The sequence below is a fragment of the Marinobacter sp. NFXS9 genome, assembly GCF_040148665.1.
In the GTDB taxonomy this organism is placed as follows: Bacteria; Pseudomonadota; Gammaproteobacteria; order Pseudomonadales; family Oleiphilaceae; genus Marinobacter_A; species Marinobacter_A mangrovi.
Genome location: NZ_JAGDDW010000001.1, coordinates 519,044 through 574,521, shown reverse-complemented (window position 1 = coordinate 574,521; position 55,478 = coordinate 519,044). Strand labels below are relative to the sequence as shown.

Below are 55,478 nucleotides of genomic sequence, written 5' to 3'. Positions count from 1 at the left end.
AGTGTGCCCAGGTTGGCGGTGGCGAAGCCCATCGGGCGGATCGCCTGCCACAGTTCGAACAGCTGGTCCTGGCGCACATCGGCCAGTACGACGTTCTGCTGGTGCGTCACGCGGACTTCGCCAAAGCTGTACTGTTCGGCCAGGTCGGCAATCTGCTCGAGTTGGCGATCGCTGACGTCACCCGGCGGTACACCGGTTTTCTTCAGGGTCAGGGTCACGATGCTGTAGCCCGGTTTCTTGTGGGCGTCGACGTTGCGTTTGACCCAGGCATCGAATGCCTTGCTTTCGGCACGCTGGGCAACCAGGGCGTCCGGGTTGTCGTCCAGAGCGGCGTAGTCCGGCTCGGTAAAGAAGGTCTTGACCCGTTCAATGGCTTCGGGAGTCAGGCGAGTCGGGGTGTCCTTGATATGAGCCCACTCTTCCTCGACCTTCTCGGCAAACACGTCCGGCGTCATGGCCTTGACCAGGATCTTGATCCGGGCCTTGAACTTGTTGTCGCGACGGCCGTAACGGTTGTAGACCCGCAGGATCGCTTCCAGGTAGGTCAGCAGATCCAGTTCCGGCAGAAACTCACGGATCACCGGGCCGACCACCGGGGTACGGCCCAAGCCACCGCCAACATACACGCGGAAGCCGACGTCGCCAGCGTCATTACGGACGATTTCCAGACCTATGTCATGCACCTGCACGGCAGCGCGGTCATGGTTCTCGGAAGCGTTAACGGCCACCTTGAACTTACGCGGCAGGAAGGCGAATTCCGGGTGGTAGGTTGACCATTGGCGGATCAGTTCACAATAAGGGCGCGGATCCAGCTCTTCGTCCGACTGGACGCCGGCAAACTGGTCCGTTGTCGTGTTCCGGATGCAGTTACCGCTGGTCTGGTTGGCATGCATTTCCACTTCGGCCAGTTCGGCGAGGATGTCGGGGACGTCCTCAACAGCCGGCCAGTTCAACTGCACATTCTGACGGGTGGTGAAGTGCGCGTAGCCCTTGTCGTAGTCGCGCGTAATGCGGGCCAGACGGCGCAGCTGCTTGGCGCGCAGCATGCCGTAGGGAACGGCGATACGCAGCATGGGCGCTACCCGCTGGATATACAGGCCATTCTGCAGTCGCAACGGCAGGAATTCATCCTCGGCGAGTTCACCAGCCATGGCGCGATCAGTCTGATGCCGGAACTGCGCAACGCGCTCATTCAGGATCTGCCGATCATATTCGTCATAAACGTACATAAAACGGTTCCCGGATACACTAATTCAATGTGGCGGCTAAGATACCAGCTTTGCCTTATGCACTAAATGATTATTTGAAAATATGCTAATAGCCGATCGCACTTAAAAGCCATTGGAAATAACGCCTTTCCAAACATAGGTTTATGATGTGTTTTTGGGCATATTTGTATTCGGTTTGTTCGATTCAATAAATCGATTTTATGAATAAAGCGGTAAATTCGTCTGAAATGAAAGGGCAGCCCGGCCAAACAGCAACTAGGATAAGAAAAAAGCCTTACGGAGAGGAGTGTCAGGATGAGCAAAAAGTCGTCGATGACCGACAGTCAGGTGGATGCGGTTGCAGCGGTCTGCCTGATCCTGCTGGTGGTGGCTTTTGCGGTGGTCTGGGTCAGCGGCCAATAAGACTTTTCACGTCTGGGTGGCCAGCACCCAGCGCACCACCAGGGCTACAGAAACCACGAAAAAGATCAGAAACAGGATTCCGCCAATGATGTAGGGCAGTGGAGAGCTGCTGCTGAAGTCATGGTGCCGATGGCGCTCGCTCTGGACACCGAAGGCGCCGGCCAGAATGCCCTGCATGACCTTGAGGACACCGGGTTTGCGAGGCGTTTTTTCAGGATCGTGGGTCTTGTCGTCTGCCATGGTGTGACTCCAGCGGGGCCGGCCGACAGCCCCGCCGTTGTCGCCCGACATTACTCTGCCGGATCGTACGCCAGACTCGGGGCCAGCCAGCGTTCAGCCTCCGCTTTGCTGATGCCTTTCCGTTTAGCGTAGTCCTCGACCTGATCCTGTCCAATCTTGCCGACCGAGAAATACTTCGCCTCGGGATGCGCAAAGTACCAGCCGGACACAGCCGCTGCCGGCAGCATGGCGAAATGCTCGGTCAATTCCATGCCGGCGTTGTCGGGGGCTTGCAACAGGTCGAACAGGGCGGCCTTTTCGGTGTGGTCCGGGCAGGCAGGATATCCGGGGGCGGGCCGAATACCGCGGTAACGCTCGCGAATCAGCGCGTCGTTGTCCAGGGTTTCCTCCGGGTCATAGCCCCAGAATTCCTTACGCACGCGCTCGTGCATGCGCTCGGCAAAGGCTTCCGCCAGACGATCCGCCAAGGCTTTCACCATGATGGCGTTGTAGTCGTCGTTCTTCGCCTTGTATTCCTCGGCCAGGTCATCGGCGCCAATACCCGCAGTCACCGCAAATCCGCCCACGTAATCGCACTGATCGCTGTCTTCCGGAAGCAGATAGTCGGACAGCGCCAGCATGGGTTTGCCTGGTGATTTTTCATCCTGCTGACGCAGATGGTGCAGGGTGGTCAGGACCTCCTGGCGGCTTTCGTCGGTATAGACCACCAGATCGTCACCGCGACGGTTGGCTGGCCAGAAACCGATCACGGCTCGCGCCTTGAGGCGCTTTTCCTCGAGAATCCGCTTGAGGATCGCCTGGGCGTCGTCGAACAGCGTCCGGGCGGCATCGCCGCGTTTGGGATCGTCAAAGATCGCCGGGTACTTGCCGGACATGTCCCAGGAAATGAAGAACGGCGTCCAGTCGATGTAGTCGACCAGTTCGTTCAGGTCGTAGTCGTCGAACACCTTCAGTCCGGTGAACGCGGGTTTGACCGGCTGGTAGCCGTCGAAGGAAATCTCCGTGTCCCGCTCGCGGGCGGCGGACAGATCAATGAGCTTCGTGCGCTCGCCCCGGTTCTTGCGGCGCTCACGGATCTTGTCGTACTCGGTGCGGGTGGACTCGACCAGCGGCTCCTTGGCGGTCCGGCTCAGCAGCTGTGAGGCGATATTGACGCAGCGGGACGCGTCCGACACGTATAGTGCCAGGTCGTTCTTGTACTGCGGCTCGATCTTGACCGCGGTATGCGCCTTGGAGGTGGTTGCGCCGCCGATCATCAGCGGCACGTCGAATTCCAGACGCTGCATTTCCCGGGCAACGTGGACCATCTCGTCCAGTGACGGCGTGATCAGGCCGCTGAGACCGATGATGTCCACGTTCTCTTCCTTGGCGGTAGCCAGGATCTTTTCACAGGGCACCATGACGCCGAGATCGATCACCTCGTAGTTGTTGCACTGCAGCACCACACCGACGATGTTCTTGCCGATATCGTGAACATCGCCTTTCACCGTCGCCATCAGGATTTTGCCCTTGGCCTGCTGCCCCTCGGTTTTCTCGGCTTCGATGTAGGGGATCAGGTGGGCCACCGCCTGCTTCATGACCCGGGCGCTCTTCACCACCTGCGGCAGGAACATTTTGCCGTCGCCGAACAGGTCGCCGACCACGTTCATGCCGTCCATCAACGGGCCTTCAATGACGTGTATCGGTCGATCGGCTTCCTGGCGGCAGGCTTCGGTATCCTCGATAATATAGGTAGTGATGCCCTTGACCAGCGCATGCTCCAGTCGTTTCTGAACGGGCCATTCGCGCCAGGCCAGATCTTCCTCCCGGGCTTTGCCGACTTCGCCACGATAGCGCTCGGCCGCTTCAAGCAGGCGATCGGTGCCATCTTCCCTGCGGTTGAGCACCACGTCGGTGACCAGCTCGCGCAACTCCGGATCGATCTCGTCATAGACCACCAGTTGTCCCGGGTTGACGATTCCCATGTTCATGCCGGCCTTGATGGCGTGATACAGGAACACCGAATGGATCGCCTCACGGACCACGTCGTTGCCCCGGAACGAGAAGGAGACATTGCTGACGCCGCCGGAAATGGACGCGTGGGGCAGGTTCTTGCGAATCCAGCCGGTCGCCTCGATAAAGTCGACCGCGTAGTTGTTGTGCTCTTCGATCCCGGTGGCGATGGCGAAAATGTTCGGATCGAAGATGATATCGCTGGGGTTGAAGCCCATGCCGACCAACGTGTCGTAGGATCGCTTACAGATTTCGGTTTTGCGCTTGAAGCTGTCCGCCTGGCCCTGTTCGTCAAAGGCCATGACCACGACAGCGGCGCCGTAGCGCATGCAGGATTTGGCGCGGGCGATGAACTCGGCTTCGCCTTCTTTCAGGCTGATGGAGTTCACCACCGCCTTGCCCTGGATGCAGCGCAAACCGGCTTCTATGACGTCCCACTTGGACGAGTCGATCATGATCGGGACGCGGGCAATATCCGGCTCGGACGCCACCAGGTTCAGGAAGCGGACCATCACGTCCTTCGAGTCGAGCATGCCCTCATCCATATTGATATCGATGATCTGGGCGCCGTTCTCGACCTGATCCCGGGCGACGCTGAGGGCTTCCTCGTACTGTTCTTCCTTGATCAGGCGCAGGAATCGCTTGGAACCGGTGACGTTAGTGCGCTCGCCAACGTTAATGAAGAGTGTATTCTCGTCCCCGGTGAAGGGCTCCAGGCCGGACAGGCGCAGCGCCGGTTTGATCTCGGGAATCTGGCGGGGTGGATACTTGGCCACGGCGTTGGCAATGGCTTCGATGTGGTCGGGGCGTGAACCACAGCAGCCGCCGATGATATTCAGGAAGCCGTCCCGCGCGAAGGCTTCGATAATGTCGGCCATTTCTTCCGGCGTCTGGTCATATTCGCCGAATTCGTTGGGCAAACCGGCATTGGGGTGCGCGCTGACGTAGGTGGTAGCCCGGTTGGACAGTTCCTCGATATACGGGCGCAGCGCATCGGCACCCAGCGCGCAGTTCAGGCCCACGGAAATCGGCCGGGCGTGAGCAATGGAATTCCAGAAAGCCTCGGTGGTCTGGCCGGACAGGGTACGGCCGGAGGCATCGGTGATCGTGCCGGAGATCATGATCGGCAGCTCAATGCCGCTATCCTCGAAATACTGCTGGGTGGCGTAAATGGCGGCCTTGGCGTTCAGCGTGTCGAAGATGGTCTCGATCAGGATCAGGTCGGAGCCGCCTTCCACCAGACCCTTGACCGCTTCGTAGTAGTTCTCGTACAGCGTCTGGAAATCGACGTTGCGATAACCGGGGTTGTTCACATCCGGAGAGATGGAGGCCGTACGCGATGTTGGCCCGACGGCACCGGCAACAAAGCGGGGCTTATGGGGCTCACGCTCGGTAAATTCATCGGCAATCTGGCGCGCCAGTTGCGCACCGGCCACGTTGAGCTCGTAGGCCAGCGACTCCAGGCCGTAGTCGCTCTGGGAGAGCTGCGTGGAGTTGAACGTGTTGGTCTCGATGATATCTGCGCCGGCCGCCAGGTAATCCGCGTGGATATTGCGGAGCAGGGCAGGCTGGGTCAGGTTCAGCAGGTCGTTATTACCCTGGACATCACGATCGTAGTCCTTGAAGCGCTCGGCCCGGAAAGCGTCCTCGTCCAGCTTCAGGTTCTGGATCATGGTCCCCATGCCGCCGTCGAGGATAACAATGCGTTCCTTCAGGGCGTTGTGCAACTGCTTCAGTCGGGTCTCACGATCACTCATAGGGACTTTTCCGGGTTGTGTTGATCTGAATCGGGGCGCGAAATAATAGCAAAGATGCGGCGTATAGTCGTTAGGGGGCTTGCAATCGACGTGACCGCCTTCAAATCCATCGTCAAGATCAATGATGATTATAAAGACTGAGTAAAATACTAGGTCTTTTATGTTGGCCCATGGTGCCTTAAAATGAACTCAAATTCTCAAGCAGGTTAGAGAAATGGCATTGGTTACCGTTACTGATTCTGCCCGGGATTACCTGGCGCAACTGATCGAGAAGCAGGATGTCGAGGGTATGGGTGTCCGTATTTTCGTGACCCAACCGGGCACGAAGCATGCGGAAACCTGCCTGGCTTATTGTCCGCCCAACGAGGTGGTGCCGACGGACGAAACGGTTGATCTGGACAAGTTCACCCTGTTTCTGGATCACAACTCCGTTCCGTTCCTGGAAGATGCGTTCGTGGACTATTCCAAGGACAAGATGGGCGGCCAGCTGACCATCAAGGCGCCCAATGCGAAAGTGCCGAACATCGACGAGAACGCGCCACTGCCGGATCGGATCAACTACATCCTGGCTTCCGAGATCAATCCCGGGCTGGCGTCTCACGGCGGTGAGGTGTCGCTGGTCGAAGTGGCGGATGGCTCCATCGCGGTGCTTCGTTTCGGCGGCGGCTGCCAGGGTTGCAGCGCGGTCAGCCTCACCCTGAAGCAGGGCGTCGAGACCACGCTGACCGAGCGGATTCCGGAACTGACCGGCGTGCGTGACGTGACGGATCACTCCTACACCGAGAACGCCTACTACCAGTAAGCGTCATGATTCGACAAGAAAGGTGCCGCTGGCACCTTTTTTTGTGCCCGCCCGTTTCGTGGACTTTCCAGTCTGGTTTTTTTCGGCAGGACGGCCAATGTTACCGTCTTTCCGCTGGCCCATCATGGCTATCATAATAAGGCTCGCGATAGCCAACACAGGTTCCGGACTCTCTATCGAGTAGGTCCGACGATGACGCTTATGTTCCGGCTCGGCAGGCCCGGACAGATTGACTGGGGTATCCATGTTCAGCGATTCAACGCTGTGGTCCATTCCTTTGATGGCCGCTTTTGTTGGCTGGTTTACCAACTGGTTGGCGATCCAGATGTCCTTCTATCCGGTGAATTTCATCGGTTTGGGGCGCTGGTTCGGCTGGCAGGGGGTGATCCCACGCAAGTCGGAGAAGATGGCCCACATCTGTGTGGACCGCACGCTGCAGCAATTCGGCGACCTCAGCCTGGTCTACGAAAAGCTGGATCCCGAACGCATCGTCCAGCAGGTCGTCTCCCAGGTCACGCCGCGGCTGGATGAGTACATCGATGAGATCATGTACGACGTGCAACCGGTTCTCTGGGACAACATGCCCATGTTTTTGCGCAACCGGATCTACCAGTGGGCCCGGGAGCAACTGCCCGCGCGAATTGAATCCCTGGTCGAGGATTTTGGCGACGACCTCAGTGACATCGTTGACCTGAAAGCGTTGCTGAGTCGCGAGCTCAAACGTCACCCGGACCTGATGAACCGTATCTTCCAGCAGGCCGGCGCCGTGGAACTGCGTTCGGTCGTCAACAAGGGCGCCCTGATCGGTGGCCTGCTCGGCGCGGCCATTCTGCCGGCCTGGATATCCTTTCCGTTTCCGTGGTTGCTGCCGCTGACCGGTTTCGTGGTCGGCTTCCTCACGAATTGGCTGGCGATCAACCTGATTTTCCGCCCCCTCAATCCGTTCCGGATCCTGGGCTGGCAGGTGCAGGGCCTATTCCTGCGCCGTCAGGACGAAATCAGCGACGTCTGGAGCCGCCTGGTTGCCGAAGAGCTGCTGACAGTGGAAAAGGTCGCCGACGCCATGATCAACGGACGGGAAGGCGGCCGAACCCGAGCCATTGTCCAGAAACATCTGCGGCCACTGCTGGATCAGTCGGTGTTGATGAAGCTGGGCGCCCAACTGAGTGTCGGGATGAGCGGCTATACCGAGCTGAAGAAGGCTATGAACGACAAAGCCATCCTGGCGACGGGGCATGTGTTCTGCGATCCGGAGTTCAATCGGGAGCGGGCACCGGTGGTCGCCGGTGTTCTGGCCCAGCAAATGAAGGCGCTCGGCCCCGCCGAGTTCCAGGATATCCTGCGACCGGCCTTCAAGGAGGAGGAGCTGTACCTGATGCTGGTGGGCGGCCTGTTGGGCGCTATTGCCGGCGTGGTACAACTGGGTTTTCTTTATTACTGGCCGGTTTCGATCGGCTTTTAGGGCAACACACGGAGATCCCCGCCATGGCGATCTGGCAAGATATTCTCGTACACATCGTGGTGACCGCGATAACCGTGCTGGTGGTACTGGCGGCCTTCTACCGCTTTGTTTTGCGCCCGTACATCGATCGTAAGGTGGATGAGCTGAAAGCGGCCGGTGACAGCGTCGAACAGCGCGTACGCCAGGGAGTGAAAGAGGGCGTCAGGGAAGGGCTGATGGATCTGCCGGAAAGTACCTTCAAGGAATCGACTCGAACCTTCCTGAAGTTTGGCTCGGGCCTGGTTGAGAACGGGCTCAGCAGCTTTCTCGGTTCCTTTGACGATCCGGAGCGGCGGGACAATAGCCGTCCGGATTCAGCCCGTAACGGCCAGCGCTGAGTCGAATCGCTGGCGGTCGCGCTCATTCCACAAGGCTTCCGCCCGGGCCAGAGCCGTGTCATGGCTCTCGGCACGTCCGGCTTCATAAAGCGCGAGGGCGGCCGTGGAGATAACGGCGGCTTCGCCATACTCATCCGATAGATCGCCCTGCCAGACCCGCGCCATATCCGTCACATCGATCTTCTCCGGCTTGACGTGTCGTTGCGGGAACAGTGCCGACCAGCTGTCTTCTTCGGTCACGAATCCGTCACCGTCCCGGCGGGCCCGGAAGACCTTCATAACGTTGTCCGGGTTGCGTTCGATCTCACCGCCTTCGCCCCGAATGACCGCAACACGCTCGTAGCCCAGTAGCTCACCGGCGCCCTGATGCAGGCCGGCGTAGGGCGGATGGAAAATGCCTTGCAGCACCACGGGCGCCGACAGTGGGTTGATCAGTCGGGACAGTGAATGCACCGGCGAGCGCAGTCCAAGAATTGGGCGCAGCTCGATCATCTCGGCCAGGCGAGGCGCGACATCGCGCAGGTGCATGTAGGACAGGTTGGTTTCGTCCAACTGGCGGGCGGCCGCTTCCCAGTCGTGGGCGACAGGAAAGCCGAATGTTTCCATGACGCTCGTCAGATAAATCCGCTCCGGTGTATGTCCTTCGGCGCCGTGGACGAAAACCCGCAAGCCGGCGTCGGCCAGGAGCAGCAGAGAAAAGAAAAACCAGGGCGCGTGCCGGCGTTTACCGGCGTAGGACGACCAGTCAATATCGACGGTCAGTCCTTCGGGCGCATTGGCCTGGGCCCGAACGGCGTCCACAAAGCCGGCCAGTTCTTCCGGCGACTCTTCCTTGACCCGCATCAGCATCAGGAAGGCCCCCAGCTGCACGTCTTCCACCTCGCCGGCGAGAATCATCCCCATGGCATGGCGGGCCTCGATCCGGTTCAGTGAGCGAGAGCCGCGCTTACCCCGGCCAAGAATGCGCACATAGGGCGCAAACGGATGTTCGCCGGGTTTGGTTTCGGGCAATGAGGCGTGTTCGTCGGACATGGTGTACCTACAGGCAGTTGGTGGGCCGGGGAAGCCCGGCAATCCGGCAGGCCACCTTCACGGCGCTGGTTCCGGGAAACAGCTGCATCAGGTAGATGCTGTTGCCTTTTTCCTCGCCAAAGTGCTGCTTCACGGCCTTCACGAAAAAACGGGCGGCTGGCGGGGCCATTTCATGCTCGGCGTAGAATTCGCGCAGCATGTGAATGATCTCCCAGTGGGCGTCGTTCAACGCGATGTCCGACTCGGCGGCGATGCGCTCGGCCACCGGCGGCGTCCACGCCTCGGGATTTTCCAGAAAGCCTTCACTGTTGCGGGCGGGCATTACAACGGACATTACCAGCACACTACCTTATCTGCTTGAAGCGTCAGAGTAACAAATTCGGGGAAGTCTATGGACTGTACCTGAAATGGGTTGGTTTCCACAGAGAGGCCGCGCGCTTCGGCGTCCGGCTGCAGCGCGTACAGCGTAATGCCGTCCGGCCATGACAGCGTCGTGTCGACGGTCGCCAGAACGGCGTTTTCCGTCAGCAACAGGCTGTCACCGGCCCGGAGGTCTGCCAGGCAGGCGGAAAATCGCGGAACGTCGGGAGCCTTGTTCAGGATATGCAGGCAGTTCATCAAAGGCGTACCACGTCAGTGAATTGGTTTTCCAGATCCCGGACGGTGTCGATCGCCGATAGCGTCAGGCCTGGATCGACATAGGACCCAAGTCGGTCCAGTTCCGCCTTCGTCACATACAGCGATTCGATCCCGAAGATGGTGGCGGCGGACAAATTGCGGGAAACGGTTTTCTGTTCAATTCGCTTCGGCTGTTGGTCGCCGCGCAGCCAGTGGACGCCCTGTCCGGTAAACAGCAGGGCCAGGGATTGGTCGAAGGCGGCCGCTGACAGCGCCATATCCAGCGTTTCACGTCCGCTCCAGTCGCCGTAGGGCGCTCGATCGATGACGAACAGGTAGCGGCGGCTCATGATTGGCCTCCGTTAAAATACAGGGTGCGCGTGCTGTCCTGGGTTGCGGCCAGCCAATCGCCCAATCCGGCGACCTGGTAGGGTGCCGATACATTGCTGGCGGGCTTCTCGTAGCGCCTGGCTTCGGAGTCGTCCAGCAAGCCGCGCCTCAGGGCCGATGCGATGCAGCAGGTGGCCGGAATCTGGTGTTCGTTGAGGAATGCCCGCCATTCGGCCGGCCAGTCGGTTTCATCGCTGGGCGGGCTGGCCAGGTTGGAGGCCAGGTGTACGCCGTCGCCATACAGGAAAACCTGGGCGATGGTGTGACCGCCGGATATTGCGGCACGAGCGAAGTGCAGGGCGGTCTGGGGCGCCTGACTGGCGTAGGGGGCGCCGGTGATTACGAGGGTAAAGCGGGCAGCGTCCTCAGCAGCCATGAGCATTCCTTAAACGGCTTAGACGAAAAAACCCCGGCGAACCGGGGTTTCTGGTACGGGAAGCCTGAATGATATCAGTCGTCGTTCAGGGCGCCCAGAATGTGCAGCAGGCTGACGAACAGGTTGTAGATGTTCAGGTACAGCGCTGTGGTCGCCATGATGTAGTTGGTCTCACCACCATGAATGATACGGCTGGTATCAAACAGGATGAAACCGGACATCAGCAGCACGATGGCAGCACTGATCGCCAGGCTGAAGGCTGCGACGTCAACGCCGAACATGCCCGCAACGAGGGAGCCCAGAGCAGCAACCAGCACTACCACCAGACCGGCCATGAGCATGCCGCCCATGAAGCTGAAGTCCTTCTTGGTGGTCAGGACGTAGGCCGACAGGGTCATGAAGACAATGGCGGTACCGCCCAGCGCCTGCATGATGATGGCGCTGCCGTTGGACATGGCCAGGTAATGGTTAAGCAGCGGGCCGAGGCCCAGGCCGAGCAGACCGGTGAAAGCAAACACGACGGCGATGCCGGCTGAGCTGTTCGCGGTCCGCGGCAGCACCAGCCATACGAGGGCCAGAGCACCCAGACTGCAGATCAGGCTGGCCCCCTGGCCGAGGCCGATTGACATGGACACACCGGCCATAATGGCGCTGAACAACAGCGTCATCGAGAGCAGGGAATAGGTATTGCGCAACACCTTCATCGCATTGGCGTCGATACCGGTCGTTGCACTTCCGGTATGGCTCTGGGCATAGGCACCCTGGCCGTTGCGAACTTGGAAGCGTCTGTCGTCCATCATAATCTCCAGTCAGATGGTGGAACGTTAAGGTTGGAACTTTCGAAGCAGTCTAGTGGCGCCTCTGTATCTATACGGGAACGGATGGCGATCCGCTTTACCGTGCTTGCAACAGAACCGCCACTAGACTACTTCAACAGTTCAATCAACCTATCCTCATGATAAGGGCAAATACGCAAGATTCAACGTCTTATCAAAGAATTTGTAACGCTTGGACCGAATTGTCTGTTTTTGGTTCAACATCATGGGATAACGATAAAATTCCCGTGAATCGACGTTGACAGGCCAATCGATTCCGGTATCATGCTCCCCGCTGTCGCAAGGCAGCTCGCGACAAGCGAATACGGTGGGCTGGCAGAGTGGCTGAATGCAGCGGTCTTGAAAACCGCCGAGGGTTAATAGCCCTCCCGGGGTTCGAATCCCTGGCCCACCGCCACTTTTCTTCTCTTCCCGGTATCCCCGAACGTTTCCCAAGACGATCCGCACCAGATTCGGTGCAAACCACCTTCAGTGATTCCTGTGAGTTTCCCAGGGGCCGGATTTTGTTTAGATCGCCAGCCCGATCAGCAAGACCAGTTCTGACAGAACCACGCTGGCTCCCAGCGCATCCCCGGTATAGCCCCCCAATTGCGTTTTCAGATAACGGCCCCAGACCAATGCGACGCCAGCGGTGGCCAGCAGGCTGACCAGCAGCAATGCGTCATCCTTTAGCGTGCCGGTCAGAACGATGAGCAGGGTCACGACAAAGGCCAAGCCCAGCCGTTTGGCCGGAAAGCCGGAGGCAACCGGCTTCGTTTTACTGTGCTCGGACAAGGTGGCGTAAGGCAGGTAGTGCATCATCAGCAGGGGCGTAAAACGCGAGATGGCCGGTGCCAGCAACAGCGCCAGCCAGATCGGCCGGGTATCCAGCAGCAATGCGGCTTTCAGCGCCAGGGCCATGATCAGGGCAGCCGCACCGTAGGTGCCAATCCGGCTGTCCTTCATGATGCGCAGCCGATCCTCCACCGTGTATCCGCCGCCCAGGGCATCAACGCTGTCGGCCAGGCCGTCCTCATGGAAGGCGCCGGTCAGCCAGAGGTGCAGAATCATCACGAGCAACACGCTGACGAGCGGGCTGAAAACCGCGTCCAGGGAAACGTAAGCTACGGCGTAGATGACGCCCAACAGCAGCCCTACGAGGGGAAAATACATGCTGCTGTTGTTCATGCGCTGCCGGGAATAATCGATCCGGACCGGCAACGGAATCCGGGTGAGAAAACTCACGGCCAGCCAGAAGGTTTGCCATTCCTGATTCAGTCGGGACGTTGGTGCGCTCACGTTCAACTCGTTCTGCCGGTGGAAGGCGCATTTTAAAGGGAAATGGTTGAATTGACAGGGGCAGGGGCGTCGACGTGTTAACCTGTGCGGCCCCGCTGCCTTGGCGCAGGGTTTGATGATCGTGGAACGTTAGGAGATCCGGCGGATGGCCGAAAACATACTGGTTCTGGGCGGGATTCGCTCCGGCAAGACGGCGTTGGCGGAACAGATGGCGGCTGATTCCGGCGCCCCGGTCACCTACGTGGCCACGGCGACGGCCGGCGATGACGAGATGGCGCGCCGGATCAAGCGGCACCAGTCATTGCGTCCCGATGGGTGGGGGCTGGTCGAGGAGCCGGTCTCGTTGGGTCGTGTGCTTGACTCGCAGTCGTCCGACAACTGCCTGCTGGTGGATTGCATGAGTCTCTGGCTCAGCAACTTGCTGCATGCCGGTGACGAGGTGTTGGAGCTGGAGAAACAGCGATTCATTGATACGTTGAGCGCTCACGCGGGGCCCGTGGTGATCGTCAGCAATGAGGTCGGGCTGGGAACGATCGGCATGGACCCGCTGACCCGGCGTTTCTGCGACGAGCTGGGGTGGCTGAATCAGGCGCTGGCCCGGGTCTGCGATCGGGTCGTGATGAGTGTGGCCGGGCTGCCGCTGACGTTGAAAGCGCCCGCCTGATCCCACTCAGCGCAAGTGGGGTTCGGAAGCCAGCGGCGTGTGACTCAGCAGGGCACTGAACTCCCCGTGTGGCGTCCGGTCAACGCGGATCCGGCTGCGGCAGGCAAAGGGCACGGCAAATCCGGAAAACGACTGGCTGAGCGGGATGCCAAGCACATTGGCCAGGATCATCCGGATAACGCCGCCGTGGCAGACAAGCAGGATCCGTTTTCCGGGGTAAGTCGCTTTCAACTGCGTCCAGCCGCCCAAGACCCGCTCGGAAAAGGCCGTAAGCACTTCGCCCCCTGCCGGTGTATTGGCGACCGGATCCGCCCAGAAGCGTTTCAGGTGATCGCCGTACGCCGCCTCAATATCCGTTGCGGTTTTGCCTTCCCAATCCCCGAAACTGACTTCCCGCAGACGGTTGACCACCTCGACATCGAGCCCATGCTCCGCTCCCAGCCATTCGGCAAATCCGCGGCACCGTTGCAGCGGCGAGGTCACGATCACATCCCAACGGTCTTCGCTTGAGATCGCTGTGCGCATTTGCTGCCAGCCGGTCTCGCTGAGGGGATCGTCCTTGCTGCCCCGGAACATGGGGCCGCCACTGGGTTCACCGTGGCGGATCAGATCGATCAGCGTCGCACCGTCATCACTCATGCGTCACTCCCGTCACTGACACCGGCATCGGCAAAGCTGGCCATCTGGTTGTGCAGTGCGCACGCCGAGCGCAGCAACGTGACGGCGGTCGCGGCACCACTGCCTTCGCCCAGCCGCATGCCCAGGTCAAGCAACGGCTCCGCGTCCAGCGCCGCCAGCACGCGGCGATGACCCTGTTCCGCCGAGCAGTGGCCGAAGTGCAGCCAGGCGCTCAATGCGGGTTGTTGACGAACGGCCACCAGGGCCGCCGCCGAGGCAATAAAGCCGTCCACCACGACGGGAATGCCCCGGGCTGCGGCGCCCAGGTAGGCGCCGGCAATGGCCGCAATCTCGAAGCCGCCCAGTGATTGCAGAACCGCCAGCGGATCGCGGTTTTTTCCATGCCGCTCAAGGGCACGACCAACGACCATCGCCTTATGTTTGATCGCTTCCGGATCGAGCCCGGTCCCGGCGCCTACCAGCGTTTCGGGCGCTTCATCCATCAGGGCGCAGGCGACCGCGGCCGCAGCCGTGGTGTTGCCTATGCCCATGTCCCCGGCAATCAACAGATCGGCGCTGGCTTCGGCGGCCCGTGCGGCGACCTGGTCACCGGCGGCAAGGGCCTCTGCCAGCTGGCTATCGGTCATGGCCGGTTCCACTGCAATGTTGCCGGTCGACGGCGCAATGACCGCCTGTACCACGCCGGGCAGGTCGGCTGGCACCTCACCGACGGTGCCGAGATTAACGACCTCCAGTGAAGCCCCCAGCTGTTTGGCCAGCACGTTGATCGCAGCGCCACCGCCGGCGAAATTGGCAATCATCTGGGCGGTCACCGCCTGCGGAAACGCGGAGATACCTTCCTCACACACACCATGATCGCCTGCAAACACGGCGATATGAACGCGGTCCGCGGAAGGAGTCTGGCGGCGTTGCTGGCCACACAGAGCAATCGCGGCTTTTTCCAGGCGCCCCAGGGATCCGGGCGGTTTGGTCAGCTGGTCTTGCTGCTCCCTGGCGCGTCGGGTGAACGCCATATCAGGCTCGGGTAGGGGGTGGGTCCAGGCAACCGGTAGGGTCATAACACATTCCTGCAGGATGAGCGGGCGGACGATAGTCGTACGGTGCCGGTATGGTGTCAAGGTGGTGTCGGTCGAGTAGACTGTGCCGCTTGTCTGGAATCATGCCCCGGGTCAATTGCCGGGCAATTACGTCGAGGAAGGCCTGAATTGTTAGCATCTGCCGGTGTCTGTCTGCTTGCCGTGCTGCTGGATCATTGGCTGGGAGAACCCCGGCGATGGCATCCGCTGGTTGCCTACGGTCGATGGGTATCCCGGGTCGAACAGGCTCTGAATCGGGCTCCGGGTTCGATCAGCAATGGTGTGGCGGGCGTGTTGATCCTGACCGTCCCGATAACCGGGTTCGCCTGGCTGGTCACTGCGGTAACGCCCGAACCGTTGCTGCTGATACTCGAGGTTGTTGTACTCTGGCTGGCCATGTCCCTGAGAGGTCTCGCCGAGCATGGGCAGGCCGTCGCCGTTGAACTGGAAAAGGGTGACTTGCCGGCAGCCCGGGAGGCGGTGGGCCGGATCGTCAGCCGCAAAACCGAGGCCCTGGACGACACCGGCGTAGCCACCGCGGCCACGGAATCCATGCTGGAAAACGGAGCGGACGCGGTGTTCGCCAGCCTGTTCTGGTATCTCGTGGCCGGGCTGCCCGGGGTCGTCCTGCATCGCATGGTCAACACGTTGGACGCCATGTGGGGTTATCGCAATGAGCGGTTCAACCGGTTTGGGCGATGTGCCGCGCGCCTGGACGACGTCATGAATGTGATCCCGGCTCGTCTGACAGCGCTGACCTATGCACTGGTCGGGCAAACCCGAAGGGCCTGGCTGTTTTGGCAGGCGCAGGGGCGATCCTGGGAAAGCCCCAATGCCGGCCCTGTGATGGCAGCCGGCGCCGGCGCGCTCGGCGTGTCCCTGGGTGGCGCTGCACCCTACAGTGAAGGGCTCCGGCAGCGTCCGGTACTGGGCGATGGGCCTGCGGCGACAGCGGATTCGATACGGGCCTCGATCCGCCTCGTCTACCGGGGTGTTGCATTGTGGCTGATCGCGACGGTGTTGTTGTCGGTCATCCTGTGAAACCGGAAGGAACCATGGCATCTCCAAATAACCTGGCACACGGCGGGCGTCTGAATGAGGCGGTACGTCGCTGGCTCATTCCGAGAGAACAGTGGCTGGATCTGTCCACCGGCATCAATCCGGTCGGTTGGCCGATCCCGTCTTTACCGGCGAGCGTCTGGCAACGACTTCCTGAGGACGATGACGGACTCGAATTGATCCTGAAAAGCTGGGCCCAAGCCGCAGAGGGTTCAGGTGTCCTGCCAGTGCCCGGTTCCCAGGCCGCTATTCAGGGTTTGCCTCGGCTCCGCGTCCCGTGCCGTGTAGGTGTGCCCGCACCGGGCTACGAGGAGCACGGTCGTTGCTGGGCGTCGGCGGGTCATGACGTCGTGCCCGTGGATGTCGCCAAGGCTGAAGGCAACGAAGATTGGCTCGATGCGCTGGATGTCCTGGTCTGGATTCATCCCAATAACCCGACGGGATTGCAGGTTGATCGTGAGACGCTGTTGCACTGGCATGATCGCTTGCAGTCCCGGGGTGGCTGGCTGGTGGTCGATGAGGCTTTCCTGCTGCCGGATGAAACCACTCACAGCCTCGCACCGTTTGCCGATCGTCCCGGGCTGCTTGTTCTCAAGTCCATCGGCAAGTTCTTCGGGCTCGCGGGGCTGCGAGCGGGCACCCTGTTCGGTGAGTCCGGAATAGTCGATCGACTGGCCTCCGACCTCGGTCCCTGGGCCGTCAGCGGGCCGGCACGCGCCATCCTGGCCGAAGCGTTGACGGATAACGGCTGGCAAACACAAACCGCAGAGCGCTTGCGCCGGGATCGCGACCGGCTAGCCGGTTTGCTGGCAGGGGCCGGGTTGTCGGTGACCGGAGGCACGGCGCTGTTCCAGTACGTTGTGACCGAAGAGGCCGTCTCGCTGGCCGACCAACTGGCCGCTCGCGGGATTCTGGTTCGTCGGTTTGAGGCACCGGCCGCATTGCGGTTCGGGCTCCCCGGTGTCGAGAGCGAGTGGGCCCGACTTGAGCAGGCGTTTCGCGACATCCGGAGTGCGGCCGCTGCGGGCCACTCGTTCGACGATCCCCAATCTTCCGCGTTTTAACCACAGGCTGTATTGACGATGACCACCTTGATGATTCAGGGCACCACCTCCGATGCCGGCAAGAGTACGGTCGTTGCGGCCCTGTGTCGCTGGCTGGCTCTCCAGGGCGTTTCAGTTGCCCCTTTCAAACCCCAGAACATGGCGCTGAACAGTGCGGTGACCGTCGACGGCGGTGAGATCGGCCGATCCACGGCGTTGCAGGCATTGGCCTGCGGTATCGAACCCCATAGCGACATGAACCCGGTGTTGCTCAAACCCCAGACGGATTCGGGCGCCCAGGTCATTCTGCGTGGCCAGGTCCACGGCAACATGGGGGCGCTGGACTACCATGCCTATAAAGCCAAGGCCGCTGACTCGGTGATGGCCGCCTGGCGCGCGCTTTCGGAACGGTACGACGTGATCGTTGCGGAAGGGGCGGGCAGTCCGGCCGAAATCAACCTGCGCGCGAACGATATTGCGAATATGGGCTTTGCCGAAGCCGCCGATTGCCCCGTGCTGCTGGTGGGTGACATCGAGCGGGGTGGGGTGTTTGCCCAGTTGGTCGGTACGATGGCGCTGCTCTCGGAAAGTGAGCAGGCTCGCATTGCCGGCTTCGTGATCAACCGGTTCCGGGGCGACGCGGGGCTGTTGGATTCCGGGCTGAGTTGGCTGACTGAGCGCACGGGGAAGCCGGTGGTTGGCGTGTTGTCCTACCTCAAGGGACTGTTACTGGACGCCGAGGACAGCGTCAACCTGGGCGGTGCCGATGGGGGTGGGAAGCTCCGGGTCATTGTGCCGAGACTGCCGCGTATCAGTAACCACAACGACTTCGATCCCCTGCGGGCGCATCCTGAGGTGGAGCTGAGATTCGTCGGTGAGGGCGAAGCGATTCCGTCGGGCGATGTCATCATCCTGCCGGGCAGCAAAAGCACCCGCTCGGACCTGGGCTGGCTGAAGGCACATGGCTGGCCGGCCGCCATCACCCGGCACCTGCGTTATGGCGGCCATGTCTTTGGGATTTGCGGTGGATTCCAGATGCTGGGGGAGTGGGTGGCCGATCCGGACGGACTGGAGGGCGCGCCCGGAAACACCGAAGGGCTGGGCTGGCTTTCGATCAATACGCGCATGGTCTCCGGCAAGCAATTGCGTAACGTCACCGGTAGCCTCCGCCTGGAGGGTCCGGAGAGCCAGGTGCCTCTGACCGGATACGAGATTCACAACGGGGTCACCACGGGGACCGCACTCAACAGGCCGCTGGCTCATCTCGACGGTCGGCCGGATGGCGCGATCAGTGACGATGGTCAGGTGATGGGCACCTACGTGCATGGTATCTTCGATCGCGCAGAGGCCTGTGCGGCGCTCCTGGCCCATTGGGGACTGCACAGTCACCGGGCCGTCGATTATCAGCAACACCGCCTTCTGCAGCTCGATAGGTTGGCGGATCAGCTGGAGAAAGAACTGGATACCGACCTGCTGCGTCGGCTACTGAAACTGAACGGGGAAACGGTTTGATGTCCGCCGACAACGCCTTTACCGACGAGGAACGCAGCGGACTGTACCGCGCCATTTTCGAGCGCCGGGACGTGCGCTCCCAATTCCTGCCGGACCCGGTGCCGCCGGATGTGCTCGGGCGTCTTCTGGAAGCCGCCCACCACGCGCCGTCCGTGGGTTTCATGCAGCCCTGGGATTTTCTGGTCATCGAAAGCCGTGAGGTTCGCCAGCGTGTGCTGGATAATTTCGACCAGGAAAACCAGCGGGCTGCGGACAATTACACCGGCGAACGCGAATCCACGTACCGCAGCCTCAAACTCCAGGGCATTCTCGATAGCCCGTTAAACCTCTGTATCACCTGCGACCGCAGTCGCGGTGGCTCGAACGTCCTGGGCCGGAATTCCATCGTTGAAACGGATCTGTTCAGCACCTGCCTGGCTGTCCAGAACCTGTGGCTGGCGGCACGGGCCGAAGGCATTGGCGTGGGCTGGGTCAGCATCCTGGACCAGGTCAAGCTGGCGCAGGTGCTGGAATTGCCGGAGGGCGTCTACCCGTTGGCTTACCTGTGTATCGGGTATGTGAGTGAATTCCTGGATCAGCCGGAACTGCAGGCCAAGGGCTGGCGTTCCCGGTTGCCGTTGGATGAGCTGGTGCACCATGACCGCTGGTCCGGCGCGCTGGGCTCTGAGCACCCGCTGGCGGAGTGGCTGGCAGAGCGGCCTGAACGGAAATAATCGTAAAATCGCCAGGATGCGTTGCGCCCGTCGTAAGAGTTGCATTACGATGGACGCCTTGAAGATGGGTGCCTCTCACAGAGAGGATAATCGGGAAGTATGGTGCGGCCTCACGGCCAATTCCATCGCTGCCCCCGCATCGGTAATGAAGATGTAGCCTGCACGAGCCACTGGCATTTGCCGGGAAGGCGTAGGCGACGAGACGGTCGACAGACCGTTTCCTCTTCGAGCCCGAAGACCGGCCCGTCACTTCGATCCATCCAATGACGGTGCGGCGGGCACCGGGGGAGATAACATGTCTGTAGTTTCCACGCCTTCCACGGAACGGGCGTCCCGTTCTGGTTCCCACGTTTCATCAGCCATCCAGCAGGGTGCGGTTGCGCTTTTCGGCGCGCTGATCCTTTATGCGGTGGGCTTCCTGCCGATGAGTGCCGCGCACAACGCCGCGCACGACACCCGGCACACGTTCGTTTTTCCCTGCCACTGAGCACGGACCATCACTGACAACCGCTGACGTTCGTCGGTCAATTTTCTGACCGGCCAACCGCGTCACGTGATTCTGTGTTTTCATCGGAGGGAAAACCATGTTCCGTTCATTGATCCTGGGCGCCTGTCTGGTTGGGCTGATCCTGGGGCTGGCCATGACGGCCTTTGAAGCATTGGGCACGTCGCCCATCATCCTTGCCGCCGAGCAGTACGAAACCGCTGAGCCGGTAGCTCACCATCACGATCACGCCGATCACGACCACGGCGATAGCGCAGGCCACCATCATGGCGATAACGCCTGGGCCCCGGCGGACGGCGCCGAACGCCTGTTCTACACCACGGTTTCCAACATCTGCGCCGGTATCGGCTTCGCGGCCATCCTGCTGGTCCTGATGAACCAGCTGCGGGAAAGGGGCCGAATCACGCCCAAGGTTCAACAGGGCTTGTTGCTGGGTGCGCTGGGTTACCTGGCGGTGTTCATTGCGCCTTCGATCGGCCTGCCACCTGAAATTCCCGGTGCCAGCGCCGCAGCTCTCGAACTCCGGCAAACCTGGTGGATCGTCACTGTGGTGTTGGCGGCCGCCGGTCTCGGTTTATTGTTTCTCGCAACGGGCTGGAAGCGGCTCCTGGGTGTGCCGTTGCTGATCGCTCCGCAGTTTTTCGTGCCGGCCCATGACGGACCGATGTTCGCCAATCCGGATCCCGAGGCGGTGCTGGCGCTGACCGAGCTGCATTACCGGTTTATCTGGGCATCCGGGCTGGCCAATCTCGGGTTCTGGCTGCTGGCGGGCGTGCTGTGCGCCCTGGTGCTGAAACGTCTGGCGGACAAGGGGCGGTTGGGTCATGTCAACGCAGCCGTCTGAGTTTCCGTTCACGGCCATCGTCGGTCAATCGTCGCTGAAGACGGCGCTGATCCTGAACGCGATCAACCCGAAAATCGGCGGCGTACTGATCAGCGGCCCCCGGGGAAGCGCCAAGTCGACACTGGCCCGGGCGTTGGCGGACATCCTGCCGATCGACGGTGATGGCAGCCGTTCGCCCTTCGTGAACCTGCCGCTGGGCACGAGCGAGGATCGCCTGATCGGCAGCCTCGACCTGCAGGGTGTGCTGGCTGATCAGAGCGTACGATTCCAGCCCGGTTTGCTGGCGAAGGCCGACGGTGGTGTTCTCTACGTGGACGAGGTCAACCTGTTGCCTGACGCGCTGGTGGACTTGCTGCTGGATGCGGCGGCTCGGGGCACCAACGTGGTGGAGAGGGACGGGATCAGCCACACCCACTCAGCGCGCTTTGCCCTGATCGGCACGATGAACCCGGATGAAGGGGAGTTGAGGCCGCAACTGCTGGACCGTTTCGGGCTGTGCCTGGAGCTGGAGCGCTCGATTCCACGAGCGGACCGGGTGGCCATCGTCCAGCAGCGGGAAGCTTTCGAAAACGATCCACTGCGTTTCTGCGCGCAATTTGCCGACGAGCAGCAGGCCCTGGCGGACCGCATTGTCCGCGCCCGGGAGAGTCTGGCGCGGGTAGCGACACCGGACTGGGTGTATCCCCACATCGCCGAACAATGCGAGGCAGCGGGCGTCGAAGGGCTGCGCGCGGACGTGACCTGGCACCGGGCGGCCCAGGCCCATGCGGCCTGGCGAGGGGGTTGCTCGATCTCGCTGCACGATCTCGAAGCGGTCGAACCCTGGGTGCTCGCGCACCGGCGCACAACACCGCCCACGGAACCGCCGGCGCCCAAAGACGGCTCATCCGGATCAGATCCGCTCGATGGTCAGAATAAGGGGCGTCAGGGTGAGGGCCGAGAAGAACAGGGGCAGTGGGGCGCTCTGCCGCCCGAGGCCCAGCGTACCGAAGCCGTCGACTGGCGCGCGCCACCGGCTTCACATTTGCAACACGATGCCCACCAGCGGACGACAACCCCGGCCTCACAAGCCCGCAAAGGCGATCACGCCGGGCATCGCCACGCCCAACGCTCCAACGACAAGCCGGACTGGTTTGCCACGTTGCTGACTAACCGGGGGCGCTGGCCCTTGCGTGAACTGCGCTTTCGCAAGGCCCGATCCGGCCAGCCCGTATTGCACCTGGTGCTGTTGGACACGTCCGGATCCACTTTGGGTAAGCGCCTTCTGGGGCGGGCTAAAGGTATGGTGGATTCTCTCGCACACCAGGCATATGCCGCCCGCGAGCAGATCGCTGTACTGGCGTTCGGCAACGATGGCGTGCAGTCGGTCCTGTCGAGGCGTCGAGCCCCCAAGGCCATGGCCGGCCGACTGGATGCGACCCATGGCGGCGGGGGAACACCCTTGCGCGCTGTCGTGAACCGCGCGGCGCAACTCATCCGGCAATGGCAGCGCCGCGAGCCGGGGCTGCATATCCGAACCTACCTGATTACGGACGGCCGCACGCGTCAACCCCTGCAGGATTTACCCAGGCTGGGGGACTGCGTCGTCGTGGACACCGAACAGTCCGCCATCAAGCGAGGGCGCGGCCCGCAGATTGCTGAACAACTGGGCGCGCTTTACCAGACGCTGCCCGCCATGGAGGCCTTATGAGCGACACAACACACGCCAGCCGGATGCAAAAGAAAAAGGATGTGGTGGACGGCCGCATCGCCCGGGCCACAGAGGAACGGGGCGTGCTGATCCTGCTCAAAGGAAACGGCAAGGGCAAAAGCAGTTCCGCTTTCGGGACGCTGGCCCGGTCTCTCGGTCATGGTCAGAAAGGGGCGGTTATACAGTTCATCAAGGGACGGCGGGAAACCGGCGAATACCGCTTTTTCCGGGAACACCCCAACCTCGACTGGCACATCATGGGCCACGGCTTCACCTGGGAAACCCAGGACCGGGAGCAGGACATCGAAGCGGCCCAGGCCGCCTGGAAGATTGCGGCTGACCTGCTCCGGGATCCGGCTTACCAGCTCATCGTCTTCGATGAGATGAGTTACATGTTCAAGTACGGCTACCTGGATCCGGAACCGGTGGTGGCCGCGCTTCAGCAGCGGCCCCGAAACCAGAGTGTGATCATTACCGGGCGCACCATGGCTCAGCCACTTCAGGCGATCGCCGACACCATCAGTGTGGTGCAGGACGAGCGTCATGCGTTTCGGGGCGGTGTCAAAGCCCAGGCCGGGATCGAATTCTGATGAGTGCAACGGAGTCTCCCCGCACCACTGGCAGCGCCCGTTGTCCTGCGGTCTTCATTGCAGCACCTGCCTCGGGCCAGGGCAAAACCACGGTCACCGCCGCGCTGGCCCGGCTGCTCCGCAACCAGGGCAAGGTGGTGCGGGTCTTCAAGACCGGGCCGGACTACCTGGACCCCCAGATTCTGGAACAGGCCTCTGGACAACCGGTCGACCAGCTCGATCTATGGATGGCCGGGGAAGCGTACTGTCGCCAGCGCCTCTATCAAGCTGCCAAACAGGCGGATCTGGTCCTGGTGGAAGGCGCTATGGGGCTATTTGACGGCGAGCCGTCCAGTGCGGATCTGGCCGCCCGCTTTGGCATTCCCATGATGGTGGTCATGGACGTCAAAGGCATGGCCCAGACCGCTGCTGCACTGATGACGGGCCTGGCCGGGTTTCGTCAGGACGTCCGCATCCTGGGACTGATCGCCAACAACTGCGGTTCACAACGCCATCGGGAGCTGATCGAACAGGCGCTTCCGGATTCGGTGCCCATGCTGGCCTGCGTGGCCCGCAATGCGGAGATGGCGTTGCCGGAGCGGCACCTGGGGCTGGTGCAGGCGACAGAAATCCGGGACGACCTGGAAACCCGTTTCGATGCGGGCGCCCGGGCCCTGGAAGCCGATGGGCTGGCCGCGTATCTGCTGGCCCAGCCTCCGGTGCATTTTGACGCTGCTGTGATCGACGACGAAGAGAGCCTGCCGTCACTCTTGGGTTGCACGATTGCGGTGGCTCGCGACGCCGCCTTCAGCTTCATCTACCAGGCCAACCTGGACCTGCTGGAAGCCATGGGCGCCGAGCTTCGCTTCTTCTCGCCGTTAGCGGACCCCGCGGTGCCGGTCTGCGATGCCCTGTGGCTCCCGGGCGGTTACCCGGAGCTCCATGGTCAGCAACTGGCGACGAACCAGGCCATGGCGGCTTCCATTCGAGCTTTCCATGAGGCCGGCAAACCGATACTCGCGGAATGCGGCGGGTTGCTTTATTGCCTGCAAAGCCTGACCGATTACGACGGACAGACTCACCCAATGCTGGGCCTGCTGCCCGGCGATGGCTGGATGCGCGGCCGGCGTGGCTGCCAGGGCATGCAGACGGCTGATCTGCCCGAAGGCCCGGTGCGCGCCCACGCCCATCATCGCTCCATCGCGGAGGGCACACCCGAGCCGATCGCCTTTGGTCGCCGCCAGCGCCATCCGGCACCGGGCGAGTCGATTTTTCGTCAGCGGCAGCTGACGGCCACCTATCTCCACCTCTTTTTTCCGAACAATCCGGCGGCCATTGCCCGGCTGTTTGGCGCTGACGCGCCACAGCCTGCAACCGTCGCTGAAACCGAGGAGTGCCAAGGATGCAACTGAACAAGATTCCCGCCACCGTTGTGACCGGCTTCCTGGGCAGCGGCAAGACCACGCTGCTGGCCAGCATCCTGCGCCAGGTGACGGGCAAGCGCATTGCCGTCATCGTCAACGAATTCGGCGAGCAGGACATCGATTCCAACCTGTTGCGCAGTTGCGCCCTCGGCTGCGAGGACGAACGGCCGGTTGAAGGAGAGGAGAGCGGCATCTATGAACTCGCCAACGGCTGCATTTGCTGCACCGTGGAGGAGGAGTTTCTGCCGGTGATGAAGAAGCTGGTGGAGCGCCGTGCCGACATCGACCACATCCTGATCGAAACCAGTGGTCTGGCTCTGCCCAAGCCTCTCGTTCAGGCCTTCAACTGGCCGGACGTTCGCCAGCATTGCACGGTCGACGCGATTATTACCGTGGTGGATGGTCCCGCCGTGGCCGCGGGCCGTTATGCCAGCGATGAAGACAAGGTCGAAGCCCAGCGTCGCGCCGACGAGAACCTGGATCACGACCCGAGCCTGCGGGAATTGCTGGACGATCAGCTCGGTGCCGCCGATCTGGTCCTGGTCAGCAAGACCGACCTGTTGAGCCCGGAGGAGCGGCAGCGGGTGGAAGATCTGGTTCGCAATCAGGTGGCTCCGGCGGTGAAGTCGCTGTTCATCGATCAGGCCACGCTGGCTGAAGACACCGCGCAACTCGAAGCCCTGATGGGCATCGGTGCGGCCAGTGAAGACAACATCGACCGCATCGACAACCATCACGATCGCTACCACGCCGAAGGCGCCCATCACGACCACGCCCACGACCACTTCGACTCCTGCGTCATCAGCCTGGGCGAAGTGGATACCGAAGCGTTTGCCGGGGCCTTGCAGCAGCTGCTCAAAGACAACGAAATCTATCGGGCCAAAGGGTTTGCGGCGATTCCGGGCAAGCCCCTGCGCCAGGTGGTGCAGGCAGTCGGGGAGCGACTGGACCGTCATTTTGACCGTCTCTGGGGCGCCGAAGAGCCGCGTCGCACGCAACTGGTGATGATCGGCAAACACCTCGACACCGATGCGCTTCGTAGCGCGCTGGCGTCAACCGAGATCGCAGCGACCGCCTGATGCACCTGTTCGCCGCCAAACCCGGAGGCTTCGTCGACGATGAGGGTATCGTCGATCTGCAGCAGACCCCGGCTGATATCGTCATCCTGTCCGCCGCCGACAGTAGTCTGTCGGCGCTGGCGCTGGCAGTCGATCGTCTGGGGGAAGGCTATCCGTCGGTACGGCTGGCGAACTGGATGAACCTGGTCAAACCCGCTGCTTACGATCTTTACGAGGATCGCGTGCTTGAAGGGGCGCAGTTGGTGATCGTCTCCCTGCTGGGCGGCAGCGCGTATTGGCCTTATGGCTTCGAGCGATTGCAGGTCTGGGCCGAAGCGAAAGCCGGGCGGCAGCTGATCGTCGTACCGGGGTGCGACGCCCCGGACGATGCACTGCTGGATGCGTCGACGATTCCTTATGAGGACGTCCATCGCGTCTGGCGCTTTCTCCGGGAAGGCGGCGCCGACAACGCCGAGCAGCTTCTGCGGTTCATTGGCGAGCGTTGCCTGGGATTGGATCTTGACTGGCGAGAGCCCCGTGCCGTCCCGCAAGCATTGTTGTACGCCCCTGGAACCGTCGGCCAGGAAACGACCCTCAGGGAATGGCAGGTCGGTCGCGCCCCGGATCGCCCCGTGTGTTTGCTGGTGTTCTACCGCAGCCATCTTCTGGGCGCCAATACGGCCGTTCTGGACGGTCTGATCGACGCGCTCAGGACGGAAGGGCTGGAGCCTCTACCTGTGGCGGTGGCATCGCTCAAGGAGGCACGTTGTGTCGCCTTCGTGAATCACCTGATTGAGCACACCGGCGCAAGCCTGATCGTCAATACGACCGGGTTTTCGGTCAATCGCAGCCCGGACGATACCGTGTTATCGAGTGGGGCCGAGCCGGAAGGTCTTTTTACCGGGCGACCGGTGGTCCTCCAGGCCATGTTGTCCAGCAGCACCGAAGAGGACTGGGTCGACCAGAGTGGCGGCTTGCGATCCCGGGATGTGGCGATGCAGGTGGTGCTGCCGGAGATGGATGGGCGCATCATCACCCGGGCGATCGGCTTCAAGGCGGAAGCGCATTTCAGCGACCGTTGTCAGCTGTCCGTGATTCGCCACGTGCTGCACCCCGAGCGGGCCCGATTCGTTGCCCAACTGGCACGACGCTTTGCCGCGCTGCGAAAAAAACCGAATGCCCACAAGCGAGTAGCCCTGGTGCTGGCCAATTACCCCAACCGGGACGGTCGCATCGGCAATGGCGTGGGGCTGGACACACCGGCGTCCACAGTCCGGATCCTGCAGGCCTTGGCGGCTGACGGGTATCCCATTGAAGAGCTCCCGGCGAGCGGCGATGCATTGATTGAACAACTGCAGGGCGCCGTCACCAACCAACCCGGGTCCATCGACCTTCGGCCCTGCTGGCAGAGCCTGGCCGTCGAGGACTATCTGGCCTGGTTCCAAACGTTGCCCCAGGCGTTGCAGGACAGCGTCCGCGTGCGCTGGGGCGAACCCGCGGACGATCCCAAGTACCGCCAGGGGCGACTGATGATCGCAGGCATCCGCCTTGGCGAGACGTTTGTCGGCATCCAGCCGGAGCGGGATTTTATCGACGATCCGACCCAGAGCTACCACGATACCGAACTGGTCCCGCCTCACAGCTATCTGGCGTTCTATCTTTGGCTGCGTGAGTTCTACCGGGTGGATGCCATCATCCACGTGGGCAAACACGGCAACCTGGAGTGGCTGCCGGGCAAGAGCACCGCGCTGTCGGCCGACTGCTGGCCGGACATTGCCCTGGGGCCACTGCCGCATTTCTATCCGTTTATCGTCAACGATCCGGGCGAGGGCGCCCAGGCCAAACGTCGCTCCCAGGCCGTGATCATCGATCACCTGATGCCACCGCTGGCCCGGGCGGAGCTCTATGGGCCGATGGCCGAACTGGAAGCACTGACCGACGAATACTACCAGGCCCTGGGCATGGATCCCCGCCGGGAAGAGGTGCTGCGCCGTCGCATTGTCGACCATCTGCGGGCGAACGGCATCGACCGGGAGTTGGCGCAGGACATCGACATCGGTTGCGATGAAGCGCTGCTCAACGAGCTGGACACGTACCTGTGCGACATCAAGGAAGCGCAGATCCGCCACGGCCTCCACGTGCTGGGGACCTTACCCGAGCCTGATAAGCTGGCTGGCACGCTGGTCGCCATCCTGCGCCTGCCCAGAGGTGAATCCGTCGCCGAACGGGGGCTGCTCCATAACCTCGCTGCCGATCTTGGGCTGGGCGACTTCGATCCCCTGGCGGCTGGCGCGGAAGCCTGGACCGGGCCGCAGCCCGAAGCGCTTTTCCGTCTCGATGAAGCGCCCTGGCGAACGGTTGCCGATACCCGGGAGCGGCTGGAAAAACTCGCGGAGCGACTGGTTCACGATGCGGTCCTCGGCGACGGTGAGCCCGAAGCGCTGGCCGGCGACTATCCGTCAACGGCGATCCAACTCCGCTTTGCCCGGGACACCGTATTCGCGTCGATGCAGCGCGGTACGGAGCTGGAAATCCAGTCCCTGCTGGACGGCCTGTCCGGTTGCAGCGTGCCGCCGGGTCCCAGTGGCGCCCCCAGTCGCGGCCGCCTGGATACGCTGCCGACCGGACGGAATTTCTTCACCGTCGACAATCGCTCCATTCCATCGCCGGCGGCCTGGTCGTTGGGAGAGAAATCCGCCCAGGCCTTTATCGAGCGTTATTTGCAGGACAACGGGGATTTTCCCCGTCGTCTGGGGCTCTCGATCTGGGGCACGGCCACCATGCGTACCGGCGGTGACGACATCGCCCAGGCGTTTGCATTGATGGGGGTTCGTCCGGTCTGGTCCGCGGGTTCGCAACGGGTGATCGATATTGAGGTGATTCCCACCATGCTGCTGCAGCGTCCGCGGGTGGACGTGACGCTCCGGGTATCGGGCTTTTTCCGCGACGCTTTCCCGAATGTGATCCGACTTTACGACGCCGCGGTGCAGGCCGTGGCCCGTTACGAGGAGCCCGGTCAGGACAACACCGTTCGTGACGCCGTCCAGGCGCGCCAACAAGCTCTGATGGCCGAAGGCGTCGATGAAGAGGGCGCCTTTCGCCAGGCCAGCTACCGGGTCTTCGGCAGCAAGCCCGGCGAATACGGCACCGGGCTCAATCGCCTGATCGACGGCCGCCACTGGAACACCGCTGACGATCTCGCGAATGCCTACCTCAAGTCGGGGGCATACGCCTACGGCCAAACGGATGACAGCGGCGTCGAAGCGCGAGAGGCATTTGAACGGCAGCTCGGTGAGCTGGACGCGGTGATGCAGAACCAGGACAACCGCGAGCACGACATCCTCGACTCCAACACCTACTACGCCTTCCAGGGCGGCATGGCGAACGCCAGCCGGGCGGTGAGTGGCCAGGCGCCGGCGATCTACCACGCCGACCACGCCAACCCCGCGCGGCCACACATTCGAACCCTGAACCAGGAACTCAACCGTGTGATCCGTTCCCGGGTACTCAATCCGAAATGGATCGAGGCCATGCGGGAGCACGGCTACAAGGGCGCCTTCGAGATGGCCGCCACCGTCGATTACCTGTTCGCCTACGACGCGACCACGGATCTGGTGGCCGACTACCAGTACGCCCAGGTCACCGACGCGCTGGTGCTCGACCCGGCCAACCAGCAGTTCCTTCGCGACCACAACCCGGCAGCGCTGGAAGAAATGGCGGAGCGCCTGCTGGAAGCCACCCAACGGGGACTTTGGGAATCGCCGGGAGCGCACGCCGAGGCGCTACAGGATCTTCTGCTGGATATCGATGAGGCACAGGAAGCGGCACCGGCCGCCACCGCTGCGGAAGGGGGTGCCCATGGCCGCTGAAGCGCAGGTAAAAGGCTGGTGCCCCGGCGCCTGGCGTCCGATGGCGTCCGGCGATGGCCTGCTGGTTCGCATCCGGCCCCATCATGGGCGCCTGACCCGGACACAGCTGCTGGCCGTCTGCCAGGCGGCTGAGACGCAGGGTTCGGGGCTGATTGAACTCACCAATCGCGCCAACCTGCAGCTTCGGGGCATTACTGAAGACGCCTGGCCCGCATTGATGACGAATTTGGCGGCCCACGGTCTGGTCGATCCGGATCCGGCTACCGAATCCCGACGCAATATCGTCCTGGCCCCCGATTGGCAGGAGGGCGACGCCACCGATAGGGCAGCCCGGTTGCTGACGGTTCGCCTGAGCGAGCTACCGGAACTCCCCGGAAAAGTGGGGTTCGCAATGGACGCCGGGTCCGCGCCGCAACTGAGCGCGGTCCCGGCTGATTTCCGACTCGAGCGAACCGCCGATGGCCGGTTGTTGGTCCGCGCCGATGGTCGACGCCGGGGCACCCCGGTGACATCCGTTGAACACGCTGTGGCGTTGATGATCGATCTGGCGCACTGGTTTGTCGACAGTGGCGGGAACGCCGCTGGCCGAGTACGACGACACCACCAACCGCTGCCGGACCTGGCCCCGGAAGCCGCCGCGCCGGCCGACACCATTGAGCCGTTGTCCCTGGGCGCCCATCCGTTGGGGCACGTCTTTGGCCTGCCGTTCGGTCGCATCCATGCTTCGGTGCTGAAAGCTGCCCTGGAACGCTCCGATGCAGATTCGATCAGGGTCACTCCCTGGCGTCGATTAATACTGGAAGGCGCGATGCCCGAAACCCTTGAAGGCCTGATCAGCGATGACACCGACCGTCGCCTGTCGGTCGATGCCTGCCCTGGGGCGCCGTATTGCGAGCAAGCCAGCGTGGCCACACAGAAACTGGCAGCCGACCTCAGCCGCCGTATCGGCGGCCGCCTGCATGTATCGGGCTGCAGCAAAGGCTGCGCGGCCCATCAGCCGGCCCCGATTTGCCTGACCGGGCGCAATGGCCGCTTTGACCTGATTCTGGATGGCCGTGCAGACGGCTTGCCCACCGCGACCGACCTGGAGCCATCCGACGTTTGCGATTACCTGGAGAGCATTGATGCCTCACGTTTATGAAACCGACGGCCCGGCCATCTATCGGGAGTCCTTTTCCATTATCCGGCGCGAGGCCGAACTGGCGCGGTTCTCGACTGATGAGGAGCCGGTCGCGGTCCGCATGATTCACGCGGCCGGGCTGGTGGAGCTGGCGCCGCACATCCATTTCCATGGTGATGCCGTCAACCGGGCCCGCGCAGCGTTGGAGCAGGGCGCCCCCATCCTCTGCGACGCCCGCATGGTGTCGGAAGGCATCACCCGCAAACGGTTACCGGCGGACAATCCCGTGATCTGCACCTTGCACGACGAGCGCGTACCCGGGCTGGCCCGGGAAATGGCCAACACCCGCTCAGCGGCGGCGCTGGAACTCTGGCGGCCGTATTTGCAGGGGGCGGTCGTGGCGATCGGCAACGCGCCGACGGCGTTGTTCCACCTGCTGAACATGCTGGAGGACCCGGACTGCCCGAAACCGGCAGCGATCATCGGTTGCCCGGTCGGCTTTGTCGGGGCGGCCGAATCCAAGGAAGCTCTCTGGGAAACCGCGCCGGTGCCGTGCTGCATCGTACGCGGCCGATTGGGCGGCAGCGCCGTCACGGTCGCCGCCATCAACGCCATCGCGGATCGAACCGAATGACCAAAATGACCAAAGGCACTGTTTACGGCGTGGGGCTCGGCCCGGGAGCCCAGGATCTGATGAGCGTGCGGTCCGACCGGCTGATCCGGCAGGCATCCCACGTGGCCTATTTCCGTAAGAAGGGACGCACCGGCCACGCGCGCAGCATCGTCGATGGGATGATGAACCCGGAAGCGGTCGAACTGCCCATGGAATATCCGGTGACCACCGAGATTCCCTTCGACGACCCTCGCTACAACGCGTTGCTCTCGTCCTTCTACGAAAAGAGCGTCGCCCAGCTGATCGAAATCGCCCGGGCCGGGCATGACGTGGTGGTGCTGTGCGAGGGCGATCCGTTCTTCTACGGCTCATTCATGCACCTCTATACCCGGCTGCTGGACGCGGTGCCGGTGAACGTCGTGCCCGGCATTACCGGCATGTCTGCGGCCTGGACCGCCACCGGCCAGCCCATTACCTGGGGCGATGACGTTATGACCGTGGCCATGGGCACTCTGCCAGAAGCGACGCTCGCCGAACGCATGGCGCAGACCGACGCGTTGGTGGTGATGAAGATCGGGCGCAACCTGGCCAAAGTCCGGCGGGCCCTGGCAACCGCCGGCCGAGAGGGCGAGGCCTGGTTGATCGAATACGCGGCCATGTCCAGGGAGCGGGTGATTCCCTTCAGTGAGGCCGGGGATACGGCCCCTTATTTTTCCATTCTGCTGATTCACGGAAACGGGAGGCGTCCATGAGCGGCTGGCTGACCATCGCCGGGTTGGGTCCCGGCGCCGAGTCGATGATGACACCGGAAGTATCCGCTGCCCTGGCGGAAGCCACCGACGTCGTCGGGTATCTGCCGTACGTGGAGCGTGTGGCACCCCGGCCAGGGCTGGTGCGTCATGGCTCCGACAACCGGGAAGAGATTCGTCGGGCCGAACACGCGCTGCAGATGGCTGCCGATGGCCACCGCGTGGTCGTCGTGTCATCCGGTGATCCGGGTGTGTTTGCCATGGCGTCGGCGGTGTTCGAGGCGCTGGAATCCGGTGATCCCGACTGGAAGCACCTCGACATCAGCGTGCTGCCTGGTATTTCTGCGATGCTGGCCGCCAGTGCCCGGGCCGGAGCACCGCTCGGCCACGACTTCTGCTGCATCAACCTGTCCGACAACCTCAAACCCTGGTTGCTGATTGAAAAACGCCTGTGTCTGGCCGCGGAAGCCGATTTTGCCATGGCCTTCTACAATCCCCGCTCGCGGGCGAGGCCGGACGGTTTTGCCGAGGCCCTGTCGTTGCTGCGGGAGGTGTGCGGTCCGGACCGGCTGATTCTGTTTGCCCGGGCGGTGTCCACCGACGAAGAGAGTTTGCGGGTGACCACACTGGGAGAGGCCACACCAGAAATGGCCGACATGCGCACGCTGGTGATTGTCGGATCCAGCCAGACACGGCTGATCAAGCGCGAGGGCCAGCCGCTGCTTTACACGCCCAGGTCGGCGTCGTGACCCAGCCAGGCCAACACATCGTCCACCGTGTGGACTTCCTGCCGCGGCGGCGGATCCGGGCGATCGATCATCAGCACCGGCAGGCCGAGTTCCCGGGCGGCGATGAGCTTGGCATCGGCGCCCGTACCACCGGCGTTCTTGCAGACCACCCGGTCGATGCCGTGGGATTTAAGCAGCGCGCGATCGCCGTCGACGGTAAACGGCCCACGATCGACGGTGACGGTGTGATAGGGCAGCGGAATCGCAGCCTGAGGTGTGTCCACCAATCGCAACAGGTAATGATGCTGCGGTTGGCGGGCAAAGGCGTCCAGGTGCATGCGACCGATCGCCAACATGATCCGCTCGGAAGGCCCGGCCAGGGCATCGACGGCAGCCTCGATATCGGGCACGTGCTGCCACTGATCGCCCGGCACCGGCGTCCAGGGCAGGCGAGTCAATCCCATCAAGCGTACGCTGGTTCGATCCGCTGCCGCCACGGCGTTGTGGCTCATCTGGCTGGCAAACGGGTGAGTGGCATCGACCAGGTGGGTGATGCGGTTGTCCAGGAGAAAGCTGGCCAGGCCGTCAACACCGCCGAAACCGCCCACACGGGTTTCTACCGGTTGTGGTCGGGGGCTGGCCACGCGGCCTGCGTAGCTGAACAGGGCGGGGATGCCGCTTTCGGCAACAACCCGGGCCAGGGCACTGGCTTCGGTGGTTCCACCAAGAATCAGGACTTTCACGATGACGGACGCTGAGCGCGCTCCCTGGCTGACAATCGTAGGTTGGGGGGAGAGTGGCATAAGCGGGCTCTCTGCGGCAAGCCGGCGGGCACTGGGCGAGGCCGATTTGATCTACGGCGCACGCCGGCATCTGTCGGTATTGCCCTCGATGAACACCGAGGTCCGCGAGTGGCCGGTGCCCTTTGCCGAGGGCATCCCACCCTTGTTGGTCGAACGCGGTCGGCGGGTGGTGATGCTGGTCTCGGGAGATCCGTTCTGGTTCGGCGCCGGGGCCACGCTGTCGCGGCATTTGTCCCGGGACGAATGGGAGGCGCTGCCGTCGCCGTCGACGTTCAGTCTGGCGGCGTCCCGTCTGGGCTGGTCCCTGGAGGATTGCACCTGCCTGGGGCTTCACGCCAAACCACTGAACCGCATCCGCCCGAACGTGCAGCCGGGGCGTCGCTTGCTGGTACTGGTTCGCGATGGGGGCGCCGTCGCAGAACTGGCCAACAAGCTCAGCCAATGGGGCTTCGGGCACACCACCATGCACGTACTCGAATCGCTGGGCGGTGAGCGTGAACGGGTACGCTCGGCAGCGGCCGACGGGGAGCTGCCGCTTGATATCGCCCATCCGGTTGCCGTTGGCCTGGCCATTCGCGGCACGGGCGCGGCCATACCGTTGACGCCGGGCTTACCCGATCACTTTTTCCAACACGACGGCCAGATCACCAAGCAATCCATACGGGCCATGACCCTGTCGGCCCTGGCACCCAAAGCTGGCGAAAGACTCTGGGATATCGGCACCGGCTCGGGTTCGGTCGCCATCGAATGGTTGTTGGTGCACCCACAGAATCAGGCGGTCGCGTTTGAGCGCTCTCCCGAACGGGCCGCCCGCGCCCGCCATAACGCTGAGGCGCTGGGTGTGGATTGGCTAAACGTCATTGAGGGAGCCGTACCGGCGGCGTTGTCGGATCAGCCACAGCCGGATGCCGTCTTTATTGGCGGCGGTCTATCGGACAACCTGTTGGCGACGCTCTGGGAGAGGCTTCCGTCAGGCACGCGCCTGGTCGCGAACGCAGTGACGCTGGAATCCGAAACCCTGCTGGCACAATGGCAAGCGTCCCGGGGCGGCGAATTGCTGCGGCTGGAGCTCAGCCACGCTGCGCCCATCGGCACCCGCCGGGGCTGGAAGGGCAGCTATCCCATCGTGCAGTGGCGGGTGACCCGATGAAGGTGGCGGGTTTCGGGTTTCGTCAGGACGCTGATGCATCGGCCCTGCAAGAAGCGCTGGTCCAACTGATTGAACGCTATGGAGCGGTCGATCACCTGGCAGCGGCCGAATCCATGCTGCCACGGGTTGAGGCTTTGGGGCGAGCTCTGTCATTACCCGTTATCCCGGTCGCGGATCACGAGCTTTCTGGCGCCGTGACATTGACCCAATCAGAGGCCAGTCAGCAAGCGAAAGGCGTGGGCAGTGTGGCGGAAGCCGTCGCGCAGCTCGGTGCCGGCGCCGGCAGCCGTTTACTGGGCCCACGTGTGATATCCAGTGACCGTATGGCCACCGCTGCCATGGCTGAAGGAGTTGAACCATGACCGTCCATTTTATTGGGGCCGGCCCCGGCGCGGCCGATCTGCTGACCCTACGCGGCCGTGACCGGATCGCGTCCTGTCCGGTTTGCCTCTATGCCGGCTCGCTGGTGCCTGAGGCGATACTGGCGCATTGCCCGCCGGAGGCGCGGATCATCAACACGGCGCCCCTGTCCCTGGATGAGATCATCGCGGAAATCCAGTCCGCCCATGACGCGGGGCTGGATGTGGCGCGCCTGCACTCGGGCGATCTCTCGGTCTGGTCGGCACTGGGTGAGCAACTACGGCGGCTGCGGGCTCTGGATATTCCCTACGAGATCACGCCCGGCGTGCCGTCGTTTGCGGCGGCTGCCGCGACGTTGGGTCAGGAGCTGACCCTTCCGGGCGTGGCGCAATCCGTGGTGCTGACCCGGACACCCGGCCGGGCCAGTGCCATGCCGGTGGGTGAAACCCTCGCCAACTTCGCCCGCACGGGCACCACACTGGCGATTCACCTGTCGATCCATAACCTGTCGCAAGTGGTTGAGGATCTGGCGCCGTATTACGGTGCCGATTGTCCGGTGGCCATTGTCTGGCGAGCCAGTTGGCCGGATGAACGCGTGCTGCGGGGAACGTTGGCAACCATCGAAGCGGTAATGGATTCGTCCATGAACCGGACCGCCTTGATTCTGGTTGGCCCGGCGTTGGGCACCGAGGATTTCTCCGAAAGCAGCCTCTACGCCGTCGGGTATGATCGCCGCTTTCGACCCCAGTCGGCGGATTCACCCTTCGCGGGTACCGAGTTCGGCGGGGAAGGGGAACCCCAATGATTCACCTGTCCCTCATCGGCATTGGCACCGGCAACCCGGATCACGTGACCCTGGCCGCGGTGCGCGCCCTGAACGACGCGGATCTGATTCTGTTGCCCCGCAAGGGCGACGCCAAGTCCGACCTGGTGGATCTGCGGCGGCTGCTCTGTGACACCCTGTTGACGAACGACTCCGGCGCCCGCGTGGTTGAGTTCGATCTCCCCAGGCGGGCGGCGAGTGGCGATTATCTCGAGGCCGTCGACGATTGGCATGCGGCGATTGCCCGGGTTTGGGACGCGCAAATTGCCGAGCACCTGACTGAGGGGGGCCGCGTGGGTCTGCTGATCTGGGGCGACCCATCCCTGTATGACAGCAGTCTGCGTATTGCCGATCGTTTGGCGCGTGCAGGACGAGCGGTCGATGTGGATGTTGTACCGGGTATTACCAGTCTGCAGGTGCTGACCGCTGCCCATCGGATTCCCCTGAACGCGCTGGCCGAACCGGTGCACATCACCACCGGTCGCCGTCTGCGCGAGCGGGGCTGGCCGGATGATGCTGCGTCCGTAGCCGTGATGCTCGATAGCGGCGGTGCTTTCGACGCGCTGCCGCCCGAGGGGCTTCGGATCTGGTGGGGCGCTTATCTGGGGATGGACAAGCAGTGCCTGATCGACGGTCCGCTGCAGGATGTCAGTCCGCTGATCAAAGCCCGTCGGGCCGCGCTGAGAGAGCAGCACGGCTGGATCATGGACATCTACCTGATCGCCCGCCAGCCGTTGCTCTGAAGGGGTGTCGTTCAGGCTGGCCGGTTCTATTCAGTCACCCGGAACCGGCCCGTTGCCAGCACGTCGCCTTCATCGGTTACCGTCTTCACACGCCAGTCCCCCAGCATACTGCGATTGATGTTCTTGCTGCTCGACGCCCGCATCTGGTCGAGGTAGGCATCGATCGACACCCGGGCCATGCGCTGGTCGCCCAGATACCAGTCGTGGTAGACCGTATGGCCCTTCAGCCCCTTGAGTTCATTGAAGTAGTAGACCTTGATCAGGTCGTCATCGCCCATATGCACCAGTGACGGCAGCACCGTGGTGGGTTCGTGCCCGTCGACGGCCGGGGTAAGCTGCGCCCGCAGCAGATGATCGGACTTGATGGTCACGCGGCTATTGCCCTCGTCTTCCGCGGCTGGGGGTGCCGGTTCCTCAACCGTAAATGAGCCGACTTCAGCGTCGTCTGCAGGAGCCGGTGCCTGAGCGGGATCAGCAATGACGGAAGGCGCTTTCTCTTCCTGAGTCATTGCGGTCCCGGTCTCCACTTCCGGAGCGGCGGTTCCCGCGTCAGGGGCACCCGTCCCGGCCTGAGTGTCTTCGGGGACCGGCGTGTTCGGCTCGCTTGATTCTGCCTGCATGTCACCGGGCGGGGTATCGGTTTCGGGAGATTCCGTACTCTTGGGCGTCTCCGGCAGGCCGTTCATCGAATCGTTCGAGGGTATCTGCGCTTCTGTGGGCGTCGTGGGCTCAGGCAGGGCTGGCTCCTGAGTCACCACCTTGCCTGCAGCGACCAGTCGCGACTGGTTGTCGGTCGAATCCGGTCCGCTGACCCAGGACCAGAGCAAAAAACCGAGAATGGCCAATACGATCACGCTAACCAGCACCACGCCGATAATGCGTCCCCAGTGATACACCACGACGTCTTGGCCCGATTCGTCGGACTGGCGGGTCGCAGCGCGAATGCGCAGGTTGTAGGCGGGCCTGTGGTCACTCATGGGTCTGGGCGGTCTCCGTAGAAAGCGAGTTGACCGCCTATTCTAGGCCGGGGATACATTTTGTAACAGATCGCAGACCACGATAGACGCTATCCGAACGCGCTGTGGACGTTGGTTACCGGTCTCTGAGGCAGCGGGCGGGGCTGCCCGAGGCCGTCGGACCGCCGACATTAACGTCGCTATAAGGATTGGCAAGGCGGCCGCTTTCAGACAGGGCTCTTTCGCTCAATGCTGTTGGCGAAGGTGATGATCGCCTCCTCAAGCGGTTCCGGCTTCTGCGGGTGTTGCGGATCATGTCGAACTCAACGTTCCGGGCTCGTGGATCGTCCGCCGACACCTCCTCGCCGATATAAAAACCCTCCTTCAAAGCTGACCGGTTGGACAGGTTGGCATCCGGGACGAGGTGAGATTGGTTTGCGGGCTGCCTTGGAGCGGGCCGGCCCGTTACCGGTGCGTATCGGATCGGAATGGCTCATTTCAGTGCATGGCCGAGGCGCCAGCGCGCTGAAATGCGGGTTTGACCACGTCCACAATGTGGCACCTGGTTTGCATTCGATAAATGCTGAATAGCTGGTCAGGATAATTTCAAGGCTGCCCTGGCGATGCTTTGTAAAGCGTCACAGGCGTTTCTGGAAAGTTGGCCAGCTGGGCAGACAGCCGATCCGAAAGGTCGATCGGCGATCGATTTGAACGCGACCAGGACAAACCCATGCCAGTAACACGCCAGGTTGGAGCCGATCGCCCGGAAAGCGCGGGCGCCCAGTATAACTGGGGGCTCGGCTATCTGTTGCTGGCCTGCACCGCGCTGGGGTGGGGGTGCAACTTTCCGGTGATGAAACTGGGGCTGGCCCAGAGTCCGCCGCTGCTGTACACCGCCCTGCGCATGCTGCTCGGCGTCTCCACAATGCTGGTGATTGCCTACCTGACCGGCAACCTGCGCCTGCCGCACAAGCGCGACTGGCCGGTGGTGCTGTCCGTCGGCGTCCTTCAGAACATGGGCTTTATTACCCTGGCGACACTGGGGCTTCAGTACCTGCCGGCGGGCCGAGCCGTCATTCTCGCCTATACCACGCCCATCTGGGTGGTACCGGCGGCCGCCCTGTTTCTGGGAGAACGCCTGAACCTGCCGAAAGCCATCGGCGTCGGCTTGGGGCTGACCGGGCTGCTAACGATCATCAACCCGCTGTCTCTGGAGCTGGCAGACAGCGACGTCCTGACCGGCATTGCGCTGATTGTCTGTGCCACGCTGGTCTGGACCGCCGGCCTGATTCACGTCCGCCGCCACCGGTGGCACGGGGATGTGTTGTCGCTGATTCCCTGGCAGATCGGCATGTCCGTCACCGCGCTGGCGCCCATCGCCCTGTGGCTCGAAGACCCCGCCGACATTCAGTGGAGCCTGTCGTTTGGCCTGAACATCCTGTTCAGCGGCATCGTCGCGTCCGGGCTGTGTGTCGCTGCACAGGTTGCCGCGATGCGCTCGCTGCCAGCCGTGAGCCTGTCTCTGAATTCCGCGGCGGTCCCGGCTGTGGGCATTCTCGCGTCCTTCCTGATCCTTAACGAAACCCCGTCCGTCACGGACATCACCGGCTTTGTCCTGATTGCTGCCGCCATTGTCCTCGTGGGGCTGGCGGACTGGCGTCAGGCCCGGCTTGAGCGGCCCGCCATGCGAGAGCGCGCAACGCCGCAAGACCCAACGATAACGAAAGCAACGTAGACCGAAACGGAGAGTACCCATGATGATGAAATGTTCCCGAATGCTGTTGATGGCGGCCGCGCTGGGCACGAGCAGCCTGGCGGCGGCCGCTGACAAGGTGGTGTTCCAGTTGGATTGGCTGCCGGGTGGCGACAAGGCGCCGGTCTACGTGGGTATTCAGGAAGGCTACTTCGCCGATGCCGGGCTTGAGGTGAGTATTGCCAGCGGGCGGGGTTCCACCGACGCGGTGACCAAGATGGCGACCGGCCAGTCCGACATCGGCAGTGCGGATATCGGCGCGCTGATGGCCGCCAAGGCGCAGGATGACGTGCCCGTCAGTGCCGTTTATCCGCTGTTTACCCAGGCGCCTCACGCGTTTTTCGTGCTGCAGAGCAGTGACATCCATAGCATCGGCGACATCAAGGGCAAGACCGTCGCCACTTCGCCGTTCACGTCCTCAAACGCCTTCTTGCCCATCGTGCTGAAAGAAAACGGCCTGGCGGCGCACGACATCAAGCTGACCAAGACCGATCCCGGGGCCCTGGGGCCCATGCTGATGACGGGCAACACCGACGCCATCATTGCCTGGGTGACCAATGTGGCGCTGTTCCAGAGCCAGGCCGCCGATGCTGGCAAGGCCCTCCGCGTATTGCCCTGGTCCGAAGCCGGGCTTGAACTCTACAGCTCCGCGATCCTGGCCAGCGACACGTTCCTGGAGAAACGGCCGGAGGTGGCCAGGCGCTTTCTGAAAGCCTTCGCCAAGTCCGTGGCCTTCACCCGCGATAACCCGGAGAAAGCCGGCGAGGACCTGCACACCATGGTGCCCGAAGTGGATCCCGACGTCGCCGCGGGCCAGATACGCGACACCATGAAGTTGATCTTCAACGAGGCCACCGAGCAGGACGGCGTCGGCGTCTTCACGCCGGAGCGGATCGCCCAGACCTGGACCTACGTCGCGGAAGCGAACGATCTGCCGGCGTCGTCCCTGGATCCGGAAACCATCGTCAAACGTGGCTTTGCCCCGGAGTCGAAGTGATATGACCCAGCAACACGAACGCGCGTTCGTGCGGATGGACGGCGTCGGGCATCGATATGATCCCGCGCCCGACGCGCCCATGGCCGTGCAGGACATCAACCTGGAAATTCACCGTCACGAATTCGTGGCGGTGGTGGGCCCCTCCGGCTGCGGTAAGTCGACCCTGCTGCGCATGGTCTCGGGGCTTCTGATTCCCAGTCATGGCGAGGTGAGCGTTTTCGGCAAGCAGGTGGACGGCCCCCGGGACGACGTGGGCATTGTCTTTCAGAAGCCGACGCTGTTGCCCTGGCTGAGCGTTCGCAAGAACGTCCTGTTTCCGCTGAAGCACAAATACGGCCGCTACAACCGGCAGGATGAAAAACGCGCCGACGAGCTGCTCGCGATCGCCGGCCTGGAAGCCTTTGGCGACAAGATGCCCGATGAGCTGTCCGGCGGTATGCAGCAGCGGGTCGGGATTGTCCGCGCCCTGTTGCTCAACCCCGACATCCTGCTGATGGACGAGCCGTTCTCGGCACTCGACGCCATGACCCGGGAACAAATCGGCTTCGACCTGCTGAAGATCTGGAACGAGCAGCCCAAAACGGTGCTGTTCATCACGCACTCCATCTCCGAAGCCGTGCTGCTGGCGGACCGGGTGCTGGTGATGAGCAAGCGCCCGGGTACCGTGCTCGACCTCATCGACATCGACCTGCCGCGCCCGCGCAGCGCCGAAACCATCAGGGAACCCCGTTTCAGCGATCTGACCGACCGGATAAGGAAGCACATCTATGAACCCGAAGCCGTCGCCTGATTCCAGACTGCAACAGCAGCTACTGCGGTTTGCGCCTGGCCTGTTCTTTGTCGGCCTGATCGTCCTGTGGGAAGCGGTCTGCCGCCTGGCGCAGCTGCCGACGTTCGTACTGCCGGCCCCATCCGCGATCTTTCACGCGTTCCTGAATGTGGCATTCAGTCGCTGGATGGAACACCTGTGGGCCACGTTGAGCGTCGCGCTGATGGGGTTTGCGATCTCGATCGCCATCAGCATTCCGCTGGCCATCGCCATGATGCGGTCCGAGTTGCTGTCGCGCACGCTGTATCCGCTGCTGGTGGTGATCCAGTCGACCCCGGTCGTGGCCGTGGCGCCGCTGATCATCGTGCTGATGGGCTCGGACGACCCGTCGCGGGTGCTGATCACCTGTCTGCTGACGTTCTTCCCGCTGGTGGTGTCTACCGCAACGGGCATCAACGAAACGCCGGCGGAGCTGATCGAACTGAGCCGCTCGCTGGATGCGCCGATCCGCCGTGAAACCTGGCAGATCCGGATTCCCTATGCCATCCCGCACATCTTCAGCGGCCTCAAGGTGGCCATCACGCTGGCGATTATCGGTGCCGTGGTGGCCGAATTCGTGGCTGCGGAAGAGGGGCTGGGGTACTTCATCCAGTTCTCGACATCGTTCTTCAAGATTCCCCAGGCGTTTGCCGGCCTGTTCTTCCTGGCCTTTATCAGCCTGATCCTGTTCAAGTCGGTACAGTGGGTGCAACAGATCTTCTTCGGCTGGAGCCTTCCGAAAAAGAAATAGCCCGGTTTAAATCCATATAAGTCATAAAGATGGGAATATATTTTAACGTGGAATATAACGACACCGATCTCAAATTTCTGCGCTCGACCATCGCGCTTTCGGAAGCCATTGCGAAAGAGGGCGTGCACCCGTTTACCGCGATGCTGGTGGGGCCGGACAACGACGTGCTGATGGAGCAGGTGAATGCGTTCCTGCCGGACCAGGACATGACCGGCCACGCGGAGCGGGTGCTGATGACGCGAGCCAGCAAAGCCTACCGCCCGGATTTCCTGGGCCAATGCACCATGTACGTCTCGGCGGAACCCTGTGCGATGTGTGCGGGAGCGGCTTACTGGGCCGGACTGGGGCGCGTGGTTTACGGCGTCAGCGAAAAGCGTCTGAAATCGATTACCGGCAACCACCCGGAAAACCCGACGCTGGATTTGCCGTGTCGAACCGTGTTTGAGGCCGGTCAACGGGAGGTCGTCGTGATTGGGCCGCTACTCGAGGACGAGGCGGCCCGGGTGCATCAGGACTTCTGGAACCGCCATTGAGGTCATCGAGCTGTCCGCGCCGGGGCGGCTCTGTCTGAATCAGCTCAAGCCAGCCTGCTGGATCGCCATATAGCAGGCCGTGCCTGCAATAATGGAGAGCAGGGCGTTACGACGCCACAGATGCAGCCCCACCACAATCAGGCTGGGTACCAGCGCATCCGCTCCCAGAACTGGCGCCGACCAGTTGCCCGAGCGCAGCAGGAAAATCACCACCAGCAGGGACATGACCGCCGCCGGCAGGAATCGACCCAGGTGCTGGATCAGCGGATGCTCGCTGTGCCTGGAGAAAAAGGCGAACGGGATCACTCGTGTCGCAAACGTCGCGAGGGTCCCGACGGCGATAAAGGCCAGGAGGTAGGTCATATCATCCATGGCTGCGCTCCTGTGAGCCTGTGGCCTCGGTCGGGCGATGGAAACGATAATGCGTCAGCAGCGTCAGGGTGGCCAGGACCACCGCGCCGATCAGTTGCTGATCCGCGGGAAGCAGGGCCAGGCTCAGGCCCGCAGCGGCCGCACCGATCCAGATCGGCAGCATTTGCCCCAGGACCTTGTATTGCTCGATGGTCAACACGATGAACAGCGCCACCAGCGCGAATTCGATGCCGGTACTGTCGAAACTCACCGCGCGTCCCAACCAGGCGCCCAGTGTCGAGCCGATCACCCAGTAGGACTGGTTGTACAGGGTGATCAGCACGTCCCGACGCTGCTCGGCCGCGGCATCGCCCGTCCGGTCGCGGCTGGTCAGCAGGGAATAGGTCTCGTCCGTCAGACCGAAAATCAGGTAGCCCTTGCGCCAGCCAGCGCCCCGGAAGCGGCCGAGCAAAGACAGGCCGTAAAACAGGTGGCGGGCGTTGAGGACAAACAGGGCCACAAACACTTCCAGCAGACCGGCATGAGCGGCCAGCAGGCTGACGGCGAGAATCTGGCCGGCTCCGGCGTAGATGGCCAGGGACATCAGGGTGGCACCCCACCAGGGGTAGTCGAGCTGGGTCACGAACAGCACGCCAAAGGCCATGCCCAACGGAATATAGCCAAACAGGATGGGAAGCGTGAGTTTGAAAACGGAGCGATCAGTCACCGGGCAATGCCTTCTATAAAACCGGGCGCCGATAGTAAATGAATCGGGCTGTTCTGGTAAGGTACAGTCCACGCCGGATCTGTACCGTTCCGCTCCCTTTTCAACCACGCCACCAGAGGCACGCTTCGCCATGACTGACGACACCGAGAAATCCCCGGAAGCCGATCCCCGGCAGGAGCCTTTCATCGTGGAAACCGAGCTGCTGTCGGACGACCAGCTCGAAGGCCTGGTCGAGGAGTACTGCACCCGATATCACGGCGTTAACGACACGGAATCACCGATGGCTGAAAAGGCCCAGGTCATGACAGCGGTCAAGCAGGGGGATCTGGTGGTGTGGTTCAATCCTGTCGAGAACACCGCCGGACTGGGCCCGAAACAGGGCAATGGCCCCGGGTCCGCTATGCGGAATTAGTTGGTTTGACGGGTATCCCGCAAGCCCCTTAGACGATACAATTCTGCGAGGAGGCGCGCAGACGCTTCCGTTCGGCATATTGCCATGCCTGGTCAGCGAGGTGTGGCGGCAGTCAATGAGCTTGGCTCATCAAAATAGCGAATAAAGTGCGGGGTGGATTTTGATCAGGGTCCTGGTTGTAGACGACCACGAGCTGGTTCGATCAGGCATCACGCGGATGCTGGCAGACAACACGGATATCGAGGTGATTGGTCAGGCCGCGTCCGGTGAGGATGCCGTCGACTTCGTCCGCAAGGATGTCCCCGATATTGTGTTGATGGACATCCGGATGCCCGGCATCGGCGGACTGGAAGCCACACGGCGAATCCTGCGTATCGAAGATTCGGTGCGCGTGATTGTGGTGACGGCCTGCGCCGACGATCCCTACCCAACCCGGGTCATGCAGGCCGGCGCGTCCGCCTACATCACCAAAAGCGCCGATATCAAGGAGATGGTCCGAGCCATCCGCATGGCACACACCGGCCAGCGTTACATCAGCCCGGAAATCGCCCAGAAAATGGCGCTCAAGCAGCTGGGCGGCGACAGCCCGGACGACGACAAGCTGTCCATCTTCGACAAACTGTCCGAGCGCGAACTGCAAATTGCCATGATGGTGGTGGATTGCCAGAAAGTGCAGGACATCTCCGACAAGCTTTGCCTCAGCCCCAAAACGGTCAACAGCTATCGTTACCGGATTTTCGAGAAGCTGGATATTTCCAGTGACGTGGAGCTTGCCCTGATGGCCGTCAGACTCGGGTTGCTTGATGCCGACAAAGTCTGACACGGCCCACGAATTCGACAGCAAGACCTTTCTCAAGCGACTCACCGAACGTCCCGGCGTCTACCGGATGCTGGATGCGGCCGGTGAGGTGCTGTACGTCGGTAAGGCCCGTAACCTCAAGAACCGCGTCAGCAGCTACTTCCGCAAGAGTGGCCTGTCCGCCAAGACGGAGGCCCTGGTCAGCCGTATCGCCCAGGTCGAGGTGACCATCACCGGCAGCGAAACCGAAGCCTTGCTGCTGGAACAGAACCTCATCAAGTCCCTGAGGCCGCCGTATAACATCCTGCTCCGGGACGACAAGTCCTATCCGTATATCTATCTTTCGGGTCACGACAAATACCCCTCGCTGACCTTCCGCCGGGGTCGCACCCGGCGCGCCAAGGGCAGCTGGTTCGGCCCGTACCCCAGCTCTGGCGCGGTGCGCGAAAGCCTTAATGTACTGCAGAAGATTTTCCGCATAAGAAATTGTTCTGACAGCTATTTCAACAACCGGTCGCGCCCGTGCCTGCAGTACCAGATCAACCGCTGCACGGCGCCGTGCGTGGGCTATATCTCGCCCGAGGACTACGCCGACGACATCCGCCACGCCACCATGTTCCTGGAGGGCAAGAACCCGGCCATCCTGGACGACCTGATGCAGTCCATGGAAACCGCCAGCCAGGCCCTGGAGTTCGAGAAAGCAGCGATCTATCGCGACCAGGTGAACCACCTGCGCCACGTCCAGGAGCAGCAGTCCATCGAAGCCAGCGGCGGCGACGCCGATGTCATCGCCATGGCGCAGGACGCGGGTGTGGTGTGCGTCGTGGTGATTCTCGTAAGGGGCGGGCGCGTGCTGGGCACCAAGGATTATTTCCCCCGGTTCTCGCTGGAACAGTCCGACGCCGAGCTGCTCAGCGCCTTCCTGGGGCAGTTCTATTTCGGCGGCGATGCCCAGCGTGAGTTTCCGCGAGAAGTGCTGGTGCCGGTGGATGTCGAGGAACAGGACGTCTTGTCACAGGCGCTCACGGAAGCGGCCGGGCGCGAGGTACGCATCCGCAAGAACGTCCGGGGTGAGCGACGCCGCTGGCTGGACCTGGCCGCCACCAACGCCGAGCAGACCCTGCTGACGCACCTGGCCAGCAAGGAAACCGTCTATCGCCGTCTGCTGGCGTTGCGGGACCTGCTTGAGCTCAAGGAAACGCCGTCGCGCATGGAATGCTTTGATATCAGCCACAGTCACGGCGAGAATACGGTGGCGTCTTGCGTGGTGTTCGACGAAAACGGGCCGCTCAAGAGCGACTATCGCCTGTACAACATCGAGGGCGTGACCGGGGGTGACGACTACGGCGCCATGCGCCAGGTCCTGACGCGGCGCTATACGCGCATCAAGTCTGGCGAGGGCAAGCGGCCGGATCTGGTGTTTGTCGATGGCGGTAAAGGGCAGCTCAATGTGGCCCGGGACGTGTTCGAACAACTGGGTCTTTCGGACATTACGCTGATCGGCGTGGCCAAGGGCGTCACCCGTAAAGCCGGCATGGAACAATTGATCGATGCCTTGACGGACGCCACGTTCCGGGTACCCTCCGATTCACCGGCGTTGCATCTGATCCAGCACATTCGCGACGAATCGCACCGGTTTGCCATCACCGGCCACCGGGCACGGCGAGACAAAAAGCGCCGGCAGTCCACGCTGGAAGGTATCGAGGGCGTGGGTGCGAAACGCCGACGGGAGCTGATCCGTTATTTCGGCGGCATCCAGGAGATCAAGAAGGCCAGTGTCACGGAGATTGCCAAGGTCCGGGGCATCAGCCGCGGGCTGGCCGAATCGATTTACGCAGCACTTCACAACGAGTAGGGCGAATGAATCTACCCAACATACTGACGGTGTCCCGGATTGTGATGATCCCGGTCTTCGTCGTGATCTTTTATCTGCCATTCGAGTGGCACTTCCTGACCAGCGCGGCCATTTTCGCCCTGGCCGGCGCCACCGACTGGCTCGATGGCTACCTGGCCCGCCGCCTGAACCAGAGCACGCCGTTTGGCGCCTTCCTTGATCCGGTCGCCGACAAGTTGATGGTGGCCATCGCGCTGACGGTTCTGGTGGACGAGCACCATTCTATGTTGATGACGATCCCGGCGAGCATCATCATCGGCCGCGAGATCGTGATCTCGGCCTTACGGGAATGGATGGCGGAAATGGGCAAACGCGCCAGCGTGGCGGTGTCCTACATCGGCAAGATCAAGACCACCGCCCAGATGGTGTCCATCATCATGCTGCTGGCGTTCCCGATCGGCACGGTAGGCGCCATTCTCGGCAAGGTGCTGCTGTACGTCGCCGCGATCCTGACCCTGTGGTCCATGTACCTTTACCTGAAGGCGGCCTGGCCGGATCTGTTCCCCAAAGCCGGGGAGTAAAGGGTTCTGTTTAAAGAATAATCAATCAGTTAGGGTGAACAGCTGAATCAAAAAAAGGGTTGACACCCCGGGCTGATCCATTAATATATGCGCCACTTCAGCGATGACAGCGATTCATCGCAACGAAGTTATTCTTCAAAACCTGTGTTCAGGTTTGGAGAGTAGGGCGGGAATAGCTCAGTTGGGTGAGCTGCACCGCAGCGAACGCCCGAGCCAAACGCTGATACCACAGCGTTTGAAAAAGCGAGGGCAGGGATGAGCACAATAAAGAGCGTGCTCGGTCGGGCGCCCCAAAGGCCTGGCGGAAGAACTTGGTTTCAGGTTCTTTGAAGAGCGGGAATAGCTCAGTTGGTAGAGCACAACCTTGCCAAGGTTGGGGTCGCGAGTTCGAATCTCGTTTCCCGCTCCAATTTCTCTCCGGTTCCGCCGGTTGGAAATCACAATCCAAGTCTCTCAATGCCTCCTGAGAGCAAAAGCCCGTTTCAAAGGCTTTCCCCGGCGCGGTGGCAGAGTGGTTATGCAGCGGACTGCAACTCCGTGTACGCCGGTTCGATTCCGACCCGCGCCTCCAATTTTCTCCTTGTGCAGCAGTTAGACGCGTCAATCGTTCGTCCTGTTCTCTGCAGGTGCGAAAATACCGCGGAAAACTGCAATTTTTGCCCGTTTCGTCCTTCATGACCGAAAAGTTTATCGAAGCCGTAGCGTTCCTATTCAGGTATTCCGGGATAGCGTGGTGTTTCCTTGCATGGAGCTGCCGGCGTTTATCGAGGCGTGCCTGAAGAGGATCGCTATTCACTGATAGGAAAACCCCGGGGAGTGGATCGCTCCCCGGGGAGGCTTCCGCCTTTTAACAACATGCATCAGCAAGTAAGCGGATGCGGCCAGCGTCCGTGCCGGCTGTGGTCAGCACCTATCCACGCCGCGCAGTTTACAGGCCTGATTTACTGAGAAAACCAGACATGGGCAACCGATCGTGTGCGAGATCTGCCACCCGCAGCCGCAGCCCATTAGATGAAAATTTATATCATCTACCTCTCGTAAAGCTTCAAATTTGTGCAGCAATAGTCCTGAAACAAAAACCTTTCGTAACTGTCCAGCCGCGAAAAGCTGAATTAAGCTGAAAGCGTCCATTACAGAGAGATGACGTTTATGAGAGGAATGTATGGAGAACTTGACTGAAGGGCACAAAGTGCGAAGCCCCGGCAGCTGCAACTGCTCGAGGCTTCTGGTTACACCACACTTTGCGGGCGAGGTGAACTATGTTTGATCCTAGCAGATTTCTGGAGGCATTGCGCAAGATGGCTGAAAGTGACAGGGCAAGACCATATATCTGGCCAGCTTTGATCTTTATCGCCACGATCGCATTCCTACATGAGTTGGCGCCAATCGGATTGGCAGCGCTCTCCACCTGAAGTGACGTCCCGGGGAGAGGGACTTCCCCAGGGACGCAAGATCTGGCAGCCACCTTTACAGTCTTACCGTTGTGGAGGTTGGCCTATCCAGCCATGAGATCCATCAAACAGCGGCCTTTCATTTTCTCTGATGACCGTCGAATTGTAGCCTTCCGGATCCACGAACAGGCTGATCAACTGGGCCCAGTCACGGGCGGCCTGGTCTCTTGCCTTCTGTGATATCCCGTATTCCGTCCGCCCCCATTTCTCCCGCCGAACGAAACGACCCGCCTCCCACGACACCTGGATATAGAAATGGTCGGGCGTCACGACGACCGATGCAATGGCATCCCGCGCGATCGCGCACTCCAGGTCACACAGCATATCAGCAGTGATTCTCACGACCTGGTCCGCTCCAGTTTCATCAGATCAAAACGCCGGCGGGTGTCGAGCAGGGTGCGTGTGACCCGCCGCCAAGCCACCTGCATTTGTTCCTCGCTGACCGGTTTAGCGTTTCGGTATTCCTTGCAGTGGACGCTCTTGGTGACCTTGGAAAAGGGGCCGTAGTCGACCTCAATATCAAACCCGCCCGGGTAGAGGATGATCGACGCCTCTGCGCCTTCTCCGAATGCGTCCTGAAGTTGCTCGAGCATTCTTGAGGTGAAAAACATTGCTTGGACCTTTAAGCTGTATATTTATACAGATTAAACATTAACCTGCCTCTTGGTCTAGCTTTCAGAGCTTATCCAGGTGGAATAGTAATCAGACAATTTTTTACACTTGGGAAAAGATAGGTTTAAGGAGAATAGGATGGCTCGTGACAGCAGCGATTGGGCATCGGAGATCACTGAGATGGCACGGAACGCTTTTTTTAAAGGCAACGAGAAGGCCCCTGGGGAAATCTCACAGAGGGTCGACGATTTAATTCGAACAGTGGCGCAAGAAGCAAAAAAGACGACCAAGGCAAATGCCGGCTGGGGGACAAATAAAGTTAACGAGCATGTCCTGAAACAAAGTGATGTGAGCCAGCTAGCGTCGGAGCTTAAACAAGCGATTCATAGGTTCGACAAGGCCTACCAAGATGCCAAGGACCACCGAAAACAATTGGCAAAAATCGAACATGGTCAAGGATTTCGCAGGGTAATCTGGAGAGCCGCATCAACCGCAAGTGTTGCGGCGGTAATACTCTGCGCCTGGGCCATCGCACAGCACTATGGAATTCATCTGCCGTTAATGAGGGTTGCTGGTTGATCTAATAACGTCAACCAATTTCGGCGGCAGCAACGCAATGATTTTGTCGCCGCGCACGGAAGCGGAGTAGGTGAGAAAACGCAAACGCATATTGTTGATTTGAAAGGGCTATAAGTGAGCGCAAAGAGCGTTTACTGAAAGGGATAATATCACTATAGCGTTTTGAAACTAAAGAGAAAACTGAAACCAGATTAAGCGCCCTGCAACTCCGTGTACGCCGGTTCGATTCCGACCTGTAGTGGTTCAATGATTCCGGCCCCCTTGCATGGTTTGGTGGCCTGACTAAACGTGGGGGCGAACGAAAAGTGGAACTCTGGCTTTAAGGGATAGTTACATTTGGGCGGCTTCGGATCCTCGCATGGTGGAGACGGCGTCAATATAACTGGCTCAATAAACTATTGAATTATGTTAATAAAAAATAATTAGAATTGATAGTTACCCGCATTATTACCCACAAAAATTTTGCCTATGCCAGACTCTGTAGTTGCAATAAGGCTTAAACGAATGGGGCGCTGTAGCCGAAGTACTCATTTTGCGGAGAGCGCTTTTCTTGCCATCTTTTCGTGTACCCATCAGGTCTTTCTCGATAATCCGCACAAGTTAGTACTAAACGTTCCTTCGCCCTAGATACACCAACAAAAAAAGCACACCGATTCTCATCTTGGTTGCCGAAGAAAATCTCATTCTCCACTGCCATTATAATGACAGAGTCGAATTCAAGGCCCTTACTTTTATGGATGGTCAAGATACGAACTGCTTGGTCGTCAGCGAAACGTTCAAGAGCTCTTGGTAAATCAGGCTCTATTCTCAGCAAACCTTCAATATGTTTTTTTGTGTCCCTTAAAATGCCCCTCAAGCGATCAGTCGACTCATAATCGGGTGAGAGGGCTGTAAGAGTCTCGACGCCAGTATGTTTTAGAAAAGCACACACAAAATCCCACCAGCCTTGATGCGGAGCTTCCTTTGGTTCGTTGGTGGAAATTTCTCTGCGCTGTCCCTTGATCAAACGGTCGAGATCTTGCCTTGCGCTAGAAAGTATTTCTTCGTCTTCAAAAGGAACTAATTGCTTGACTAATCGAACCCAGGCTTTGGGTTCACGCTGACCGTAAAGACACGATAAATAGTCGACCACAAGCCGTGCAGCTGGCTCTGCCGTAATGTCTTGCATCTGATGCTCATTGCGAAACGGAATTCCTTTCGCTTCAAGTTCAGCCATGAGGTGATTGGCGTACAAGTCGAGTTGCTTGGAGACTAAAACGGCGATTTCAGAAAGTGGCAGTTTGTCGTTATGGACCCAATCAGCAATTGTCTCTGATAGGTGTTCTGCTTCTTTAAGACCGTTCTCGAATCGTTGCGTAAAAACTTCCCCACCTGAGCCAGTGAGTTGATGATCTGGCATTACCGATGCGGGGTCGAGCACTTTGATAATTTCATTCTGCATGCGCAGAAGGAGCGGGGCAGAGCGAAAATTGCGATACATGTTCAACGGAATTGCGTCAAAATCTGCAGCGAAAGTTTTGAAAATACCCTCAAGAGCACCAGCCCAGCCCATTATTTTCTGCTTCACGTCGCCAACCGCAGTTAGACGAGTGGGTGTGCTTTCGAAAGCTATTTTTACGAGTTGGTACTGCTGGCTGGTGCAGTCTTGAAATTCATCAAGAAATACATCGCTATAAGTCTGGCGAATGGCATTTCTCGCGATGGCAGAGGAACGAAGAATTTTAGTTGCCAAAGGTACCAAATCTTCAAATGTTATCTGCTCACGCGTGATTTTTCTGTCGCCGATCCTGTAATCAGCATTCAGAGAATCATTCCCCTGCAGTACAGGTCGAAATCGATCGATAATCCGCTTCGCGAAAGCATGAAAGGTGTAACTATCGAAGCGCGTAGCCAGGCTATATCCGCATCGGTTGCGAACGCGGTCTTTTAGGTTCTTGCTGGCATCTACTTTGAATGAAATAGCAAGGATTCGCTTGGGATACCTGCATGTGCCTGTTTGCAGCAGGAAATCCGCCCTCTGCGCGAGCATTTCTGTTTTTCCCGCTCCAGGGCCTGCGGTCAAGGCAAGACTGTGTTCGAGTTCAGTCGCCGCTCTCAACGCATTCGGCTCAAGTACCAAATTATCCGCAGGCTTCCATTTTTCTATCGCAATCACTCAGGCAGCTCCGAGAGTTTGGCGATAACGGCGTCAGCCAGCATAGATAGAGACTCTGGCATGCGAGCGTTCAGTTCTGCATCGCTAATTTTCGCCAAAGCTTCTATATGCGACGCCGGTTTACTACCGAGCTTGAAACGCTGGTGGTAGGTCGTGAAAAACTTCAGCTCATCTCCACTGTACTGAGCTGCAGAGTAGTGACTCTTTCCTAAAACAGCTTTGATCGTCGCGTCATCAGATAGCTCTTTCTTCAAATCGTAAGCATCGGGAAAGGCAAGAAGCATCGCGAAATCAAGATCCAGCGGGAATGAAAAGTAGATGTCTCTTTCTCTCAAAGCCGTCAAATAATTCGGGTAATCGCGAACTTTATACTCCCCAGAATTCCAGACTGGTATTTCGTAGTCTTGAGGTAGCACTTTATCAGGTTGATACGCGGCCAGCTGATCGTTCACATACTTTATTCGGCCCCATCCCGCTCCAAAGCGGGCTATATCCAAGTCCAATAGGGTGAGAAAGGGTATTTCCAAGGCTGTCAGTAGACGCCAGAAGTGGTTTACATGCCGTCCGCCCAACGGTGCTATTGTTACGCCAGATTCGTCAACCGGAACGTTCTTTGCTCGAAAAAGTCTCGGAAGAATTATTTCTTCGCTGTCGCCTTCTCCGAGGACAACTAAACGAGAAAAGTAAATCTCGGGGAAGGCTTGAACGGCTTCACGTACAAATTTGTGTGCGTCATCTGCTTTGTCGGGTAGTTGAATACAGGTAACTTGGGTTTCCCGCTCTTTACTGAGTCGAAGGTAGCGTATCCTGTCTGGGTCTACCCTTCGAAGCATTGAGGGCGCGTGGGTTGCGATCAAGGCTTGCGCGTCATTTCCGCTTGTCATCTGATCTAACGCGTTTACTATTCTGCCAAGGTAGTGGGGGGATAAACTGTTCTCGGGCTCTTCAAGCGCCACTATTGAAAAAACTGGGGGCTTCAGCCTGTCTGGGTCGAAAGATGTCTCTTTTCCGCTAAGGACCGATTGACCGATCTCTTGTGATGACACCACTAGCGACAGATATAGCATTGATTTCTGTCCATCGCTGAGCCGAGAAAAATCAACGAGATTCTCATCGTGTCCAGGTGAAAACGAGATTGACATATGGCGAAGCAAAGCCTCAATCTCTGAAGCCACAAAAGTAATTTTGGGGTCGGTAAAAAAATTGCCTTTATGCAATCTGCCCCAAGATGTTTTTAATATCTCGCTAAAAGTGCGAACAGAAGCGTTGGAAGCAAGGTTTTCACTGATCTGATCAGTGAGTTCCTTGATAGTTTGGCGTTCGCCCTCCCATCGTATTGAACGTAAGAGTCTCCCTAATAGCGCATTGGCTCCATAAGAAATATGGTCTGCGGGATCTCGCCGGGCTGGCAGGTAGTGAACCTTGATATGGTTTCGCTCGGCTCGTGGGACTTGGGCTACATTTTTCGGAGAACCATCAGCGTTCAAATCTAGAACGTAAACAAGGTCTTCCTCAATGTCGCCATCGGCTCCCATCGATGCGTTGAGACGGAAACGGACTCTGGGAACGTCGTCAGGCCCATCCAAACGCATGTGCCCGAAATGGGGTGCAACAGTGCTGTTATCGCCGTCTTCACTTAACTCGGGAAACAAGAAGTCTGCTTCGATCCAAAAGCTCCGTTCATCCGGGCTTTTTGCTTCTTCAGACGGCACGTGAAAATCCGATCGTTGAATTCGTCGCAAAGACGGATCGAACGCGAAAAGGCGACATAACGCCTGTAATACTCCTGTTTTTCCTGAACCATTTGGTCCAATCAAGTAGGTAATATCTTCTAGATTCAATAGTGTTGGCTCTTCGCCAAACGACTGAAAGTTACTGAGGCGCAGGGTGTGTAAATTCATAGTCAGAAAAAGCCGTCCCTGGAGTTGGTTTTGCAGTGCTGTTGAATTACTTGGCAGTATGGGGATATGCGGACCATATTTGGCAAGCTAGCACGGTAGTACTCTTGTTTGCACGTGCGAGGAAGGTGTTGCCTTACTCAAAGGCGAAGTTGTCGCATGTTGGTGATGAACATTACTAAGATCACGATGGATTAGAAAGTTGGGGGCAGGTCAGCATTGCGAAAGATTAAAAAGCTCTCCTTGCTGCCGAGAACTAGAAGAAGGGCGCCACATTCAGTCCGAATGAGAAGGAGCCTTGGGGGCCCGAGATTCGGTTTGCGCGCTCCTGACTCTGGGAGGCGTTTCAGGCCACTCTCCACTTTTGTCCGGGCCTTTAATAAACTCCGTGATTTCGCAAAGTCGGTCTGCTCTATGTTTTAGACCGCACTCCCAAATTGTGAGAACTCGCCACCCTTCCTTGAGTAACTGCTCCCGGTTAAGCAAATCCCTTCGCTGATTTGCTTCAAACTTTTCAGACCAGAATTGCTGTCTGGATGCCGGATTGGTGGTATAGAAGCATCCCTGATGACGATGCCAGAAACAGCCATGTACAAAGATTGCCAGCCGATATCGACGCAAGAAGAGGTCCGGCTTCCCGGGCAGATCGCCCTTGTGAAGACGAAATCGGAAGCCTTGCCGATGCAGGAATGATCTGACCGCCAATTCTGGTTTGGTGTCTTTTCCCCGAATCCCGGACATCATGCGCGAGCGCGTGTGTCGATCTACTTTGTCGACCATTGCTGGCGATCTTTTACGACTGAGAGGAATTCATTAAGGGTTAATAACCCGGACTTCTGTTCGGCTGTATACGACGTGTGCAGAGATTCTGGTAGCACGAGGGACAGTCCGGAGTCTTCCATCTCGCGTGTCTGGTGCTCTGATATAGCGGGCTGAAGGGTCAGCAAATGCTTCTTATCGATGCGCTTGGCTTCGTTCAGGACCTGTCGCCAACGATCCTTGCAGCTTGTCTTGACCCCGAGCATGGTCAAGCGCTCAGCTGGATAAGTCGGGTCCTGATAAGACTGCTTGCCAGGGAACAGGAAATCCGGTTTTGAGCGGCCCTCAGTGTGGGCGCCTCGGTTGAAATGCAGATCATTCTGGAAAAACGTCCACTCGAGATGATTCTCGAGGGCATGTCCAGCGCGGGATTTGCGACGGTTGTGTACGCTCAGAGAAAAATGAACAAAGGCATCAACATCGTCGCTCCATGATGCCGCGTTTGCTTTCAGGTGATCGCTGACGATTTTGCGTTCGAGTTCTCGAAAAAGCTCTTCTTCCCTGTCCATCAAGGTTATGAGAGCAGCATCCGGCGCTTCAATTGCGTTGATAGTTGTTCCGAGAGTTTCAAGAGCGAGAGCTGAAAGGGCTCGAGTTGATGGAAATTGAAGCCCGAATCTGTCCAGAAGCAAATCGAGCCATCGGTCTCCACTCTCGTTCTCAATTTCCAGTCCGATTTCTTCGGCGATACTGGCGAAAATGGAGGAGGATTGACTCTTTGCTGTTGAAGGATCAATAGTTTCAAAACCGGTTCCGGGAAGGCCTGGAAGGCCGAATAGCCAAAGAACTGACTCAAGCAAAGGGCTATCAGAAGAAACAACCAGTAGAACAAGAGCTCCATCGCGACACAGAGAAGCGATCAGCACGTCTTCCGCGGCTGCTCTGTTCATTACTTCATTATCGCTGAAATAGAGTCT

The 55,478-nt window shown here is 60.4% G+C and carries 54 protein-coding genes, 3 tRNA genes, 1 pseudogene and 1 riboswitch (2 of these 59 running past the window's edge); of the genes and pseudogenes, 36 read left to right on the top strand and 22 right to left on the bottom strand.

All coding sequences use genetic code 11. The annotated features are described in order from the left end of the window. From J3364_RS02530 to metH, 3 genes are all read right to left on the bottom strand, one after another. On the bottom strand, positions 1-1,229 hold the 5' portion of the coding sequence (locus tag J3364_RS02530) for a nitrite/sulfite reductase (protein ID WP_349556436.1). The gene continues 424 nt to the left of window position 1, outside the view; the window shows 1,229 of its 1,653 coding nt (coding positions 1-1,229); it begins with the start codon at positions 1,227-1,229; its stop codon lies off the left edge, out of view. A 408-nt stretch (positions 1,230-1,637) separates the two neighbouring features. Next, positions 1,638-1,871, bottom strand: coding sequence for a DUF2970 domain-containing protein (locus J3364_RS02525; RefSeq protein ID WP_349556434.1), 234 nt, complete (start codon positions 1,869-1,871; stop codon positions 1,638-1,640). A 50-nt stretch (positions 1,872-1,921) separates the two neighbouring features. After that, positions 1,922-5,620 (bottom strand): methionine synthase, encoded by a 3,699-nt coding sequence (gene metH, locus J3364_RS02520; RefSeq protein WP_349556432.1) that lies wholly within the window; start codon positions 5,618-5,620, stop codon positions 1,922-1,924. Positions 5,621-5,834: 214 nt separating this feature from the next. Here metH and nfuA point away from each other — a divergent pair, with 214 nt between their 5' ends. The 3 genes from nfuA to J3364_RS02505 all read left to right on the top strand — a co-directional run bounded on the left by nfuA (position 5,835) and on the right by J3364_RS02505 (position 8,261). Continuing rightward, the gene (gene nfuA, locus J3364_RS02515; RefSeq protein ID WP_123634430.1) at positions 5,835-6,422 is read left to right on the top strand and encodes a Fe-S biogenesis protein NfuA; all 588 of its coding nucleotides are present in this window, start codon (positions 5,835-5,837) and stop codon (positions 6,420-6,422) included. Positions 6,423-6,666: 244 nt separating this feature from the next. Beyond that, positions 6,667-7,884 (top strand): DUF445 domain-containing protein, encoded by a 1,218-nt coding sequence (locus tag J3364_RS02510; RefSeq protein WP_349556430.1) that lies wholly within the window; start codon positions 6,667-6,669, stop codon positions 7,882-7,884. Between the two features lie 23 nt (positions 7,885-7,907). After that, positions 7,908-8,261, top strand: coding sequence for a hypothetical protein (locus tag J3364_RS02505; RefSeq protein WP_349556428.1), 354 nt, complete (start codon positions 7,908-7,910; stop codon positions 8,259-8,261). Here J3364_RS02505 and J3364_RS02500 read toward each other — a convergent pair. The 6 genes from J3364_RS02500 to J3364_RS02475 all read right to left on the bottom strand — a co-directional run bounded on the left by J3364_RS02500 (position 8,238) and on the right by J3364_RS02475 (position 11,474). Beyond that, the gene (locus J3364_RS02500) at positions 8,238-9,293 is read right to left on the bottom strand and encodes a glycosyl transferase family protein (protein WP_349556426.1); all 1,056 of its coding nucleotides are present in this window, start codon (positions 9,291-9,293) and stop codon (positions 8,238-8,240) included. The two genes, J3364_RS02505 and J3364_RS02500, sit on opposite strands and share 24 nt — an antisense overlap. 7 nt (positions 9,294-9,300) lie before the next feature. Beyond that, entirely contained in the window at positions 9,301-9,627 is a 327-nt protein-coding gene (locus J3364_RS02495; RefSeq protein ID WP_349556424.1) for a TusE/DsrC/DsvC family sulfur relay protein, read from the bottom strand. Beyond that, a complete protein-coding gene (gene tusB, locus J3364_RS02490; RefSeq protein WP_349556422.1) occupies positions 9,627-9,911 on the bottom strand; it encodes a sulfurtransferase complex subunit TusB in 285 nt (94 codons plus the stop codon). The genes J3364_RS02495 and tusB overlap by 1 nt, the downstream gene beginning before the upstream one ends. Next, on the bottom strand, positions 9,911-10,261 hold the full coding sequence (locus J3364_RS02485) for a DsrE family protein (protein WP_349556420.1): 351 nt from the start codon (positions 10,259-10,261) through the stop codon (positions 9,911-9,913). Before J3364_RS02485 ends, tusB begins: the two co-directional genes overlap by 1 nt. Further along, a complete protein-coding gene (tusD, locus tag J3364_RS02480; protein ID WP_349556418.1) occupies positions 10,258-10,677 on the bottom strand; it encodes a sulfurtransferase complex subunit TusD in 420 nt (139 codons plus the stop codon). The genes J3364_RS02485 and tusD overlap by 4 nt, the downstream gene beginning before the upstream one ends. Positions 10,678-10,751: 74 nt before the next feature. Further along, the gene (locus tag J3364_RS02475) at positions 10,752-11,474 is read right to left on the bottom strand and encodes a Bax inhibitor-1/YccA family protein (RefSeq protein WP_123634484.1); all 723 of its coding nucleotides are present in this window, start codon (positions 11,472-11,474) and stop codon (positions 10,752-10,754) included. 345 nt (positions 11,475-11,819) lie between these two features. Here J3364_RS02475 and J3364_RS02470 point away from each other — a divergent pair. Further along, positions 11,820-11,910, top strand: a tRNA-Ser gene (locus J3364_RS02470). A gap of 110 nt (positions 11,911-12,020) precedes the next feature. Here J3364_RS02470 and cobS read toward each other — a convergent pair. Further along, the gene (gene cobS / locus J3364_RS02465; RefSeq protein WP_349556417.1) at positions 12,021-12,791 is read right to left on the bottom strand and encodes an adenosylcobinamide-GDP ribazoletransferase; all 771 of its coding nucleotides are present in this window, start codon (positions 12,789-12,791) and stop codon (positions 12,021-12,023) included. Between the two features lie 145 nt (positions 12,792-12,936). On the opposite strand from cobS, the gene cobU reads away from it, so the two are divergent. After that, entirely contained in the window at positions 12,937-13,455 is a 519-nt protein-coding gene (gene cobU, locus J3364_RS02460; protein ID WP_349556415.1) for a bifunctional adenosylcobinamide kinase/adenosylcobinamide-phosphate guanylyltransferase, read from the top strand. Positions 13,456-13,461: 6 nt separating this feature from the next. On the opposite strand, the gene J3364_RS02455 is transcribed toward cobU, so the two are convergent. Both J3364_RS02455 and cobT read right to left on the bottom strand, forming a co-directional pair. Then, positions 13,462-14,094 carry a histidine phosphatase family protein gene (locus J3364_RS02455; protein WP_349556413.1) on the bottom strand — a complete coding sequence of 211 codons (633 nt, stop codon included), beginning with the start codon at positions 14,092-14,094 and terminating at the stop codon, positions 13,462-13,464. Further along, the gene (gene cobT, locus J3364_RS02450) at positions 14,091-15,152 is read right to left on the bottom strand and encodes a nicotinate-nucleotide--dimethylbenzimidazole phosphoribosyltransferase (RefSeq protein WP_349556411.1); all 1,062 of its coding nucleotides are present in this window, start codon (positions 15,150-15,152) and stop codon (positions 14,091-14,093) included. Before cobT ends, J3364_RS02455 begins: the two co-directional genes overlap by 4 nt. A 147-nt stretch (positions 15,153-15,299) precedes the next feature. Between cobT and cbiB the strand changes: the two genes are divergently transcribed. From cbiB to cobJ, 15 genes and pseudogenes are all read left to right on the top strand, one after another. Next, positions 15,300-16,211: an adenosylcobinamide-phosphate synthase CbiB gene (gene cbiB, locus J3364_RS02445; RefSeq protein WP_349556409.1), complete on the top strand. Its 912-nt coding sequence runs from the start codon at positions 15,300-15,302 to the stop codon at positions 16,209-16,211. A gap of 14 nt (positions 16,212-16,225) precedes the next feature. After that, positions 16,226-17,293 carry a threonine-phosphate decarboxylase CobD gene (cobD, locus tag J3364_RS02440; protein WP_349556407.1) on the top strand — a complete coding sequence of 356 codons (1,068 nt, stop codon included), beginning with the start codon at positions 16,226-16,228 and terminating at the stop codon, positions 17,291-17,293. A gap of 18 nt (positions 17,294-17,311) precedes the next feature. Then, positions 17,312-18,784 carry a cobyric acid synthase gene (locus J3364_RS02435; protein ID WP_349556405.1) on the top strand — a complete coding sequence of 491 codons (1,473 nt, stop codon included), beginning with the start codon at positions 17,312-17,314 and terminating at the stop codon, positions 18,782-18,784. After that, positions 18,784-19,497, top strand: a complete 714-nt coding sequence (gene bluB / locus J3364_RS02430; protein WP_349556403.1) for a 5,6-dimethylbenzimidazole synthase — start codon at positions 18,784-18,786, stop codon at positions 19,495-19,497. Before J3364_RS02435 ends, bluB begins: the two co-directional genes overlap by 1 nt. A gap of 49 nt (positions 19,498-19,546) precedes the next feature. Then, positions 19,547-19,758: riboswitch (cobalamin riboswitch) on the top strand. A 34-nt stretch (positions 19,759-19,792) separates the two neighbouring features. Beyond that, positions 19,793-19,984, top strand: coding sequence for a CbtB domain-containing protein (locus J3364_RS02425; protein ID WP_349556401.1), 192 nt, complete (start codon positions 19,793-19,795; stop codon positions 19,982-19,984). A 97-nt stretch (positions 19,985-20,081) separates the two neighbouring features. Then, the gene (locus tag J3364_RS02420) at positions 20,082-20,846 is read left to right on the top strand and encodes a CbtA family protein (RefSeq protein WP_349556399.1); all 765 of its coding nucleotides are present in this window, start codon (positions 20,082-20,084) and stop codon (positions 20,844-20,846) included. Then, positions 20,827-21,861: pseudogene (locus J3364_RS02415) on the top strand (magnesium chelatase ATPase subunit I); the annotation flags it as partial. The gene J3364_RS02420 and the pseudogene J3364_RS02415, both read left to right, overlap by 20 nt. 671 nt (positions 21,862-22,532) lie before the next feature. Further along, positions 22,533-23,126, top strand: a complete 594-nt coding sequence (cobO, locus tag J3364_RS02410; RefSeq protein WP_349556397.1) for a cob(I)yrinic acid a,c-diamide adenosyltransferase — start codon at positions 22,533-22,535, stop codon at positions 23,124-23,126. Beyond that, positions 23,126-24,517 carry a cobyrinic acid a,c-diamide synthase CobB gene (locus tag J3364_RS02405; protein WP_349556395.1) on the top strand — a complete coding sequence of 464 codons (1,392 nt, stop codon included), beginning with the start codon at positions 23,126-23,128 and terminating at the stop codon, positions 24,515-24,517. Before cobO ends, J3364_RS02405 begins: the two co-directional genes overlap by 1 nt. Continuing rightward, complete coding sequence (gene cobW, locus J3364_RS02400; RefSeq protein WP_349556394.1) at positions 24,508-25,608, top strand: cobalamin biosynthesis protein CobW; 1,101 nt, start codon at positions 24,508-24,510, stop codon at positions 25,606-25,608. The genes J3364_RS02405 and cobW overlap by 10 nt, the downstream gene beginning before the upstream one ends. Next, positions 25,608-29,456, top strand: coding sequence for a cobaltochelatase subunit CobN (gene cobN / locus J3364_RS02395; RefSeq protein ID WP_349556392.1), 3,849 nt, complete (start codon positions 25,608-25,610; stop codon positions 29,454-29,456). The genes cobW and cobN overlap by 1 nt, the downstream gene beginning before the upstream one ends. After that, complete coding sequence (locus J3364_RS02390) at positions 29,446-30,597, top strand: ferredoxin-like domain-containing protein (protein WP_349556390.1); 1,152 nt, start codon at positions 29,446-29,448, stop codon at positions 30,595-30,597. The genes cobN and J3364_RS02390 overlap by 11 nt, the downstream gene beginning before the upstream one ends. After that, positions 30,581-31,210 (top strand): precorrin-8X methylmutase, encoded by a 630-nt coding sequence (locus J3364_RS02385; protein WP_349556388.1) that lies wholly within the window; start codon positions 30,581-30,583, stop codon positions 31,208-31,210. The genes J3364_RS02390 and J3364_RS02385 overlap by 17 nt, the downstream gene beginning before the upstream one ends. Continuing rightward, on the top strand, positions 31,207-31,941 hold the full coding sequence (gene cobI, locus J3364_RS02380; protein WP_349556386.1) for a precorrin-2 C(20)-methyltransferase: 735 nt from the start codon (positions 31,207-31,209) through the stop codon (positions 31,939-31,941). The genes J3364_RS02385 and cobI overlap by 4 nt, the downstream gene beginning before the upstream one ends. After that, positions 31,938-32,687 carry a precorrin-3B C(17)-methyltransferase gene (gene cobJ / locus J3364_RS02375; RefSeq protein ID WP_349556384.1) on the top strand — a complete coding sequence of 250 codons (750 nt, stop codon included), beginning with the start codon at positions 31,938-31,940 and terminating at the stop codon, positions 32,685-32,687. The genes cobI and cobJ overlap by 4 nt, the downstream gene beginning before the upstream one ends. Here cobJ and J3364_RS02370 read toward each other — a convergent pair. Further along, positions 32,663-33,469, bottom strand: coding sequence for a cobalt-precorrin-6A reductase (locus tag J3364_RS02370; RefSeq protein WP_349556382.1), 807 nt, complete (start codon positions 33,467-33,469; stop codon positions 32,663-32,665). The genes cobJ and J3364_RS02370 overlap by 25 nt on opposite strands. On the opposite strand from J3364_RS02370, the gene cbiE reads away from it, so the two are divergent. The 4 genes from cbiE to cobF are packed head-to-tail and all read left to right on the top strand — an operon-like array spanning position 33,411 to position 36,545. Beyond that, positions 33,411-34,619, top strand: coding sequence for a precorrin-6y C5,15-methyltransferase (decarboxylating) subunit CbiE (gene cbiE, locus J3364_RS02365; protein WP_349556380.1), 1,209 nt, complete (start codon positions 33,411-33,413; stop codon positions 34,617-34,619). The two genes, J3364_RS02370 and cbiE, sit on opposite strands and share 59 nt — an antisense overlap. After that, complete coding sequence (locus J3364_RS02360; protein ID WP_349556378.1) at positions 34,616-34,981, top strand: cobalamin biosynthesis protein; 366 nt, start codon at positions 34,616-34,618, stop codon at positions 34,979-34,981. Before cbiE ends, J3364_RS02360 begins: the two co-directional genes overlap by 4 nt. Further along, complete coding sequence (gene cobM, locus J3364_RS02355) at positions 34,978-35,784, top strand: precorrin-4 C(11)-methyltransferase (protein ID WP_349556376.1); 807 nt, start codon at positions 34,978-34,980, stop codon at positions 35,782-35,784. The genes J3364_RS02360 and cobM overlap by 4 nt, the downstream gene beginning before the upstream one ends. Beyond that, a complete protein-coding gene (cobF, locus tag J3364_RS02350; protein WP_349556375.1) occupies positions 35,781-36,545 on the top strand; it encodes a precorrin-6A synthase (deacetylating) in 765 nt (254 codons plus the stop codon). Before cobM ends, cobF begins: the two co-directional genes overlap by 4 nt. Positions 36,546-36,571: 26 nt before the next feature. Here the strand turns inward: cobF and J3364_RS02345 are convergent, their stop codons facing one another. Continuing rightward, the gene (locus J3364_RS02345; RefSeq protein ID WP_349556373.1) at positions 36,572-37,522 is read right to left on the bottom strand and encodes a DUF2914 domain-containing protein; all 951 of its coding nucleotides are present in this window, start codon (positions 37,520-37,522) and stop codon (positions 36,572-36,574) included. Positions 37,523-38,231: 709 nt separating this feature from the next. Between J3364_RS02345 and J3364_RS02340 the strand changes: the two genes are divergently transcribed. The 5 genes from J3364_RS02340 to J3364_RS02320 all read left to right on the top strand — a co-directional run bounded on the left by J3364_RS02340 (position 38,232) and on the right by J3364_RS02320 (position 42,343). Continuing rightward, positions 38,232-39,236: a DMT family transporter gene (locus J3364_RS02340; RefSeq protein WP_349556371.1), complete on the top strand. Its 1,005-nt coding sequence runs from the start codon at positions 38,232-38,234 to the stop codon at positions 39,234-39,236. A gap of 19 nt (positions 39,237-39,255) precedes the next feature. Beyond that, on the top strand, positions 39,256-40,251 hold the full coding sequence (locus tag J3364_RS02335; protein ID WP_349556369.1) for an ABC transporter substrate-binding protein: 996 nt from the start codon (positions 39,256-39,258) through the stop codon (positions 40,249-40,251). A gap of 34 nt (positions 40,252-40,285) precedes the next feature. Next, on the top strand, positions 40,286-41,041 hold the full coding sequence (locus J3364_RS02330; RefSeq protein ID WP_349556783.1) for an ABC transporter ATP-binding protein: 756 nt from the start codon (positions 40,286-40,288) through the stop codon (positions 41,039-41,041). After that, positions 41,019-41,810, top strand: coding sequence for an ABC transporter permease (locus J3364_RS02325; protein WP_349556367.1), 792 nt, complete (start codon positions 41,019-41,021; stop codon positions 41,808-41,810). The genes J3364_RS02330 and J3364_RS02325 overlap by 23 nt, the downstream gene beginning before the upstream one ends. Before the next feature lie 77 nt (positions 41,811-41,887). Then, entirely contained in the window at positions 41,888-42,343 is a 456-nt protein-coding gene (locus J3364_RS02320) for a nucleoside deaminase (protein ID WP_349556781.1), read from the top strand. Positions 42,344-42,382: 39 nt separating this feature from the next. Here the strand turns inward: J3364_RS02320 and J3364_RS02315 are convergent, their stop codons facing one another. Both J3364_RS02315 and J3364_RS02310 read right to left on the bottom strand, forming a co-directional pair. Beyond that, a complete protein-coding gene (locus J3364_RS02315) occupies positions 42,383-42,715 on the bottom strand; it encodes a branched-chain amino acid transporter permease (protein ID WP_349556365.1) in 333 nt (110 codons plus the stop codon). After that, a complete protein-coding gene (locus J3364_RS02310) occupies positions 42,708-43,421 on the bottom strand; it encodes an AzlC family ABC transporter permease (RefSeq protein WP_349556363.1) in 714 nt (237 codons plus the stop codon). Before J3364_RS02310 ends, J3364_RS02315 begins: the two co-directional genes overlap by 8 nt. Before the next feature lie 130 nt (positions 43,422-43,551). Here J3364_RS02310 and J3364_RS02305 point away from each other — a divergent pair, with 130 nt between their 5' ends. From J3364_RS02305 to J3364_RS02280, 6 genes are all read left to right on the top strand, one after another. Then, positions 43,552-43,833, top strand: coding sequence for a YheU family protein (locus J3364_RS02305; protein ID WP_349556361.1), 282 nt, complete (start codon positions 43,552-43,554; stop codon positions 43,831-43,833). Positions 43,834-43,993: 160 nt separating this feature from the next. Continuing rightward, a complete protein-coding gene (gene uvrY / locus J3364_RS02300; protein ID WP_349556359.1) occupies positions 43,994-44,653 on the top strand; it encodes a UvrY/SirA/GacA family response regulator transcription factor in 660 nt (219 codons plus the stop codon). After that, complete coding sequence (uvrC, locus tag J3364_RS02295; RefSeq protein WP_349556357.1) at positions 44,637-46,487, top strand: excinuclease ABC subunit UvrC; 1,851 nt, start codon at positions 44,637-44,639, stop codon at positions 46,485-46,487. Before uvrY ends, uvrC begins: the two co-directional genes overlap by 17 nt. A 5-nt stretch (positions 46,488-46,492) precedes the next feature. Further along, on the top strand, positions 46,493-47,047 hold the full coding sequence (gene pgsA, locus J3364_RS02290) for a CDP-diacylglycerol--glycerol-3-phosphate 3-phosphatidyltransferase (protein ID WP_123634471.1): 555 nt from the start codon (positions 46,493-46,495) through the stop codon (positions 47,045-47,047). Positions 47,048-47,380: 333 nt separating this feature from the next. Further along, positions 47,381-47,456, top strand: a tRNA-Gly gene (locus J3364_RS02285). An 88-nt stretch (positions 47,457-47,544) separates the two neighbouring features. Then, a tRNA-Cys gene (locus J3364_RS02280) sits at positions 47,545-47,618 on the top strand. Positions 47,619-48,522: 904 nt separating this feature from the next. Here J3364_RS02280 and J3364_RS02275 read toward each other — a convergent pair. Both J3364_RS02275 and J3364_RS02270 read right to left on the bottom strand, forming a co-directional pair. Beyond that, positions 48,523-48,840 carry a hypothetical protein gene (locus J3364_RS02275; protein ID WP_349556355.1) on the bottom strand — a complete coding sequence of 106 codons (318 nt, stop codon included), beginning with the start codon at positions 48,838-48,840 and terminating at the stop codon, positions 48,523-48,525. Beyond that, positions 48,837-49,109: a hypothetical protein gene (locus J3364_RS02270; protein WP_349556353.1), complete on the bottom strand. Its 273-nt coding sequence runs from the start codon at positions 49,107-49,109 to the stop codon at positions 48,837-48,839. Before J3364_RS02270 ends, J3364_RS02275 begins: the two co-directional genes overlap by 4 nt. A 139-nt stretch (positions 49,110-49,248) precedes the next feature. Between J3364_RS02270 and J3364_RS02265 the strand changes: the two genes are divergently transcribed. Then, entirely contained in the window at positions 49,249-49,689 is a 441-nt protein-coding gene (locus J3364_RS02265; protein ID WP_349556351.1) for a hypothetical protein, read from the top strand. Between the two features lie 496 nt (positions 49,690-50,185). Here the strand turns inward: J3364_RS02265 and J3364_RS02260 are convergent, their stop codons facing one another. The 4 genes from J3364_RS02260 to J3364_RS02245 form a co-directional block, all read right to left on the bottom strand. After that, positions 50,186-51,844, bottom strand: a complete 1,659-nt coding sequence (locus J3364_RS02260; RefSeq protein ID WP_349556349.1) for a UvrD-helicase domain-containing protein — start codon at positions 51,842-51,844, stop codon at positions 50,186-50,188. Then, positions 51,841-53,745 (bottom strand): ATP-dependent nuclease, encoded by a 1,905-nt coding sequence (locus tag J3364_RS02255; protein WP_349556347.1) that lies wholly within the window; start codon positions 53,743-53,745, stop codon positions 51,841-51,843. Before J3364_RS02255 ends, J3364_RS02260 begins: the two co-directional genes overlap by 4 nt. Positions 53,746-54,018: 273 nt before the next feature. Next, a complete protein-coding gene (locus J3364_RS02250; protein WP_349556780.1) occupies positions 54,019-54,483 on the bottom strand; it encodes a very short patch repair endonuclease in 465 nt (154 codons plus the stop codon). A gap of 23 nt (positions 54,484-54,506) precedes the next feature. Then, positions 54,507-55,478, bottom strand: the 3' portion of a protein-coding gene (locus J3364_RS02245; protein ID WP_349556345.1) for a type II restriction endonuclease. The gene runs 252 nt beyond the window's last position; the window shows 972 of its 1,224 coding nt (coding positions 253-1,224); its start codon lies beyond the right edge, outside the window; its stop codon occupies positions 54,507-54,509.

What these genes read in the sequence shown, in the direction of transcription:
- cobJ (WP_349556384.1), top strand. Translation starts at nt 31,938, where the DNA reads ATGAGCGGCTGGCTGACCATCGCCGGGTTGGGTCCCGGCGCCGAGTCG.
- J3364_RS02390 (WP_349556390.1), top strand. Translation starts at nt 29,446, where the DNA reads ATGGCCGCTGAAGCGCAGGTAAAAGGCTGGTGCCCCGGCGCCTGGCGT.
- J3364_RS02435 (WP_349556405.1), top strand. Translation starts at nt 17,312, where the DNA reads ATGACCACCTTGATGATTCAGGGCACCACCTCCGATGCCGGCAAGAGT.
- J3364_RS02500 (WP_349556426.1), bottom strand. Translation starts at nt 9,293, where the DNA reads ATGTCCGACGAACACGCCTCATTGCCCGAAACCAAACCCGGCGAACAT.
- J3364_RS02330 (WP_349556783.1), top strand. Translation starts at nt 40,286, where the DNA reads ATGGACGGCGTCGGGCATCGATATGATCCCGCGCCCGACGCGCCCATG.
- J3364_RS02340 (WP_349556371.1), top strand. Translation starts at nt 38,232, where the DNA reads ATGCCAGTAACACGCCAGGTTGGAGCCGATCGCCCGGAAAGCGCGGGC.
- J3364_RS02370 (WP_349556382.1), bottom strand. Translation starts at nt 33,469, where the DNA reads ATGCCACTCTCCCCCCAACCTACGATTGTCAGCCAGGGAGCGCGCTCA.
- J3364_RS02525 (WP_349556434.1), bottom strand. Translation starts at nt 1,871, where the DNA reads ATGGCAGACGACAAGACCCACGATCCTGAAAAAACGCCTCGCAAACCC.
- J3364_RS02270 (WP_349556353.1), bottom strand. Translation starts at nt 49,109, where the DNA reads ATGTTTTTCACCTCAAGAATGCTCGAGCAACTTCAGGACGCATTCGGA.
- J3364_RS02420 (WP_349556399.1), top strand. Translation starts at nt 20,082, where the DNA reads ATGTTCCGTTCATTGATCCTGGGCGCCTGTCTGGTTGGGCTGATCCTG.
- J3364_RS02250 (WP_349556780.1), bottom strand. Translation starts at nt 54,483, where the DNA reads ATGTCCGGGATTCGGGGAAAAGACACCAAACCAGAATTGGCGGTCAGA.
- J3364_RS02265 (WP_349556351.1), top strand. Translation starts at nt 49,249, where the DNA reads ATGGCTCGTGACAGCAGCGATTGGGCATCGGAGATCACTGAGATGGCA.
- J3364_RS02505 (WP_349556428.1), top strand. Translation starts at nt 7,908, where the DNA reads ATGGCGATCTGGCAAGATATTCTCGTACACATCGTGGTGACCGCGATA.
- cobO (WP_349556397.1), top strand. Translation starts at nt 22,533, where the DNA reads ATGAGCGACACAACACACGCCAGCCGGATGCAAAAGAAAAAGGATGTG.
- J3364_RS02495 (WP_349556424.1), bottom strand. Translation starts at nt 9,627, where the DNA reads ATGTCCGTTGTAATGCCCGCCCGCAACAGTGAAGGCTTTCTGGAAAAT.
- J3364_RS02315 (WP_349556365.1), bottom strand. Translation starts at nt 42,715, where the DNA reads ATGGATGATATGACCTACCTCCTGGCCTTTATCGCCGTCGGGACCCTC.
- J3364_RS02510 (WP_349556430.1), top strand. Translation starts at nt 6,667, where the DNA reads ATGTTCAGCGATTCAACGCTGTGGTCCATTCCTTTGATGGCCGCTTTT.
- J3364_RS02345 (WP_349556373.1), bottom strand. Translation starts at nt 37,522, where the DNA reads ATGAGTGACCACAGGCCCGCCTACAACCTGCGCATTCGCGCTGCGACC.
- J3364_RS02385 (WP_349556388.1), top strand. Translation starts at nt 30,581, where the DNA reads ATGCCTCACGTTTATGAAACCGACGGCCCGGCCATCTATCGGGAGTCC.
- J3364_RS02455 (WP_349556413.1), bottom strand. Translation starts at nt 14,094, where the DNA reads ATGAGTGATGACGGTGCGACGCTGATCGATCTGATCCGCCACGGTGAA.
- J3364_RS02425 (WP_349556401.1), top strand. Translation starts at nt 19,793, where the DNA reads ATGTCTGTAGTTTCCACGCCTTCCACGGAACGGGCGTCCCGTTCTGGT.
- J3364_RS02325 (WP_349556367.1), top strand. Translation starts at nt 41,019, where the DNA reads ATGAACCCGAAGCCGTCGCCTGATTCCAGACTGCAACAGCAGCTACTG.
- cobW (WP_349556394.1), top strand. Translation starts at nt 24,508, where the DNA reads ATGCAACTGAACAAGATTCCCGCCACCGTTGTGACCGGCTTCCTGGGC.
- tusD (WP_349556418.1), bottom strand. Translation starts at nt 10,677, where the DNA reads ATGGCTGCTGAGGACGCTGCCCGCTTTACCCTCGTAATCACCGGCGCC.
- cobI (WP_349556386.1), top strand. Translation starts at nt 31,207, where the DNA reads ATGACCAAAATGACCAAAGGCACTGTTTACGGCGTGGGGCTCGGCCCG.
- cobT (WP_349556411.1), bottom strand. Translation starts at nt 15,152, where the DNA reads ATGACCCTACCGGTTGCCTGGACCCACCCCCTACCCGAGCCTGATATG.
- pgsA (WP_123634471.1), top strand. Translation starts at nt 46,493, where the DNA reads ATGAATCTACCCAACATACTGACGGTGTCCCGGATTGTGATGATCCCG.
- J3364_RS02405 (WP_349556395.1), top strand. Translation starts at nt 23,126, where the DNA reads ATGAGTGCAACGGAGTCTCCCCGCACCACTGGCAGCGCCCGTTGTCCT.
- J3364_RS02305 (WP_349556361.1), top strand. Translation starts at nt 43,552, where the DNA reads ATGACTGACGACACCGAGAAATCCCCGGAAGCCGATCCCCGGCAGGAG.
- J3364_RS02475 (WP_123634484.1), bottom strand. Translation starts at nt 11,474, where the DNA reads ATGGACGACAGACGCTTCCAAGTTCGCAACGGCCAGGGTGCCTATGCC.
- cobM (WP_349556376.1), top strand. Translation starts at nt 34,978, where the DNA reads ATGACCGTCCATTTTATTGGGGCCGGCCCCGGCGCGGCCGATCTGCTG.
- J3364_RS02485 (WP_349556420.1), bottom strand. Translation starts at nt 10,261, where the DNA reads ATGAGCCGCCGCTACCTGTTCGTCATCGATCGAGCGCCCTACGGCGAC.
- cobN (WP_349556392.1), top strand. Translation starts at nt 25,608, where the DNA reads ATGCACCTGTTCGCCGCCAAACCCGGAGGCTTCGTCGACGATGAGGGT.
- cbiE (WP_349556380.1), top strand. Translation starts at nt 33,411, where the DNA reads ATGACGGACGCTGAGCGCGCTCCCTGGCTGACAATCGTAGGTTGGGGG.
- cobU (WP_349556415.1), top strand. Translation starts at nt 12,937, where the DNA reads ATGGCCGAAAACATACTGGTTCTGGGCGGGATTCGCTCCGGCAAGACG.
- bluB (WP_349556403.1), top strand. Translation starts at nt 18,784, where the DNA reads ATGTCCGCCGACAACGCCTTTACCGACGAGGAACGCAGCGGACTGTAC.
- nfuA (WP_123634430.1), top strand. Translation starts at nt 5,835, where the DNA reads ATGGCATTGGTTACCGTTACTGATTCTGCCCGGGATTACCTGGCGCAA.
- J3364_RS02360 (WP_349556378.1), top strand. Translation starts at nt 34,616, where the DNA reads ATGAAGGTGGCGGGTTTCGGGTTTCGTCAGGACGCTGATGCATCGGCC.
- cobD (WP_349556407.1), top strand. Translation starts at nt 16,226, where the DNA reads ATGGCATCTCCAAATAACCTGGCACACGGCGGGCGTCTGAATGAGGCG.
- J3364_RS02335 (WP_349556369.1), top strand. Translation starts at nt 39,256, where the DNA reads ATGATGATGAAATGTTCCCGAATGCTGTTGATGGCGGCCGCGCTGGGC.
- cobF (WP_349556375.1), top strand. Translation starts at nt 35,781, where the DNA reads ATGATTCACCTGTCCCTCATCGGCATTGGCACCGGCAACCCGGATCAC.
- metH (WP_349556432.1), bottom strand. Translation starts at nt 5,620, where the DNA reads ATGAGTGATCGTGAGACCCGACTGAAGCAGTTGCACAACGCCCTGAAG.
- J3364_RS02255 (WP_349556347.1), bottom strand. Translation starts at nt 53,745, where the DNA reads ATGAATTTACACACCCTGCGCCTCAGTAACTTTCAGTCGTTTGGCGAA.
- uvrC (WP_349556357.1), top strand. Translation starts at nt 44,637, where the DNA reads ATGCCGACAAAGTCTGACACGGCCCACGAATTCGACAGCAAGACCTTT.
- tusB (WP_349556422.1), bottom strand. Translation starts at nt 9,911, where the DNA reads ATGAACTGCCTGCATATCCTGAACAAGGCTCCCGACGTTCCGCGATTT.